46 protein-coding genes (1 of these 46 running past the window's edge) are annotated in these 57,671 nt (G+C 55.5%); 31 read left to right on the forward strand and 15 right to left on the reverse strand.

Features of this window, described 5'->3' with window-relative positions; translation table 11 throughout:
• Window positions 1–251: 251 nt before the first annotated feature.
• Window positions 252–1,943, reverse strand: a complete 1,692-nt coding sequence (locus QNM96_RS13490; RefSeq protein ID WP_283836966.1) for an MBL fold metallo-hydrolase — start codon at window positions 1,941–1,943, stop codon at window positions 252–254.
• Between the two features lie 167 nt (window positions 1,944–2,110).
• Here QNM96_RS13490 and QNM96_RS13495 point away from each other — a divergent pair, with 167 nt between their 5' ends.
• Window positions 2,111–3,481 carry a CoA-binding protein gene (locus tag QNM96_RS13495; protein WP_283836967.1) on the forward strand — a complete coding sequence of 457 codons (1,371 nt, stop codon included), beginning with the start codon at window positions 2,111–2,113 and terminating at the stop codon, window positions 3,479–3,481.
• Window positions 3,482–3,527: 46 nt separating this feature from the next.
• Here QNM96_RS13495 and QNM96_RS13500 read toward each other — a convergent pair whose 3' ends face one another.
• The 4 genes from QNM96_RS13500 to QNM96_RS13515 all read right to left on the reverse strand — a co-directional run bounded on the left by QNM96_RS13500 (window position 3,528) and on the right by QNM96_RS13515 (window position 8,044).
• A complete protein-coding gene (locus QNM96_RS13500; RefSeq protein ID WP_283836969.1) occupies window positions 3,528–3,917 on the reverse strand; it encodes a universal stress protein in 390 nt (129 codons plus the stop codon).
• Between the two features lie 94 nt (window positions 3,918–4,011).
• Window positions 4,012–5,514: an aldehyde dehydrogenase family protein gene (locus QNM96_RS13505; RefSeq protein ID WP_283836970.1), complete on the reverse strand. Its 1,503-nt coding sequence runs from the start codon at window positions 5,512–5,514 to the stop codon at window positions 4,012–4,014.
• Window positions 5,515–5,867: 353 nt separating this feature from the next.
• Window positions 5,868–7,283, reverse strand: coding sequence for a DUF3179 domain-containing (seleno)protein (locus QNM96_RS13510; protein ID WP_283836971.1), 1,416 nt, complete (start codon window positions 7,281–7,283; stop codon window positions 5,868–5,870).
• An 83-nt stretch (window positions 7,284–7,366) separates the two neighbouring features.
• The gene (locus QNM96_RS13515; RefSeq protein WP_283836972.1) at window positions 7,367–8,044 is read right to left on the reverse strand and encodes an IS6 family transposase; all 678 of its coding nucleotides are present in this window, start codon (window positions 8,042–8,044) and stop codon (window positions 7,367–7,369) included.
• A 725-nt stretch (window positions 8,045–8,769) separates the two neighbouring features.
• Here QNM96_RS13515 and QNM96_RS13520 point away from each other — a divergent pair.
• From QNM96_RS13520 to QNM96_RS13530, 3 genes are all read left to right on the forward strand, one after another.
• Window positions 8,770–9,645: a fumarylacetoacetate hydrolase family protein gene (locus tag QNM96_RS13520; RefSeq protein WP_283836973.1), complete on the forward strand. Its 876-nt coding sequence runs from the start codon at window positions 8,770–8,772 to the stop codon at window positions 9,643–9,645.
• 221 nt (window positions 9,646–9,866) lie between these two features.
• On the forward strand, window positions 9,867–10,052 hold the full coding sequence (locus tag QNM96_RS13525) for a hypothetical protein (RefSeq protein WP_283836975.1): 186 nt from the start codon (window positions 9,867–9,869) through the stop codon (window positions 10,050–10,052).
• A 262-nt stretch (window positions 10,053–10,314) separates the two neighbouring features.
• Window positions 10,315–11,391, forward strand: a complete 1,077-nt coding sequence (locus tag QNM96_RS13530; protein WP_283836977.1) for a cupin domain-containing protein — start codon at window positions 10,315–10,317, stop codon at window positions 11,389–11,391.
• Between the two features lie 178 nt (window positions 11,392–11,569).
• Here QNM96_RS13530 and QNM96_RS13535 read toward each other — a convergent pair whose 3' ends face one another.
• From QNM96_RS13535 to QNM96_RS13545, 3 genes are all read right to left on the reverse strand, one after another.
• Entirely contained in the window at window positions 11,570–12,280 is a 711-nt protein-coding gene (locus QNM96_RS13535; protein WP_283836978.1) for an acetate--CoA ligase family protein, read from the reverse strand.
• Complete coding sequence (locus QNM96_RS13540; RefSeq protein WP_283836980.1) at window positions 12,273–13,655, reverse strand: CoA-binding protein; 1,383 nt, start codon at window positions 13,653–13,655, stop codon at window positions 12,273–12,275. Before QNM96_RS13540 ends, QNM96_RS13535 begins: the two co-directional genes overlap by 8 nt.
• Window positions 13,656–13,834: 179 nt before the next feature.
• Complete coding sequence (locus tag QNM96_RS13545) at window positions 13,835–14,269, reverse strand: hypothetical protein (RefSeq protein WP_283836981.1); 435 nt, start codon at window positions 14,267–14,269, stop codon at window positions 13,835–13,837.
• A 277-nt stretch (window positions 14,270–14,546) separates the two neighbouring features.
• Here QNM96_RS13545 and QNM96_RS13550 point away from each other — a divergent pair, with 277 nt between their 5' ends.
• From QNM96_RS13550 to QNM96_RS13590, 9 genes are all read left to right on the forward strand, one after another.
• Window positions 14,547–15,314 carry an IclR family transcriptional regulator gene (locus QNM96_RS13550; RefSeq protein WP_283836982.1) on the forward strand — a complete coding sequence of 256 codons (768 nt, stop codon included), beginning with the start codon at window positions 14,547–14,549 and terminating at the stop codon, window positions 15,312–15,314.
• 302 nt (window positions 15,315–15,616) lie between these two features.
• Entirely contained in the window at window positions 15,617–17,167 is a 1,551-nt protein-coding gene (locus QNM96_RS13555; protein ID WP_283836983.1) for an AMP-binding protein, read from the forward strand.
• 127 nt (window positions 17,168–17,294) lie between these two features.
• Complete coding sequence (locus QNM96_RS13560; protein WP_283836984.1) at window positions 17,295–17,921, forward strand: MBL fold metallo-hydrolase; 627 nt, start codon at window positions 17,295–17,297, stop codon at window positions 17,919–17,921.
• A gap of 142 nt (window positions 17,922–18,063) precedes the next feature.
• Complete coding sequence (locus QNM96_RS13565) at window positions 18,064–19,398, forward strand: methyl-accepting chemotaxis protein (protein WP_283836985.1); 1,335 nt, start codon at window positions 18,064–18,066, stop codon at window positions 19,396–19,398.
• A 335-nt stretch (window positions 19,399–19,733) separates the two neighbouring features.
• Window positions 19,734–22,823: an FAD-binding and (Fe-S)-binding domain-containing protein gene (locus QNM96_RS13570; RefSeq protein WP_283836986.1), complete on the forward strand. Its 3,090-nt coding sequence runs from the start codon at window positions 19,734–19,736 to the stop codon at window positions 22,821–22,823.
• A 108-nt stretch (window positions 22,824–22,931) separates the two neighbouring features.
• Complete coding sequence (locus QNM96_RS13575; RefSeq protein ID WP_283836987.1) at window positions 22,932–23,300, forward strand: cupin domain-containing protein; 369 nt, start codon at window positions 22,932–22,934, stop codon at window positions 23,298–23,300.
• Window positions 23,301–24,405: 1,105 nt separating this feature from the next.
• The gene (locus QNM96_RS13580; protein ID WP_283836988.1) at window positions 24,406–25,302 is read left to right on the forward strand and encodes a ParA family protein; all 897 of its coding nucleotides are present in this window, start codon (window positions 24,406–24,408) and stop codon (window positions 25,300–25,302) included.
• The gene (locus QNM96_RS13585) at window positions 25,299–25,835 is read left to right on the forward strand and encodes a hypothetical protein (protein WP_283836989.1); all 537 of its coding nucleotides are present in this window, start codon (window positions 25,299–25,301) and stop codon (window positions 25,833–25,835) included. Before QNM96_RS13580 ends, QNM96_RS13585 begins: the two co-directional genes overlap by 4 nt.
• A gap of 286 nt (window positions 25,836–26,121) precedes the next feature.
• Window positions 26,122–26,268: a hypothetical protein gene (locus QNM96_RS13590; protein WP_283836991.1), complete on the forward strand. Its 147-nt coding sequence runs from the start codon at window positions 26,122–26,124 to the stop codon at window positions 26,266–26,268.
• A 306-nt stretch (window positions 26,269–26,574) separates the two neighbouring features.
• Here the strand turns inward: QNM96_RS13590 and QNM96_RS13595 are convergent, their stop codons facing one another.
• Window positions 26,575–27,390 (reverse strand): IS5 family transposase, encoded by an 816-nt coding sequence (locus QNM96_RS13595; RefSeq protein ID WP_283836992.1) that lies wholly within the window; start codon window positions 27,388–27,390, stop codon window positions 26,575–26,577.
• Between the two features lie 47 nt (window positions 27,391–27,437).
• Between QNM96_RS13595 and QNM96_RS13600 the strand changes: the two genes are divergently transcribed.
• Window positions 27,438–27,938 (forward strand): hypothetical protein, encoded by a 501-nt coding sequence (locus tag QNM96_RS13600; protein ID WP_283836993.1) that lies wholly within the window; start codon window positions 27,438–27,440, stop codon window positions 27,936–27,938.
• 252 nt (window positions 27,939–28,190) lie between these two features.
• Here QNM96_RS13600 and QNM96_RS13605 read toward each other — a convergent pair whose 3' ends face one another.
• Both QNM96_RS13605 and QNM96_RS13610 read right to left on the reverse strand, forming a co-directional pair.
• The gene (locus tag QNM96_RS13605; RefSeq protein WP_283836994.1) at window positions 28,191–28,580 is read right to left on the reverse strand and encodes a hypothetical protein; all 390 of its coding nucleotides are present in this window, start codon (window positions 28,578–28,580) and stop codon (window positions 28,191–28,193) included.
• A 544-nt stretch (window positions 28,581–29,124) separates the two neighbouring features.
• Window positions 29,125–29,673 (reverse strand): hypothetical protein, encoded by a 549-nt coding sequence (locus tag QNM96_RS13610; RefSeq protein WP_345782533.1) that lies wholly within the window; start codon window positions 29,671–29,673, stop codon window positions 29,125–29,127.
• A 297-nt stretch (window positions 29,674–29,970) separates the two neighbouring features.
• Here QNM96_RS13610 and QNM96_RS13615 point away from each other — a divergent pair, with 297 nt between their 5' ends.
• Entirely contained in the window at window positions 29,971–31,701 is a 1,731-nt protein-coding gene (locus QNM96_RS13615) for a transposase (RefSeq protein WP_283836996.1), read from the forward strand.
• Window positions 31,702–32,086: 385 nt separating this feature from the next.
• On the opposite strand, the gene QNM96_RS13620 is transcribed toward QNM96_RS13615, so the two are convergent.
• Entirely contained in the window at window positions 32,087–33,340 is a 1,254-nt protein-coding gene (locus tag QNM96_RS13620; RefSeq protein ID WP_283836997.1) for an FAD/NAD(P)-binding protein, read from the reverse strand.
• Window positions 33,341–34,533: 1,193 nt separating this feature from the next.
• On the opposite strand from QNM96_RS13620, the gene QNM96_RS13625 reads away from it, so the two are divergent.
• From QNM96_RS13625 to QNM96_RS13660, 8 genes are all read left to right on the forward strand, one after another.
• The gene (locus QNM96_RS13625) at window positions 34,534–35,565 is read left to right on the forward strand and encodes a hypothetical protein (RefSeq protein WP_283836998.1); all 1,032 of its coding nucleotides are present in this window, start codon (window positions 34,534–34,536) and stop codon (window positions 35,563–35,565) included.
• Between the two features lie 181 nt (window positions 35,566–35,746).
• A complete protein-coding gene (locus tag QNM96_RS13630; RefSeq protein WP_283837000.1) occupies window positions 35,747–36,943 on the forward strand; it encodes an ABC transporter substrate-binding protein in 1,197 nt (398 codons plus the stop codon).
• A gap of 2 nt (window positions 36,944–36,945) precedes the next feature.
• Window positions 36,946–38,076: an ABC transporter substrate-binding protein gene (locus tag QNM96_RS13635; RefSeq protein WP_283837001.1), complete on the forward strand. Its 1,131-nt coding sequence runs from the start codon at window positions 36,946–36,948 to the stop codon at window positions 38,074–38,076.
• A 2-nt stretch (window positions 38,077–38,078) separates the two neighbouring features.
• On the forward strand, window positions 38,079–39,014 hold the full coding sequence (locus QNM96_RS13640) for a thioredoxin reductase (RefSeq protein WP_283837002.1): 936 nt from the start codon (window positions 38,079–38,081) through the stop codon (window positions 39,012–39,014).
• Window positions 39,015–39,131: 117 nt separating this feature from the next.
• Entirely contained in the window at window positions 39,132–40,283 is a 1,152-nt protein-coding gene (locus tag QNM96_RS13645; protein WP_283837003.1) for an ABC transporter substrate-binding protein, read from the forward strand.
• Window positions 40,284–40,386: 103 nt separating this feature from the next.
• Window positions 40,387–40,956, forward strand: coding sequence for a hypothetical protein (locus QNM96_RS13650; protein WP_283837004.1), 570 nt, complete (start codon window positions 40,387–40,389; stop codon window positions 40,954–40,956).
• On the forward strand, window positions 40,953–41,210 hold the full coding sequence (locus QNM96_RS13655; protein WP_283837005.1) for a metal-dependent transcriptional regulator: 258 nt from the start codon (window positions 40,953–40,955) through the stop codon (window positions 41,208–41,210). Before QNM96_RS13650 ends, QNM96_RS13655 begins: the two co-directional genes overlap by 4 nt.
• Before the next feature lie 315 nt (window positions 41,211–41,525).
• Window positions 41,526–41,897 (forward strand): hypothetical protein, encoded by a 372-nt coding sequence (locus QNM96_RS13660; protein WP_283837007.1) that lies wholly within the window; start codon window positions 41,526–41,528, stop codon window positions 41,895–41,897.
• A gap of 1,448 nt (window positions 41,898–43,345) precedes the next feature.
• Here the strand turns inward: QNM96_RS13660 and QNM96_RS13665 are convergent.
• Complete coding sequence (locus tag QNM96_RS13665) at window positions 43,346–44,278, reverse strand: NAD-dependent epimerase/dehydratase family protein (RefSeq protein ID WP_283837008.1); 933 nt, start codon at window positions 44,276–44,278, stop codon at window positions 43,346–43,348.
• Window positions 44,279–45,134: 856 nt separating this feature from the next.
• Here QNM96_RS13665 and QNM96_RS13670 point away from each other — a divergent pair.
• The 4 genes from QNM96_RS13670 to QNM96_RS13685 all read left to right on the forward strand — a co-directional run bounded on the left by QNM96_RS13670 (window position 45,135) and on the right by QNM96_RS13685 (window position 50,759).
• Window positions 45,135–46,430 (forward strand): O-antigen ligase family protein, encoded by a 1,296-nt coding sequence (locus tag QNM96_RS13670; protein ID WP_283837009.1) that lies wholly within the window; start codon window positions 45,135–45,137, stop codon window positions 46,428–46,430.
• A 433-nt stretch (window positions 46,431–46,863) separates the two neighbouring features.
• Window positions 46,864–48,321, forward strand: a complete 1,458-nt coding sequence (locus QNM96_RS13675; RefSeq protein WP_283837010.1) for a sugar transferase — start codon at window positions 46,864–46,866, stop codon at window positions 48,319–48,321.
• Window positions 48,322–48,445: 124 nt separating this feature from the next.
• The gene (locus tag QNM96_RS13680) at window positions 48,446–49,609 is read left to right on the forward strand and encodes a glycosyltransferase family 2 protein (protein ID WP_283837012.1); all 1,164 of its coding nucleotides are present in this window, start codon (window positions 48,446–48,448) and stop codon (window positions 49,607–49,609) included.
• Window positions 49,610–49,628: 19 nt separating this feature from the next.
• Window positions 49,629–50,759: a glycosyltransferase family 4 protein gene (locus QNM96_RS13685; RefSeq protein WP_283837013.1), complete on the forward strand. Its 1,131-nt coding sequence runs from the start codon at window positions 49,629–49,631 to the stop codon at window positions 50,757–50,759.
• 39 nt (window positions 50,760–50,798) lie between these two features.
• Here QNM96_RS13685 and QNM96_RS13690 read toward each other — a convergent pair whose 3' ends face one another.
• Both QNM96_RS13690 and QNM96_RS13695 read right to left on the reverse strand, forming a co-directional pair.
• Window positions 50,799–51,737 (reverse strand): hypothetical protein, encoded by a 939-nt coding sequence (locus QNM96_RS13690; RefSeq protein ID WP_283837014.1) that lies wholly within the window; start codon window positions 51,735–51,737, stop codon window positions 50,799–50,801.
• A complete protein-coding gene (locus QNM96_RS13695; RefSeq protein WP_283837016.1) occupies window positions 51,737–52,237 on the reverse strand; it encodes a hypothetical protein in 501 nt (166 codons plus the stop codon). Before QNM96_RS13695 ends, QNM96_RS13690 begins: the two co-directional genes overlap by 1 nt.
• Window positions 52,238–52,747: 510 nt before the next feature.
• Between QNM96_RS13695 and QNM96_RS13700 the strand changes: the two genes are divergently transcribed.
• From QNM96_RS13700 to QNM96_RS13715, 4 genes are all read left to right on the forward strand, one after another.
• Window positions 52,748–54,214, forward strand: coding sequence for a flippase (locus tag QNM96_RS13700; protein ID WP_283837018.1), 1,467 nt, complete (start codon window positions 52,748–52,750; stop codon window positions 54,212–54,214).
• A 1,462-nt stretch (window positions 54,215–55,676) separates the two neighbouring features.
• The gene (locus tag QNM96_RS13705) at window positions 55,677–56,915 is read left to right on the forward strand and encodes an O-antigen ligase family protein (RefSeq protein WP_283837021.1); all 1,239 of its coding nucleotides are present in this window, start codon (window positions 55,677–55,679) and stop codon (window positions 56,913–56,915) included.
• Window positions 56,916–57,074: 159 nt separating this feature from the next.
• Window positions 57,075–57,281, forward strand: a complete 207-nt coding sequence (locus tag QNM96_RS13710; RefSeq protein WP_283837022.1) for a hypothetical protein — start codon at window positions 57,075–57,077, stop codon at window positions 57,279–57,281.
• A gap of 191 nt (window positions 57,282–57,472) precedes the next feature.
• A protein-coding gene (locus QNM96_RS13715; protein WP_283837023.1) for a hypothetical protein crosses the window boundary here: on the forward strand, window positions 57,473–57,671 show its 5' portion. It continues 695 nt past the right edge of the window; the window shows 199 of its 894 coding nt (coding positions 1–199); it begins with the start codon at window positions 57,473–57,475; its stop codon lies beyond the right edge, outside the window.

Here is a 57,671-nt window from a genome sequence, read left to right on the forward strand (position 1 = left end):
GTTGATTACAATGGATCTAACGTGCCCGAATTTCCACTCCGATGAAACGATTTTGGACCACGTCCGGTATGAAAACAGCGCCATCTGTTCCGGTCGCATTGTTCTATTCTCCCCTATCCTTTCCGAAATCATTGGACAATTTTTGTCTGTAAGGTACAATATGGCACTTCCTTCCTCTCGATAGGAAATGATCCATCGGCCAAATTTCGATGGTAGCTAACATGACACGATCAACGCTTCGGTCTGCTAAATTACTCGTGGACCAGAATATCTACTTCGACGACATTTCCGGGTTCGATGTCGGTCGTTTCGAGCAGTTGGAGAAACTGCGTTTCGTCGCCGCCGTCGAGGACGCGCGCAGGGACCGTTCGTTCGGTCCGGTCGAGCGTCGCCTCTATTTCGGTGAGTCGGTCTCTGATTTCTTCCCGAACGGAGTGAGCGGACTCGGTAGTGTCTGTCGTCGTCTCTTGTCTCGCCTGATCGGCTTCCTGCGAGTTTTCCTCATTCTCGAGTCGTTCCGTGGAATGACACGCGGTTTTCTCGTCCACGACGGCCGCGTGGTGTGTTTGTGGCGAATTTCGGGAAAAGATTTCCTCGAGTCCGACGATATCCACACCTTCCGCTTCGAGGTCGATCTCCCCTCGACGAACGGCGATTAGTTCACTATCGGTACGGATAGGGAGTTCTCGGTTTGCGTGCCACTGGTTCCGTCGTATCTGTTTTTCGGCTTTCTCGCTAATCCACCCGGGTGCTTGCCACTCCCCGTTGTCGTAGAGTCGATACTGCTCGGAATCGTCGGTTCCCCACGTAAAGCACCGGTCGAATCGGCGTTGTAACTCCTTTAATTTGTACCCTGAGGCGTGTTTGAGGACGACTTCTTTGGGCGCGAGTCGTTTCACGACATCGTCGATCGTGGCGGTATCCGGGTGATTGCCGCACTCGTACCTATACGTCGTACACTGCTCGTTAGATATCCCCCTTTGGTCGGTCGCCGAGAGCTGAACGAAAACGCCGTCCGGATCCGTTTTAATCGCTCGAAAGAGTCGTCTCGTGCTTCCCCTCGTGGGCGTATTCGGTCCCGCGATAGTTATTCCTCCGTGATCAAGTACCTCCGTTGGCGATTCGAACACGTCGTACGCGTCGACCCCGGGCACGTCTATCTCGAGTGACTGGTACAATTTCGCCGCTTGACCGACGATGGAAACCGGTATACGTCGTCCGAGGGTTTCGATGGTGGTTCCCAAAAGCGCCGCGTATCGAACGCCAGTGAGTGAACTACAGGCCACGACTATCCGCGACCCGGCCGACGCTCGCTCGAGGATCGTCCGAATCGATTCGTTACAAACTGTTGTCGGCGAATCGCTGGTTGCGACGTTTAGCAGTACGGCGTCGATTTCGAACGGATACTCAGTTGGCAGTCCAGCGTAGCCGGCACAGGGTCGCGTCGTAAAATCTCCTGTCGCGAGGATGTGATGTTCGTTGTCCAGCTGTTGGGCCGGGTCGCTTTCATCACGAAATCGGAGCACGAATCCCGCGCCACCGGGTGTGTGTCCGGCCGGCACCGGGCGGACCTCCAGCGCGTTGAGAATCGAGGTCCACGCCGTTATCGGTTCGACCGCCTCGAGTGCGTCGCGAACGTTTCCCAGGTCGTTATCTTTTTGCGCTTCCGGAAGCGCGTGTTCGAGAACCGTCGCCGTGCTCGGAGCGGTATAGATCGGTGCGCTGTGTATGGTGTTCTTTGCGAGGGTCCGATAATGATCGATATGGGCGTGAGTGAGGAGGATGGCATTCAGATACTCGTCTTCGCCGAGTAGCGAGTCGACATCGACCCCGGCTCCAGAATCGATAAGGACGCATGCTCGAGTCCCGTCGTCCGCAGTGAATCGGACCAATGACGATTCGTTACCGCCCCTGATGTTGGCGTGTTGATAGGACACTCGCATAGTCTTTTGCTAACCCTCTCCTCTCTCCGTATTTAAATAATGGTTATTTTGATGGGTAATTTCCGCCTGCCAACCTCCGGGTGGTCTCTGGTATCTTATGACATTGAGAACCTCATTTTGGTATGTCGTATCCAAATATATATTACAAACTTCGATAATTACTTCGTATGACGCTCTCCGATTTCTTTGACCCTGACGGAATCGCTGTCATTGGCGCATCGAAGACGCCCGGAAAACTCGGCAACGACGCGATGACGAATATCGAATCGTACGACGGAACGGTGTACCCGGTCAATCCGTCGAGTTCCGGTACCGTCTACGGCTACGAGTTCGTGGACTCGGTTCACGACACGGACGCAGATCTGGCGTTGTGTTGCGTTCCGGGTCCCGTTTTGCCGGAAATTATCGAGGAGTGCGGTGAGGCCGGCATCGAGGCGGCGGTTATCTTCGCGGGCGGGTTTGCAGAGGTCGATGAGGAGGGCGAACAGTTGGAGGCGACGATCACCGAAACGGCAGACGAGTACGATATTACGCTTCTCGGACCGAACACGGCGGGGTACATCTTGCCTCACCTCGATCTCTACGGTTCGTTCGTTCCACGAATCAACGAAGTAGAGACCGGTAACGTCGGTATCCTCGCACAGAGCGGTGGCGTCGGCGTGACGGCTTCCTTCCAACTCGAGCGTGAAGGCTATGGTGTCTCTGCGATGTTCGGCCTCGGCAATCGTGCGAACACCGGTTTCGCGGAACTCATCCCGGCCCTCGATGAGGATCCGAACACGGACGCGATCGCGCTTCACATCGAAGGGACCGAAGATATCGACGGTTTCCTCGAGGCGTGCAAAGCGGCGGAGACGCCCATCGTCGCGCTCAAGGTCGGCAACGCGGCTGTCGGCGAGTTCGTGCAATCCCATACCGCCGCCCCGACTCAAGATACCGCTCGTTACGAGGACGAACTCGTCGGCCACGGCGTGACGATGGTCTCTTCGCTGACGGAACTTATTGACGCGAGTCGCGCACTGGCCGATACACCCGTTCCTGACGGACAAAACGTCGGCGTCGTGACGGCCCAGGCGGGGCCCGGTATTATCGTCGCCGATGCACTCAAGGGGGCCGGAATCAACTTTCCGGACCTCTCGGAGGAAACGCAGGAAACCGTCGATGATCTGCTACAGGGTATCACCTACACCGAAAACCCCGTCGACACCGGTCGCCCGATGCCCGAATTCGGTGCCGTCGTCGAGGCCGTCGCTCGAGACGAGAACGTCGATATCGTCCTCGTGTACGAGATTTACGAGGATTCACTCGGCTATCCCGTCGACGAACTCGAGCGACTCACCGACGAAGTGGATAAACCAGTGCTCTTTACGATCGCTGGTCCGAACGAGGCCCTCGCGGACGAACGCGAAGCGATGGAGGAGATCGGCGTTCCGACGTTTCAGTCGCCCGGACGCGGTGCAAATGCTGTCAGGGCGATCGTCGGCTCGAGTTTGAACGGATCCGAACCTGAAAAGCGTGCAGTAGAAACCCCGATCTGAGTTCGCTCAGCCGACTCCTTCCGTTCGACCGTGAACCCGCCTGGCCTCAAAGCGGCTGACAGACGACCGGTTGATCGGCTTCCAGGATCACTTCTTGTGTCACACTTCCGAATATCGCCTTTCCCGTGGGTGATCGTTTACGACCTCCGAGACTAATTAAGTCAACATCGTTATCGTTTGCGACTCGTCTAATCTCGCGTTCAGGTTCTCCGCTGGTGCCGATGATTTCAGGTTCTATTCCGTGCTCGTCGAATATATCCATCGCCGTTCGGACGGAACTGACCTGTGGAACCGCAATACCGTCCGGATTGTCGGTGAAGACGTGAAGTATCTGGATCTGATGGGCGTCGGGATCCATCGGCATCGCGGTGATTTCTTCGGCCTGCTTGCGCGCCTGTTCGTCTGATTTATCGAGACAGACTAATATCTTGTACATATCTCGAATCTAATCGTGTTACACAAATAAATCCATGCCAAAGGAACATTGACATGATACTATGATGAAAAGAAACAGTTTCCGATTCGACTACTTAGAAGGGATACTCGCGCGGTTCGTGCTGAAGCGAGATCCACTTTTTCTCGGTGACTTCGTCGAGGAAGTCCTCGCTGTTGTAGCCGCCGACACCCGACGCTCCGGTTCCGCTGAACGGAACGTGCGCTTCGTCGTTAATCGGCTGGTCGTTGACGTGGACCATTCCGGTCTCCATCCGTCCAGCGATTTCCTTTCCGGTACCGACGTCACCTGCGTGAACCGATCCTGACAGTCCGTACTCCGTACTGTTTGCCATTTCGATCGCTTCGTCGACATCAGAGAACGGGATGACGGGAGCGATCGGTCCGAAGTGTTCGAAACAGGCGGCGGACATGTCGTTGGTCACGTCCGAAAGCACTGTCGGCGCAACGACGAGACTGTCCTCGACGCCGTCGATGTCGACGGTGTCGCCGCCGGTTTCGAGCGTCGCACCGGCCTCGAGCGTTTCGTCGACGTACTCGAGCATTTCCTCCCGCTGGGACTCGTCGATGATCGGACCGACAATCGTATCCGGATTGTGGGCCGACCCGACCGGAAGCGACTCGGCACGTTCGGTGAGTCGCTCGACGTACTCGTCGTAGATATCCTCGTGAACGAGGTGTCTGTTGATCGAGATACAGACCTGTCCCTGGTGGACGAAGCTACCGAACGTCGCCGCGTCGACGGCCGTCTCGATGTCCGCTTCCGAAGTCACGATGTGTGCGTTGTTTCCGCCGAGCTCCATCGCCGCAACGGCCAGGTTCTCGCCGGCTGAGGCTGCGACTTGACGGCCAACCGGCGTCGAGCCGGTGAACGCGACGACGTCGCTCTCCGGGTGGCTTGCGATTTCGTCGCCGATTTCGGACCCGCGACCGGTAACGACGTTAAGGACACCGTCGGGGAAGCCAACCTCATCGAACAGTCGACCGAAGAGGAGCCCGCCGACGACGGGCGTGTTTGTCGATGGTTTGAGGACGACCGTGTTCCCCGCGGCAACCGCCGGTGCGACCGCTCGCATCGAGAGGTTCAGCGGGAAGTTCCACGGTGAAATCACCGTCACAACTCCCTTCGGTTCGCGCTCGACGATATTTTCTTTCCCCGGAATGTTCGAGTGTGCGTGTTCGCCTTTCATCCGCCGCGGAAGCGTCGCCGCTTCGGCGAGTTGATCCTCGGCGAGGTGGACCGATGTTCCCCCCATGACGGCCGATCCCCCAGCTTCGTTGGTCAGCAAGCCCATGATCTCCTCGCTCCGTTCTTCGAGGGTTTCGAGGAGTTCCTGTACGAGTTCTTCGCGCCGCGCTGGCGGCGTCGCCGCCCACTCGTCCTGTGCGTCTGCGGCTGCTTCGTACGCGTCATCGACGTCCGCCGGTGATCCGCGCGGAACGTGCGTAATCGTCTCACGCGTCGATGGATCCTCCACTGCGATCGTTTCACCGCTCGCGGATTCGGTCCACTCGCCGCCGATGTACAGTTCGTCCCACTCCCCCTCGATACTATATGGTGACTGACTCTGTTGAGCCATACCGAACCTTAGGCCGAGTCCGTAATCAACCTTTGGGCAGTTCTTCTCGAGCGTACGCCAAATCGCAAGCAGGCTATGGCTCGGCGAGTAGCATCCTTCGTTGCGTTTAGTTACTCGATGCGATGGACCTCGCGACATCCCGGTATCGTGAATGTAACCGCCTTCGCTCTGACTGCTTTATCGCCGACTATCCGGTTAGTGGGGTGTTCTGCCCTTGTTGTAATACTAATTCGATGGTTGGTTTGAGAGCGATTGAAACCGATTGTGTTGTAAACTGTATCGGAGTTAAAACAAATTTGTATAATAAAATTACTGATAAATTACCTCAATCATGTTCCATCTGCTAGGTGTGGCTATTTCGAGCCCGCAATTACGGTGAGGTCTTCGTACTGACTGCGAAACGCGAACCAGAGGCCGTGTCGGCCCGAAACCCGATCAAGGGTTTCGCCCCGAGACGCGAGTTCCTCTCGAGCGATCGTCCACTCTCGCTGATCGTCGTCGACGAGCGCGTTTCCGTTTCGTTCGACCGGGAGTGGGGGTGCTCGGTAGACTGCCACGTCTCCAGTGGGGTCTTCGAGAACGACTCGTGGATCGCTCGAGTCGTCGTCGACGATGATCCCTTCCCGGCGGACTGCCTCGGTCGGGTAAATTCTCGTCCCATCGGATTCGGTTGTGGCGCCGTAGACGCGTTCTTTTTCGGGGAGTTCGCTTTCGGCGGCTTCGACACCCGGTTGAACCACGCTTTCGTTTTCCCAGTAATGACGGAAGATCCCGATTTCGTCGGTGTAGTAGCTGTAGTCGTAATCGTATCCGGTTTCGATATCAAGGGTTCGGCTGTCCGGATTTTCCCGCTTCCATTCGCCCCAGTTCGTCTGTGTTATTGAACGGATGTCCAGCCGTTCCTCCCGACTCAAATACTCCCCTGCGATCGGAACCCCACGATGTTGACTCCAGAGGCTTTCGGTCTCTTCGTCGAACATCACTTTGTTTCCCTCGAGTAGCATTCCCGAACTCCCGAACGTCAGCGTTCGATCACCGACCGTTCGCTCGTAGAGGATCGGTGCATTACAGAGCGTACAGTACGTTAGACTGACTGAGTGGCCGTCGATAGTCGCGTTCAAAAGCTCGTGTGGAAACAGTATCCAGCGCGGGACGGCGTATGCCGTTCCCTCGATTTCGAATCCGAATACGAGGTCGTCATCCGTCAGATAGCGCCGGTCGTCACGTGTGTCCGTTCCCGCATCGACTTCTGTCGCGGGGACGAAGTCGGGTTCGTTGAGGGCGGCCAGAAACGATCTGTCGCAGTTTCCCCAGCGGATGTCCTGTAGATCGAACGTCCGAGGCGTTGCCTCGAGGAGCCCGCCGACCGGGGGCAGATAGGATCGGTACAACCGGAGTTTCCACTCGTCGAATCCCTCGAGTGGTTCGATGTCCTGCTGGGAATACCAGGTTTCCCACTCGACCCACGCGTGGTCGGAATCGAAGTTCGGTTCGGCGAGTTCACACAGGGCGTCGACGACACCGGGCCACTCTGCCTCCGGAAGCTCGAGGTACCTGGGTGGTGACCGATCTCGCATCACTTCAGGGAAGCCAAACGCCTCCCACTGATTTGCGATGGAGTCGATCATCACGATCTCCACCAGATGGGGGACCACTCGCTCGTCACCCTGTTGGCTCAGCTTTTCGATTGCTTCCGCGTGGGCGTCCGCGTCGCGTACGAGCAATTGCTCGGACAATCGTTTCAGTTCGTGTGATCTTTCCGTGTCCATTCTGTTTCACCCTGCGTTTCCTGTCGTGATAAATCTAGATACTGACTCCCACCCTCACTGCTTTCTCATTAGTTCGGCACTGTCTAGTTCAGCACCTCGTCGGCTGGCGTTCGTCCATTGAGCGATTGGTGCGGTCTCTGATAGTTGTAGTAATGCACGAACTGTTCAATCCATTTGCGTGCGCTCGCCCGACTGACCACCCATGAGTTATGAAAACGGTCGACTCGAATTTTGAGGGAATGAAACCACTTTTCGATGAGGTTTCGGTCGGTGTAGTTCCCTCGACCGTTCAATCCTAATCGAACAAGTGCAGTCCGATAGACGAATTGATAAACGAGAAACTCAGCGTCCGAGAGATCGTGTTTCTCGCGAAGTCCATGCAGAAATGCAGCCGCCGGATCGGTACCGTGCCGACCGAACAACGCGACATCGAGGATTAGCTTTGACTCGATGTCTATTGCGGCATACAACCAAGACCATTCTCCGTTGATCTTGACAGCGGTTTCGTCAACAGCGACCCGCTTCGGCTTCGCCTCAAGCGGGTCGCGTCCGCTGTCAGACAGCCGATGTACCCAGTTCCAAACCGCTCCATGAGAGCGCTTGACGCCTAATTCAGCGAGAATCGTTGTTGTCTCTCGAAGCGAACAGCCGGTCTGATGGAGGCGGACGGCAAACGCCCTGACGGGCGTCGCCGTCCGGTCGTTCTCCCAAGATTCTTCTAAATCCACCTCATACCTCTCACTGAGCAGGTCTGCGAGCATTCTAACCAATTCACTCAACGACCTGCTCACTTCTCAAACTGGCTCAACTAAATACTGCCATTAGTCCCTTACTCTTGCCTTCCTGCACTTTCACCTGCCCCGTTCCCTTGGATGGGATGATTCCACTCGGATACGGTCGTCAGTACCGATTACAACTATTCGTTTGTAACATTTGTTTTAACTGGTTGTAATCTACGTTCATTGGGTAGACACTTCGAGTTTGCTGGTCGCTCTCGGCCCGGGCTGGATATTATAATTGACTGCGTTCTCCTCTGTTCGTCGGTATTTGGTAAACTATTGGTCGGTATCTCTGACAAATCCATCTCTTTTGCGCATTCCCAAGCGTTCGCTATCAGAGAACGAGGTGGGTATCACCGCTATATCCGCCCAGGTGGCATGCTGTGGCTTAACAACGATATATATTACAGACTTAGGAATGTAATGTATGGTGAGATTGCCGACGAACTGCGTTTCTTGCTGTCGAACGAAGATAACCCGCGTTTCATGAACACCTTGCCGTCGATTCCGGAGTTACCGCTCCCAGTACTGGCATCACGCCCCGATTCGTATTCGGTTGATTCTACGGTTCGGTTTCGTCGCGGAGTCTGATTTTGCGTATCCGAGCGCTCGCTTTCTGTTACTGCACGAGGCCTTCGCCTGCTCTTCGCTTCGTAACGCGTACTCGAAAGGGATGTTTTATAACGCCATGTCCGAATGAATCAGGTATGCATTTCGTCCGATACGACGGCGACCGACTCGGAGTACTCACCGATGACCAGACCGGAATCGTCGACCTGACCGATCGCCTCGGCCTCGAGAGCGACGACCCACTAATCGAATACATTCAGGGCGACTACGACGCAACTCAGTATGCCGACGAAGACGCCGACCACGACGTCGAGGACGTTCACGTCGAATCCCCCGTCGAGCATCCGAAGAAAGTCATCGCCGCTCCACTGAACTACGAAAACCACATCGAAGAAGCAATCAGCGACAAGGATATCACCACTGACGAGTGGTTCTCGATCGAAGACAAAGGATACTTCCTGAAAGCGCCTTCGAGCATCGCCGGACCGGACGACGGCATCGAACTGCCGTTCTCGGATCGCCGTGTCGACCACGAAATCGAGCTGGCGTTCATCATGGGTTCGGACGTCAAGGATGTCGACGCGGACGAAGCGTGGGACAACATCTTCGGCTACACGATCCTGCTTGACATCTCCGTCCGCGGGGATCAGGACCGTTCGAACCGGAAGTCCTACGACACGTTCACCATCATCGGGCCGTGCGTCGCGACGCCGGACGAAGTCGACGACCCCCAGGATCTGGACATGGAACTCCAGCTCAACGGCGAAACGCAACAGGACGACAACACCAACGACATGGTTTATACCTGTGCTGACGTCGTCGAATACGCGTCTCTCGGCGCGACGATTTCGGCCGGTGACGTCATCACGACCGGGACGCCGGAAGGCGTGAGCGAACTCAACGACGGCGATACGATCGACGCCGAAATCGAGGATGTCGGCTCGATGACCGTCGACGTTACCGAACGCGATGCCCGATTCGCTGACGTCAACGTCGAGAAGGGCGGACAGTAGCTTCAGCGGCGAAGACCTCGATTTTTGTGGCGACGTTTTTTACCCGAAACAGGCCCGAAGAGCTTCAGCCAAACTACCCGTGGAGATCACGCTGAACGGGCCCGTATAACGTCTTTCTCTACGTGTTCAAATTCTCTACGCGCTCGAATTCTCTATGCGTCCGAACGGCGATTCGGTGTGGAGGCAGTATTCTTATGACCGATCCGCTACAATAGCCGTCTATGGCCGAATTCGAGAATCCGTACGCAAAGGAAGATCCGTTCGTTCAGGCGCATTTCGACTGTCTCGAGTGTGGTGGAAAACTCTGGGAGTATGCGATCCAGCAACAGATGGTCTGTGAGGATTGTCGAGAAGTCTTTCGCTCGGATCGCGTCTTCGACGATCAGATCGACGACCAGGACCGCTGATCCGATTCCCAGCGTTGATCGCCGAGTGAGTGTCGTCGGTCCAGTCGGTCCATTCATAGGGTCGGTTGTAACGATTTACCGGAGCAACCGCAGGACGACTCGCGGCTGCTCCGGAAATGACTGACAACCGACCCCATCACGGAATCTCTCTCGCCGCTTTACTCGTCCCGCAAGGCCGGTGGCGTGTGACAACTCATCCGCCCGTTGAACCGGTGTAGATGTGCTCCAAACACTTATGGTGATACTTGCGTAACCATACGATATGGCACAGCAAGAGTCAGAAGACCCGATAGAGTTGAGTTCCGAGACTCGGAGCATCTTAGAGGAGCAGAACCTCAGACCGCTCTGGGAGGTTGAAGAGACCTTCGGTGATGTCTATGACGACCTCCAGGCCGAAATCTGGAAGTGGGACGACATTAAAAATGCTATCGACCACGTCGAAGAGGATATGCCGATCGAGGAACTCCCACCGGGATTCCAGCGTCGAGTTGCAGTACCGATCAACGCTTCGCTCGGGAATTCAATCACGAATACGATCTACGTCGGCGTCCAGACCGTTTCGCCGGGTGAAACCGCGCCGTCGCACCGCCACGGTGCGAACGCGTTGCGGTTTACCATCGACGGCCACGAGGACATGAAGACCGTCGTTGCCGGCGAAGAGTTCCCGATGGAGAACAACGACCTCATCACGACGCCACAGTGGGAGTGGCACGACCACGTCAACGACTCCGACGAGACGGCCATGTGGCTGGACGTACTCGACCTGCCGCTCGTTCTGGATTCGCTGAACGCCACAAACGTCTTCGAAAATCACGAACTCGAGCGCCAACCCGTCACCAAAACGGAAGGGTACTGGGACTCGCAGTACGGTCGAGCGCGTTCGTACGACCAATCGAAAGACGGCTCCATCCCCGGACCGTTCGAAGGAATCCGGGATCCGACACCGCCGTATCGGTTCCGATGGGAGGATACGGTTCAGACGCTTCGACAGCGCGCGGATAACGATCAGCCGGACCCGTACGACGGCTACAGTATGTCCTACGTTAATCCGACGTCGGGGGCACCGCCGTTGTTCCCGACGATGTCGTTTCGGGCGCAGTTACTCAACGAGCCGACGGACGCTCACTTCCACAACGCGACTGAGGTCTACTTCGTCATCGAAGGCGAGGGCGTCACCCACGTCGAGGACGAAGCCCTCGAGTGGGGCAAGTGGGATATTTTCTGTGTCCCACCCGGCAAAGCCCACCATCACGAGCCGGACGACGAAGCGATCCTCCTCGGGATGACGGACCGACCGGTGTTCGAGGCGTTTAATTTCTACACCGAAGCAGAGGCCTGAGAATTCCCGGCGGCCGTTTCTCCGTCTCTTCGCTGTGCATCTACGCTGAGGCGCGCCCCCGCTGTTTTCGTGTTCTGTCGAGACCGACCGAAACTGATAGCGACGGTCAACTTTCACCGGAACTGAACCGATACCGTCGTCCGAGCCGCGGCCGATTGGACGAGGCGCAACGGTTCGCTCAGTCGCTCTCGTCGTCGGGAGCTAACGCGATCAGCGCATCGAGTGCAAGCACATCCTCGGACCGCGCCAAGAGCGGATTGATCTCGACCTCCGACACTTCGGACTCCTCGACCAGGAACTCACTGACCGTCTGTATCGCGGCGGCGATCGCTTCCCGGTCGACGGCCGGTTCGCCACGATATCCGTCGAGAAGTTCCGACGCCTCGAGTTCGTGGGTCATCTCGAGGGCTTGTTCTTCGGTTACCGGTGCGAGCCGGTGGCTCGTATCTTGGAGGACTTCGACTGCGACGCCGCCGAGACCGACAAGCACGGTCGGACCGAACGACGGATCTCGCGTTCCGCCGACGATGACTTCGATGCCGGCGTCGACCTCGAGTGCGGATTCGACGCGTACCGCCGCGTCTATCCCCTGACGGTCGGCCGTTTCGAAGATTTCACGGGCGGCGTCGGCGACCGCATCGTCGTCCGCCACGCCGAGGACGACACCCGCGCCGTCGCCCCAGTCGCTTTTGTGCTGAACGCTTGGCGATTCGATCTTTACGACGACCGGATAGCCCAATCGCCGCGCTGCGTCGGTCGCTGCTTCCGGCGAACGAACGGTTTCACCGTCGGGGACATCGATGCCGTGTGTCGCAAGTACTTCTTTGGCTTCGGATTCGGTTAGCGTGGTTCGTCCCGTTGACGTCGCCGTTTCGATGTGATCAGTCATCCGTGTTCACCTCGCTTTCGACGGCGTCAGCAAGTGGATTCCGCTTCGCGTAGTTGACGAGCGCCCCGACAGCGTCGGCTCCTCGTTCGGGAGTCGTGTACGTCGGAATGTCACACTCGGTCATCTTCTCGAGTTCGGGCTCGAGCGCCGCTCGTGCACCGCCCGTTGCGAAGACAATCGGTTTTCCGGTTGCCTCCGGGAGGCCCTCGAGTGTCTCCGTCGGGAATCCGAGTCCCTCCTCGAACAGTTCGTAGACGAGGACGATATCGACGTTCTCGTCGCGAGCGACGGCTTCGACGACGTCCCCGAATTCGGGCATCGGACGACCCGTGTCGACGGGGTTGGCCGAGAAGGTGATTCCCGGCAGGATCTCCTCGACGACGGCCTGTGTCTCGTCGCTCAGCGAGGGGAGGGTCGCTCCGTCGGCTTTCAGCCGGTCCGTGATCGCGATCCCCGGACCGGCTTGTGCGGTCACGACGCCGACGTTCGGTCCCGACGGGCGCGGACAGTCCGCCAGCGCCGTTCCGGCGTCGTACAGTTCGGCGACCGAACGTACCGTCGGGACGCCGTACTGTGCGAAGCCCGCTTCGTACAACTCGTGGTCTCCGGTGAGCGATCCGGTGTGTGATTCGGCGAAGTCGCCGACGTCTTGTTCGCCGACGTTGTACGCGACGACGGGTGTCGATGCCGACTGACACGTTTCGAGGAGACCTCGAGCATCGTTGGTCCCTTCGACGTGCAGGACGATGGAGTCGGTTTGATCATCGGTGTCGAAGAAGTCGATAGCTTCCTGAAAACCGACGTTTGCACTGTTGCCGAGTCCGACCATTGCGGACACACCACGCCCTTCGTTTTCCGCTCTGAACGCGGTCGCAAACGCAATTCCGCCGCTCTGGGCGATAATTGCGACGTTTCCGGAGCGGATATCTTCAGTCCCGGTTGCGAAGGTGGCGTGTAGATCCTCTGCAGGACGCAAGAACCCGCTCGTGTTCGGTCCAAGCAGATGGACATTTCCGTCGTCTGCGGCCTCGACGAGTCGTCGCTGTAACTGTTCGCCCTCTTCGCCAGCTTCGGCGAAGCCGCCCGAAAAAATAACGGCGGCTCCGATACCCGCCCGACCGCAGTCTTCGATTACGTCCGGAACGACCGGCCCGGGGACACAGGAAAGCGCGAGGTCGACGGGACCGTCTATCTCCGTTACCGAGGAGACGAACTCTCGACCGAACACGGTTCCTGATCCGGATGGGTTGACCGGATAGATCGGCGCATCGTACGCAATCGCGTTTTGCATCGCTTCGTACCCGATCTTTCCTTCCGTTGCCGAGGCACCGACTACGGCAACGCCATCGGGGTCAAATAAGCTATCTAAGGCCATAAGTGGATTTGTGTATTACGGAGCATAGTGTTTTCCCATCCGATTGTTTTCGTCGCAAGTCATGTCCGTCGGTGCAGATAAGCTATCCGCCGATCGACGGTCGAAGCGATGTGAATGCACCGCTCAGTGTACCGATAATCGGTTCGCTGTCGATAACCGCGATATCGTCTACGGATCCGTTAGGTCCAGTCGTCCGGATCCACTGCATCCATCGGTTCTGTTCGGTGTTCCTCGTGCAGGTCGAAGTCCCCGTCCGGGTAGTAATCCGGGGCCTCGAGTTCGAACCCGCTCCAGATGAGCGAGAACTGGTCGAGTTCGCCCCAGTCGGTGTACTGGATCGGTTCGGCGAAGATGGTATCGACCTCGATTTCTGCATCGGGGAAGGTATCTTGTATCGCGTCGTTCGAAGCGACACCCCACGCGTAGTCGGCGGTAATCGCACCGAGCGTGTCGAATCCGCGATCTTCGACGAGTCCTTCCTGGCCCCTGATGAACGCCGGTGACGGCGGCAGTCCCGTCCTGAAAGTGTAGTTCGAATCGTGACTGACAATCTTGATGTCTCCCGCCGCGTGTAGAAACAGCGGAATCTCGTGGTCCTCCCCACCGCTGGACATGACCGTTTTCCTTCTCGAGTGTGGTTGTGGTAGACAATCACGGGCCCTCGTCTCGTGTGTCCCCCGTTTTCATGTGAACTTCTAACCATGCTCTATCGTATAGCTTGCCAGCAGACTATTATAAATTCTGGTTGGTATTGTCAAGCGCATCGCTCTCAGACCTCGAACGGCTGCGAGTTCGCCGACGGATTCGTGTCTCATAGACGACTCTTACCGAACCGTCGGTTCCGAGAATACGTGAACAAGTTTCAATAGAACCGACGAGTAACGTCTCTCAATGAGTGGTCCGGAATCGAAAAGCCAATCGGTCAAATCCGACGAAACCCTGTTCGCCATCGTCGAATGCGTTCAGGACTCAGAGCGCGCGGGCGTCACGGAGATTGCCCAGACGCTTGAGCTTGCGAAAAGTACCGTCCACAAACACCTCGCCACCCTCGAACAACACGGGTATGTCGTCAACGAAGGGGGGACCTACCGGCCCGGATTGCAGTTTTTCGGCGATGGAATAGACGTTCGAAACCAGTACGATGTCTTCCACGCCGCCAAAGACAGGGTAGACATGCTCGCCGCCGAAACGGACGAAGCGGTGTGGTTGGTCGTCCACGAAAACGGTCGAGTCATGTTTCTGTACGGCTCCGTGAAAAATAACACCTTTAACAGTCATTCCGTGGTGGGACAATGGAAACACTTACATTCGACTTCGGGCGGGAAAGCGATTCTCGCGCACTTACCGGAGCAAACAGTGCACGAACTGACCGCTCGAGACGACCTCCCGAGCCATACCGAGAACACGATCACGGACCGAGCGGAACTTGAGGAGCAACTCGAGGAAGTTCGTGCCACCGGCGTCGCGTGGAACCGGAAAGAGGACTTCACGGGCGTGCACGCGATTGCGGCACCGATTATTCTCGATGGCGAACCGATCGCTGCGATCACGATTGCGGGTGCCGCGAGTCGACTCACCGAGGAGTACTGTGAGACACAGCTCCGGGATCCACTGCTGGAAGCGGTCAACGACGTCGAACTCCGTCTGGCGTACGACTGATCGTCGAGCGTGATAGCCCCCGATCCGTTGCTAGCTGAGCACTTTTTGGAACCTCGCTTCGTCGAACATCGCTCGGCCTATTCCTGCGCTCGAGTCTTTTCGAACCCGTTCCTGCGTTCGAGTTTCTTCGGACTCATTCTTGCATTCGAGTCTCTGACGAACCGACCCACGCCGGTCAGCAGTCGTCGCCACCCGCGATCAAACGCCGCCAGCAGTCCCAATTCGGGTACTCTCGTATCCGTGGCGTCAGACGAAAATTATTAATGTAGATGGGAAGTGGTATGACGTACCTTGGAGAAACGATGAACTTTATTGAGTCTTTTAACAGGTCAGTACGGTGTAATTCGGAAGAAACAGCGATTATTACTGACGACGGATGGAGCGAAACATACGGGGAACTCGATAACAGGTCGTCTCGGTTGGCGAACGCGTTGACGGAGCGATGCGGGGGGGACCGTATCGCGACGCTGGCGTGCAACGGCGTGTTAGCTATCGAATCGATAGTAGCGAGTCACAAGCGCGGTATCGGAAACGTCCAACTGCCGTTTCGGGAGAGCCCGGGGAGCATCGTCTCGATGCTGGAGCCGACTGAAGCGACGGCGTTGCTCTTCGACGACAACAACGTCGAGAAAGCACTGGAAGTTATCGACCGGTCGGCTATCCAGACGGGTATTCACCGCGGTGACGCGTCCGTGGATCACGACGCCGTCGAATCGTACGACGCGATTCTCGAGGAGGCCTCGAGCCAAGCGCTCGAGACGGACTCTTCTTACGAGCACGGGATCTTCTACACCAGCGGAACGACGAGCACGCCGAAGGCCGTTTTACACGACCAGGAGTCGATGTGGCTCGGAAGCACCCAGGTAATCATGGAGATGGGTATCGAACAGACCGATATCGCACTCGTCACGTCCCCGTGGTATCACATGGTGACGTGTGACGCGTGGATCCTTCCGCACATCCAGGTCGGTGCGACGATGGTAATCCAGACCCATTTCGATCCGCACGAAGCGCTCGAACTCATCGACGAGTACGATATTACTGGACTACTCGCGGTCCCGACGCAACTCCACGCGCTTCTCGACGCCCAGCGGGAGGAAAACTATGCGATCGCCGATCTTTCGTACATTCGAACCGGGGGATCGATCGTTACAGAGGCGCTCGTCAAGGACGTTTCCGATCACCTCACCGATAACCTCTACAATACGTACGGATTGACGGAGGGTGGTCCGAACCTCACATACGCGCATCCATCGCTCCAGTCAGAACATCCCGGGACGATCGGCAACGAATCGTTCATGTGGGAGATCCGAGTCGTGGAACCCGCGGGAGCATCCGATGCCGTCGACCCCGACGCGACGGTCGGTGCGGGCGAAACCGGAGAAGTGATCGCCCGCGGTGATGGAATGACGGACGGCTACCTCGACCGTCCGGAGGAAACCGAGCAACTTTTCGCCGGGGAGTGGCTTCGAACCGGCGACATCGCCGAGATCGATTCCGACGGGACCCTCCATATAATCGGTCGTGCGGACAACATGATCGTTAGCGGGGGCGAAAACATCTATCCCGAGGAAGTAGAGGAAATCCTCGAGGGGTACGATGCCATCGACGAGGCGGTCGTAATCGGGTTGGAGGACGATCACTGGGGAGAACGAGTCGTCTGTGTCGCCTGTCTCGAGGACGAGGCGAAGGCCGCTGAAACCGAACTCGACGAGTTCTGTCAGGATCACGATCGGCTGGCGAATTTCAAGCGACCGCGAGAGTACATCCTCACGGAGGAACAACTTCCCCGGACTGATACCGGAACGATCGAACGAGAGACGGTATCGCGCGAATTCTTCGATACCGAATAATCGAGCCGATTGGCGTTTTTTGATGACACCGTTCCCTGTTCGTTCGAGACGAGTCACCGTAGTCGCATTCGGGCTCCTGACCTGTTTTAGACAGTAATTTTAATAAAAATGGGAGCGAAGCCGAGGTATGGTCACCGAGTTCGTTTCGGGAGTGTACGATATCACGGTACGGGACGATGGCAACGGACGCTACCGAGCACACTTCTTCGATTTGCCTGTGCCGACCCTCGTCGACACGGGCCTTGAAAGCACTACTGACGCGCTCTTCGAAGGAATCGAGGAAATCGGTACCGAACCCGAACGCGTGATCATCACCCACGGAGATGGAGACCATATCGGCGGTCTTGAGTCGGTAAACGAACGGTACGATGTCGAAACGTGGGTTCCAGCGCAGACGAACGTCGACGACTCGCTCGTCGACCGGCGTTTTTCAACCGGCGATACCATCGGGCCGTTCGAGGCCGTACACGTTCCCGGTCACACTCCCGATCACCACGCACTGGTCGACGAAGCGAACGGTATCGCCGTTCTCGGTGATGCAGTGTTCGGCTCGGACGCTCGAGGCCTGCCGTCGGGATACTTCGTTTTGCCCACCGGATTTTACTCGGCAAACCTGCTCGAAGCCGACGAACACCTCGAGCGACTCCTCGAGTTCGAGTTCGATGTCGGCCTCGTTTATCACGGTTCGTCTGTGAAAACCGATGCGGTGGCTACACTCGATGACTTCGTTAATTTCGACGGCAAGCCCCAGTAATCTGCTTTGGGGAGAAACGGCATTCACTACGGGATCGGATCGAAGTATTGAAGGACTGTTAGCAGAATTTCCGGGTAGCATGCTTTCTCCGCCTATTCGCGGCCAATAGTTATATTATACTCGTCTGGTTATAACCTTGTAAATGGCTGATGGGAATTTATTGCTTCAACCTTCGGACAGTGCCGAAACTAACGGGGACGAAACCGAGTTGGAGCAACTTCGTGAACAGCGGGACTTCTGGCGAAGTCTTTTCGGAGATCTCGTCGACGAATTTCCGGAGCCTGTGGTCGTCGTTGACGACGACGGAACGATCACCCACTGGAATGATGCCCACGTCGAGATGACTGGCATCACCAAAAATGATGCCGTCGGGAACAAGGCGATGAACGTTATCGGGACCGACGGCGTCGACGAAACGTTGGCTGAGGAGATCGCTCGCAAGGGAGAACCGGTCCGAGAAGACAAGATCCGCTCCGGCGAAAGCGACGGCGATAGCTGGCACATTCGCGCGGCGGGTACTCCGTTGCGATCTCCCGACGGCGAATCTATCGGTGCGTTCGAATACGTTTCGATCGTCACCGATCTGGTCGAGCAGCGCAAAGAACTGGAGCGAATTCAGACGGCTATTAGCGAGACTGTTGAGGGAGCAGTTGGAGATCTATTGGCGGCCGCCGAAACAAATGCAGAAACCACCGAAGAGGTCGACAACCTCGCCGAAGAGCAAGTCGAAAACCTCGTTGAGGTGCGCAACGAGATGGAATCGCTCTCGGCGACCGTCGAGGAAATTTCCGCCAGCGCCGAGGAGGTCAGTAGTCAGAGCGAAGCCGCAGCCGAACTGGCAGAGGAATCGAAGGACGCCACCGGCGAAATCGTCACGATGATCGACGACGTTCGAGGGGCGACCGACACCCTTTCGGAAAGCAGCCGCAACCTCGAACAGCGGATGGAAGAAATCGACAAAGTCGTCGACGTGATCGATCAAATCGCCGATGAAACGAACCTCCTCGCGGTCAACGCGAACATTCAGGCAGCACAGGTCGATGCAGGGGCGGAAGGGTTCGGCGTCGTCGCGGACGAAGTCAAAGAACTCGCCGACCAATCGAAAGAAGAGGTCGAAACGATCGAAGACATTGTTGACGATGTCAGCGAGAACACGACCGAAACCATCGAAAGCGTCGAAACGACGATCAGCCGGGTCGACGATGCAATCGAACGGGCCCGTATGGTCGACGACAAGCAATCCGAAATCAAGTCCGCAGTCGAGGAAGCAAATACCGGGATCGAACAAATAGCCGGGGCAACCGACGATCAGGCGGCAACTGCAGAAGAGGTTGCCACGATGCTCGGCAGATCCGTCGACCAGATCGAGGACGTTTCGGATGAAATCGAGACCCTCGCGGAAACCAACGATAAGCAGGCCGAAAAGGTCAGAGAGGTTCGGGACGACGTTCGAGACCTCGAGTCTGATCTCTCCTAGCGTCGGTATTTCGGCATACTCGCGCCTGATTTGTTCGCCCACGACTGTTGAAGTAATATGCCTGTCAGGAGGACAGTGCGAGAAAAAATATTTAAATAGCGCTGGTGTCTGGTACTCAGTGAATGCGAAACCGTCTCATCGGGAGCATAACGAATCCTGATGAACTTCCTGAAGCGAATCTGTCCGTTCTCGGTATCACGAGTATCGACTCTACGCTGGCATCCATCCCCGACCTCGGGGCGACGGTACTGCTGCCAGACAATGATGTCTCTACCGTGGTCCGAACTATCTTTCCACAGCCGTGAACCCCTGTTCGAATCGTCCAATTACAAGCGATGACTACGAGTTCCAATAATCCACCCGACGGTAGTATAGCCACCCCGACAACGGATTCCAGAGCGGAATACGAGTACGTCTCTACGGACGTCGACCGTCCGGGTCTCGTCGACGATCTCAGGGAGCGTCTCGACGGCGACGTTCGCTTCGATACCTACACGCGGCAGTTGTACGCGACTGATGCGAGTGCGTACGAACAGACCCCGATCGGCGTCGTCTTTCCGGACGGAACCCCGGACGTCGCCAGCGTCGTTTCCTATTGTGCAAAACGCGAGATCCCAGTCCTCCCGCGGGGTGGCGGAACGAGCCTCGCCGGACAGGCCGTAAACGAGGCGGTCGTCCTCGATTTCACCCGCTACATGGACGGGATCGTTTCGATCTCTCCCGAGGACGAACGCGCTCACGTCCAGTCCGGAACCGTCCTCGAAACGCTCAACGAAGCGCTCGCACCGCACGACCTGAAGTTCGCTCCCGATCCGGCGGCAGGAAACCGCAGCGCCATCGGCGGAGCGATCGGCAACAACTCGACCGGAGCGCACTCGCTCGTGTACGGAAAGACCGACGCGTACATCGAGGAGTGTGAAGCCGTCCTCGCCGACGGGACCGTGACGACGCTAGGCGAGATTTCCGTCGACGAGATCCGTGCGAAAGCGGATCCCAACGGCGACCTTCTCGAGCGCGTCTACGCCCAGATCACCACGGTTCTCGACGAACAGGCGGACGCCGTCCGGGATCGATTCCCCGATCTGAAACGCAACGTTTCCGGATACAATTACGATGTCCTGGTCGAGGAAGCCGAAACGGGTACTGTCAACCTCGCCCGATTACTCGCCGGGAGCGAAGGAACGCTCGCTATCGTCACGGAGGCGACGGTCTCTCTCGAGCCCCTTCCGGAAACCAAGGCCGTCTCGCTGTTGTTCTACGAGAGCGTCCTCGAGGCGGTCACCGACGTTCAGTACGTTCTCGAACACGATCCGGCGGCCGTCGAACTTATCGACGACGTGTTACTCGGGTTAGCTCGAAATACGGCGGAGTTCGAGGAGGCCGCTTCGCTCGTTCCGCCGGCGGCAAACGCCGCGTTGCTCGTCGAATTCTACGCCGAAGACGACGATGACGGACGAGATCAAACGGCCGGCGTTCTCGCCGATCGAGTGCCGGACGGCGGCGACGACACCGAGAACCCGCCACCGGCCGATCATCCACGGTCCGACGACAGCTTGGCATTCGCCGGTCTCGAGGCCCACGAGAGCGGAGAGCGAACGATGTTCTGGACCCTTCGAAAGGCTGGACTTCCGATCTTACTCTCGCGGACGTCCGACGAAAAGCACATCAGCTTCATTGAAGACTGTGCCGTGCCGCCGGAACACCTCCCCGAGTTCGTCGAGCGATTTCAGGAACTACTCGCCGAAAAGGATCGCGACAACGACGCTGCCTTTTACGCCCACGCCGGACCAGGCGTGCTACACGTTCGCCCGCTCGTGAACACGAAAGCGGATCGCGACCGCTTGGACATGGTCGATATCGCCGACGAGGTGACCGACATGGTCGTCGAGTTCGGTGGGAGCGTCTCGGGCGAACACGGCGACGGTCGCGCGAGAACCCAGTGGAACCGCAAACTCTACGGGGACGAACTCTGGCACTCGTTCCGCGAATTAAAGACCGCCTTCGATCCCGACTGGTTGCTCAACCCCGGAAACGTCTGCGGCGATCACGACATGACCGAGCACCTGCGCTACGACGACGAATACGCCTATGACGCCGGCCTCGATCCCGCCCTAAACTGGGACAACGAGAACGGAATGCAGGGAATGGTTGAACTCTGTCACGGCTGTGGCGGTTGTCGAGGCAGTCAGGACACGACCGGCGGCGTCATGTGTCCAACCTACCGCGCCGCAGACGAGGAGATTACGGCGACTCGAGGCCGGGCGAATCTGTTACGCCAGGCGATGAGCGGCGATCTTCCGGACGACCCCACCGACGACGAGTTCGCCGAGGAGGTGCTCGATCTCTGTATCGGCTGTAAAGGGTGCGCTCGAGACTGCCCGAGCGAGGTCGATATGGCCAAGCTCAAAACCGAGGTTATGCACGCGCGACACCAGAAACAGGGAGCGAGTCTGCGTGACAAACTGTTCGCTAATTTCGACACACTCGCCTCTCTTGCAAGCACGCTCGCGCCGGTTTCGAACCTCGCGCAGTCGATTCCAGGATCGAAGCTTCTCGCCGAGAAAACGGTCGGTATTGCACGGGAACGTTCCCTTCCGACGTTCCACCGTGAGACCGTTCAGGACTGGTTTGAAGCACGCGGAGGCTCGAAAGTCTCTGCCGAGCAAGCGAATCGAAAAGCCGTCCTTTTTGCCGATACGTACACCAATTATAGCCATCCCGAGGTTGGGAAAGCGGCTATCCACGTTCTCGAGGCTGCTGGCGTGCACGTCGATATCGCCACTAGAACCGGGAGCGGTCGGCCCCCGCTTTCGAAAGGATTCATCGATCTCGCTCGCGAACGGATGGATGGAAACGTTGCGGAACTCGAGCCACGCGTGAACGACGGGTGGGACATCGTTCTCGTAGAGCCATCGGATGCCGTCATGTTTCAGTCGGATGCGTTGGATCTCCTTTCGGGCGAGCGTGTCGAAGCTGTTGGCGCGAACTCCTACGGTATCTGTGAATATCTCGACCAGTTCCGCCTCGATCAGAATATCGACTGGAACGCGCCGGGCGATTACGTCGCCTACCACGGCCATTGCCACCAGAAAGCGTCGAAAAAGGAGCATCACGCAGTCGGCGTCCTTCGCCGTGCCGGTTACGAGGTCGATCCCCTCGATTCGGGCTGTTGTGGGATGGCAGGCACGTTCGGCTACGAAGCCGAGCACTATTCGATGAGTCAGTCCATTGCTGACATCCTCGTCGACCAGATCGATGCAAGTGACGCCCCCGTCGTAACGGCACCGGGTAATTCGTGCCGCACTCAACTCGAGGGACGGGAAGTCGACCCCGTTCCGGTTGGTAGTTCGCTTTCTGGATCGAAACTCGATGGAGATTCCCCGCCGACGCCGATCGAACTGTTAGCGTACGCCGCGACTCGCTAACCGACAAGCGGCTCTGGATACGTCTCCGTTGGTAAGTCCTCGTCTCGTCTTTGGGCCTGTTGCTCTTCTTTGAGAAACTGTTAACATGATACATGCGTACGCTTCACTATGGGATATCACAATATCGATCCGAATGAGCTTCCAGCGATGGAGGATCGATCGGCGACGGCTCGTTCGATTACGGATTTTGCCGATCTGAATAACATCGGTATTCGAACGTACGAGGCTGCTCCGGGCGAGAAACTTCCGCTTGCGTATCATTACCACGAGGAACAGGAGGAGGCCTTTTTCGTTATCGATGGAGAACTCCATATCGAAACCCCGGAGGGAGAGTTCGTTACGAAAGCTGGAAACGTATTCGTCGCGGAACCCGGGAGTCCACACAGGGCGTACAATCCGGATGATGCGTCCGACTCCGTCGAGGTACTCGCCCTCGGGGCGCCCTCCGTGGACGACGCTGCGGTGTACGAGCCCTAACCAGTACGTCCTCCTCGAGGTCACTCCGTCGATTCGCTCGAGGGGCGTCGAATCGGCTGGTTCATCCCAGCCACCACCGGAATAGTACTGGTACAGAAAGCTTGCAGTTCCAAGGGCGACACCGACAGCACCGAATCCGAGCCCATATTTGACTGGTGATCCTGTTGTCGCATTCGAATCCGAGCGCCGGTGCCAGCACTGCGTACTGCTCACGACCAATATTTGGGTATCGCAGTATGTGGTTTATGCAAACCACTCTACTCGTTTCGCATTCGAACTCTCTGTCTACTCATTGTATTGGTCCGAAATTTCGAATCGCTTGTGTTCGTTGAGCGTTATTGCATCTCGTTCACTGCAGTGTTCCTTGTCGTTGAAAGCAGTTTGAGAATCTCTTGATCGATTGAGTACCGAGTGGCGTTCCAAGCCTGAGCTGATGGGTAAAATTGATGGCGTCAACTGTGCTCGCTCACCAGTCGACGCTTGGAACGGAACTATATTTTCACCGATGACTGTTCAGCCATGTCGTCGTGCCCGTCACATCAATCCATTTCGACAGACCGCTCGTTTTGGCAGTGTCTAGTTAGGCCAGTTTGAGAGATGATTGAACAATGGGTCGAAGATCTCATTCTCTACAAATCATATATGGGCTTCGACGCCCGTGAAGTGATTATTCCGAAGCTCGGACGCGAACTGCAGGTTGGATCACGGCTACTCAACCGATTGTCTCTAGCGTTTGAACGGTATATTCGATCCAAACAAGTGTTTGAGATGCTGTTGTTGTATGCTGAAATCAACTCCTTGACACAAATATTAAAATGCTCTGTACAAAACGTACATTTGTCACTACTGCTCGTTACTTCCACTCATTGTATACCATTCGAACAATTGGATGTTGGTAGTGTGAAACTCGGTTGTTTGTAGCGTTTGTATGATCCAAACAATGGTTGCAAATGTGTGTTTCAAACGCAGGTTTCAAACAATTATTTCAGGTGGTAGTCACACTCGAAACATATAAATAATACTTCTGTTTGTTGGTGGGGTATATATGATCTGTTTGCGTAGTCTGACGAAAACTTATAGTTGATGCCTTCAATGAAACTCATACATGCTTTCATACGCGGTATACAGCGAAGCGGGCGGCGTCGGGAAAACGACGCTTAGTGCGAATCTAGCGGTTGCACACGCTCGAGCCGGGCTTGACGTCCTCGTCGTTCCACTCGATCCACAGGACGGTGACCTGAGTTATCTCTTCGATGTCGACGACGATCGGGCGAATACCGATACGGATACGCTGGTTCATCACCTCGTCGGGCGCGCAACCGATGACTTCACCGAGCTCGTTCGAACCGTCGAACACGGTGTCGATATTATTCCGGAACACAACCGCCTTGAGGATCTGGGTGAAGCGCTGCGCAAGGAACAGGAGGCCCGCAGTGACTTCGGCGAATCGTTCCCTATGTGGACACAGTTACAGCGTGTCCTCCGAGAGGCGAACGTCAACAAACACTACGATGTGCTGATCGTTGACCCGCCTGCGAGTTCGGGTCCGCATCTGTACAACGCCCTCGACGCGACACGGAATCTCGTCTTGCCGCTCGAACCATCGGGCAAGGGACAGGCATCCGTGAGCGGGCTCGATGACCTCGTAACGAACCTCGAGGAACAACTCGAGATCAATATCGGCGTTCTCGCGGCAGTGCCGAACCGATTCAAGGGCACCCGTGATCAAGATAGTATCATCGAGGAGATCGAAACGCAGGGGTTCGACGTCCCGGCTATTCTCCGAGACCGGACGTCCCTGCTCGAGGGCTGTTGGCGCAAGAAGTGTAGTGCGTTTACGTACGTGCGCGAACACCGCGATCGGCGACGAGAGTACGAACTCGAGACCCTCGAGAAATTCGATCGACTGGCCCGCCATCTCGAAGCGCAGGGCGATATCGAGGCACCGGCCCCTCCGGAAGCGGGCTCTCTCGAGCGTGAGGACGTGGAGGTCCGCGCATGACCGGGCTCAAGTCGGGGTCCGGCGACGATCTGTGGGGAGATGACGAAGAGACAACCGACGAGGAACCTGCCGATGGGAGATCGGACGAGAAAGCGGAGACCGAGACTGCCGAAGAGCGGTCGGTTCAGTCGGAATCTGCTGAAAGCACGCGGAACCAGGACCAAACGAGCCCTAGCCCCGGAAGTGCTTCCGAATCTGCCAGTTCCCCAGGGGGCGGGTCCGAATCGTCGACCGAGCGGCAGCCGGAATCTCCCCGGCGTTCGTCGACCCAGTCGGACCAGTCACATTCCTACATCGTTCGCCGTGCTATTCAGGACAAATCCGTTCAGTTCGAACGCGACGAACGACTCACGTTTTTCGTTCACGACGATGTCATCGAGGGCGAACGAGATCTCATAACTGATCTCGAGTCTACGCTCGGCCGCGACGTTCCAAAGTTTGACATCCGTGAGGCAGTGTATCGTGCCGCATTACGGAACCAGGATGACGTTCTCGAGGAACTGGTGCAGATGGGATACTCGGAAAACGAGTAACGGCCATCTCATAAATCACACAACGCGATATCTATTGTGGGTGCCAACAAATCGCACAGATTCTGAATTTGGATTTCTACAAACCACCAACTAATAAACACTTATTATCGATGTCGAGCTAATTCAGCGATTCAGAAGAGGTAGCCGGTACCCTACACTCAGGAGTGAATCAAGTGAATATCAACCCTCTCCTGTCTTTTGTGGTGGAATCTGATTCTGAACTAAGATCGACTCTCACTATTTCGTCAGTCGCCCACGCACCAAACCGCAGGCGGGGATGATTACAGTGGTAAAAACCAATACCACCTGGTTCTGGGTTGTCGCTGTCCTTTCGATCGTTACCCCCGATTGCAACTATGTCCTCGGCTTCGAACCCGCCGGTGCAGCTGACGAATACGATCACGTCCTGGATACAATGCTCGAACGCACCTAAGACCAGTTCAATCTCGAGTTTGGCCGGATCTACCTCGATAGCGGACTGCGGAACACCAAGATCATGGACGTCTGCGAAGAATATGATCTGAACTTGCCTTGTTGAACGCAAGACGGCATCGGGGTGGGGTTGCTGATCTACAATTTCACGGCGGTAGAGACGACTTTTCAAACTCAGAAGATGCAGTAGCTGTCAGTCACAGTGATTGCTGATGAGTCAAAACTATGGTACCTTGCTCCGTTGTTCCGGTGACGACGGTGATGCCTCTCCCGGATACGTCCGGAAAAGGGGAGCAGGCGGCGAGCCCTAACTCGCCGCCTGCGTTAGGTTATGCACGATGCACTTGCGAGTTAGCTCCCGGAACTGGCCGTGCCAGCTCCGGGAGCGGAGCTTCTCGCCGTCGTCTTGCTTCAACTGCGCGAAGCCGGTTTCACTCATCCAGCGCTGGTTGTAGTCATCGTTCATTCGTGCGTTGTGGGCCTTCTGCAACGGTGTCTGTTCCCTGTGATTGATCAACGGTCGTGTTGACTCGGAGCGACACTCCTCACGGAGGTCGCTCCACGAGTAGTTCGCGTCAGCAGACAACACACGCAGGTCTTCCGCGTTCCGGCGGAAGACCTGCATCCCGATGTGGCCGTCCCAGGCCTTCTGCGTCGTAAAGTGAACGTCCTTGATCGCTAGTGAGTTCACGTCGATCAAGATCGTTGTCTTCATCGACTGGAATGAGTAGTTCGCTCGGTCGCGGTAGTGGTAACTGGTTTGATCGCGCTGGAAGCCACTTGCATCAATCGCAGCTTCACCACTCCAGCCCGCCTGCTCCGCCGAAGCGCGGAGCAGGCGGCGGAGTTCACGCATCCGATACTCGTCTTCCCACCGGCAGAACGAACTGTAGTGCGGTGCCTCGTCGAGATCGAATACAGCAAGAACACCTGGCATCTCGTTGAGGTAGTCTTCAGTTTCACGGAGGCTCTTCTCCAGTTCGACGCGGAACAGAATTAACGCGATCTGTGTCCACTTGGCGTACCCGGCCGCGCCGTCCGGCGCGGCGGGTACGTCCGGATCGTCAACGTGCTGTTTGGCAAGGTCTTGATACATTCGCGCTAGCCGTCTGAACGATGCCATATCGCCAGACGGCGTCCATTTCCCGGTCAATCTGACGGAATATATCCGTGAGAGCGTCTGAGACTGTCGTCATTCGGAAGCAAAACAAGGCATATGAACTTGTTAATTCGGAGGGAGACGAACGGGAAAAACGCGAAAACCCTTGTGAAGAAACTACGGCAAACACCCCTGGCGGACAGAAAAGAGTCGAATTCGGAGAGGACAAGAAGGTGATCAATATCTTCGCCTGTCCCGATTACAAGGAGACGATCAAATCGACGGGTGAAAATGCTGACGGCAAATCGAAGACGTCGACTCTCGGCGAGTTCACCCCAGAAAATGACAATGAGAGCGCCTCAGAGGGCACCGAGATGAACGGATCAGACACCTTTGATGATATGGAATACGCGGGGGTGGAGGGGTTAAAGTTTGCGACGAACTCGCGATCGAGAGCAATGGGATGTGGTCAGTCTGGAACACCAACATGGACGTCGAAGAACGCGATCTCCGGGGCCTCGCCTATCAGTACCGGTACCGATAGCGGGTCGAAACAGCAATACGGCAGCTAAAACGGGACTTCATCGGATGGTGTGGCTCTGATAGTCCTCAAGTCCGTGCCTTCTACCTCGGAACGGGGCAGCTGCTGTTCAATTTCTGGGTTGCACTCAACCACGAACTCCCCTAACCTAGATCACACAGGGGTTCGAGTGACCGGACTCGAGTTCCTCCTCGGGATTCGCGAAGCCAATTTCGAAGCGGCAAAAGCAAGGAAGCTACCTGAAATATAGCGCCAAATTCGAAACTACTGCTAACCGTGATGGTTAGTCTTCTTGCTTCACAGTATGGAAGACTTCACCATCTGGCTCGAGGATTAGATGTGCAAAGGATCGTCGATCACCCTCAGGAGTAGGTATTTCGTGGGTAGTTTGCCAAACCTCTCCACCATCAACGGTAAAACTCGCTGAGAGTGTTCCTCCCTGATCAATCCGGTCTACTGTCCAAGTTTGGCCCCCTTTGACTGTTTCAGGGCCAAATGTGAATGGCTCATCGTTAAGTTCTCCTTCAACCATAACTTCATATTCCGTATCACGGTTGTTTTGAACTAAGAGCACATGTTCGATATTTTCATCTCGGTTGAGTAGCATGAATGTTCCTGCAACGCCTGCTAATACGGTTCCACCGGTGAGGAGGATATTACGTCTATTTGCCATATATTTTCTCGTCCGGCCTTGAATATATGCCTTGTTGTATGGGTGTCAGAACAGATAAGGTAATTAATGTTGTCAATACGATTTGCGACTAGTAGTTCACGTTCACGCCGAAGAAGTCTTCAATCCCGATCATCATATTCCCTGCTGGTCCTTTATCATCATCATCTGTATTGCCCCAATTGTGGATACCGAGAATCCAACAATGTTCATCCCCGGAATCGCCATATGCTTTGAGAGCGTGTCATACAATGGTTCTCAATAGGCAGTATTCACGGTCTTGATCTTGAGCACAACCACTGACTGACGAGGTTACTGACTTATACGCGAATTTGAAATTGTATAATCGTTAGGTACAGGGTGTGAGGCGTATTCTATGATACTCTGAGTGTACAGCTTCAAAGGAAATGAAATAGAGGCCCAAAATTCGAAATCACTGCTATAGTAGCCACTGAAAGTCATTGCACACCCAATCGAAAGACGGCTTCGCGATCAGTGTGTAAATCGTTTCAGTGGCTACTATAGCTAGGGCTTCTCCAGAGCCATCTCACTTGCTGCTTCTTCTTTCCTTATCGTTCTGCTCAATTTCTTCGACTGGCTTGAGGTTCGCTTCCATACGCTCGTATTTGGCTTTTCGAAGCTCCTCCCCTGACGGTGTCTTCGGCACGAATGACGTGCCTTCAGGGAGGTCAATATCTTGATCTTGGATCAGGTCTGAATCGGAGACCATTTTACGAATCTCCATATCCCGGTTAATTTTCCCAACCAGCTGCTCGAATGCCGTCTCACGTTCCTGCCGAATCCGTCGGAGCTCTCGGACCTTTCGCTCGAACTCCGTCTGTACTGCCCAATCATAGATCCGACGTCCAAGGATTGTGAGCGCATACCGCTTCTCTGTCCCATGCTCGGTTGGTCTGTGACTCACTGTGAACACGTCGTTCCCAACGCCTTCTGAAAGTCGTGTGGAAACCGTCGATCCACTTATTGAAACCGCGTCGACGAGCGCGTTGAACGTCGCTGTTCCCGTCCCGATCTCCGTGATGAGTTCCGCCGCCCCCTTCTTCCGAAGAAACGCCTCGAGTTCGTCCAAGCCCATCGTATCTCCCTGTTCTCCACCCATCACTATAAATCCAATCGATATTTGATTCAAACTGATTCTTGAACCACACCGAATTGTAGTCACAATCAATTCTCCAAGTACAGCACGCATACCCCTTCATATATCTCCGACCACAAGTTTAGAGCAGACAATCGACGCTGATGTCAGACTATATTTTCACTCCACTCTATATTGATATTCGTTCCTACGCAGTAGCCACGTCTACACAGTATCACTCCAGTCTCTGCTCGAGCAGAGCCCAGCAGCGGAGTAGCTCGCCCCAGAGGTGGTACAATGTCGACTGACCCGTCGGCTGTCGCTGAGTCAATCATTGTTCACGCGGAGACGCTCTGTGAACGAGAAGACCATCTCTGGGATGTCATCCGGAAACTCTCAATCCCCGTCGCCGAACTGGAGGATGCCCGCGATCAGAACCGCGTTAACTTCGGGACCGACGAAATGTTCCGCACGCTCTTGTTCAAGGGAATTCGCGGCATCTCCCAGAACGAATTAGCGCAACGACTTGGCCGGGAGCCGAGCTTAGTCAAGAGCTTCCACCTCGATATTACCGATCTCTCGAATACGCCCACCCAACAAGAGCTTTCGTACGCACACGCGCAGTTCAGCGAGGACACTCAGGAAGTCCTCAATCAGACGGTTGCTGGCATCCGGCAGGTGGCTCTCGACAACGACGTCCTCACGGAAGGCCTCGTTCCGTCAGTTCCAACGGATGACGAGGATGAATCGCCGAGCAAGAACGAGTACAAGAAAGAGAAAGCTCAGAAGACGCTGACGCTCGCTCGCAAACACGTCATTCCCGAATTCGACACCCATCGAGCAGCCCACAAGAAGTACTCCGACGAGGTGATGCTGGATATGTTCGCGAGTATCTGTGCGAACAACGGCAGTGCCCACTCAGAAGCCGAGTACGGCTGGCTCACTGATGACGACCTCATCTGCGATGACTCAACGTTCCTACGGGCAATCAAAAAGATCGCTACGCCAGAGGATTCGGACGGCCAGCTCACGTTCGAGGATTTCGGGGACGATGATTCGATGCCCGAGATCGACCAAATTCGGGACGCGATTATGACAGCGTTCAACGCCGCCACGGAGAACATTATCAACTCGATCCGGGGGGACGATCCATTCGACTCGCGTGAGACCGTTGCAGCGATCGACATCACCCACGAGCAATTCCACGTCTGGCCGTGGGAGGACAAGGAAGCAGGTATCGCGAAGCCAGACTACCCGAAGATGGTGAGCGGGTACAAGAAAGACGGCGAGTACAAACGTGGGTACAAGTACGCCACCATCACGCTGGTCGGTGACCACGCACCGATCGTCCTCGGCATTGAGCCGGTCAAGGAGGATTCTACATGGGAGCCAAACGACTCTCCATCGTACTCGAAAGCCGATTTAGTGAGCCGATTGCTCGACCGCGCGGAACAGTTCGTCGATCTGGATCTGGTGATGTTCGACCGAGGGTTCTACGTCAATCGCGTGTACGCAGATGTTCACGAGCGCGGGCTCACGTATCTCTCTCCAGTGCCGACGTACGAGGATGATTTAGCGGCGATCCAGAATATTCAGGAGCATCCAACAGCGGATGAAGCTGTCAAGCACGACGTCCCGTTCGGAATCGATGGTGAGATCCATCACGAGGCAGAGTTCCTCTATGCCCCGAGTACGAGCGACGATGCCGACGGAAAGTATGCAGTATTTGTGACAAACCAGGACCGCGTCGAGCCCGAAGAGATCTCGAGTGTCGTGAACGGGTACAGTCGGCGGTGGGATATCGAGAACCAGTACAAGTCGATCAAGGATTTCATGCCGAAGACGTCGTCGACGGACTATCGGCTTCGACTGTGTAACTTCGCGCTATCGACGCTGATCTATAACCTGTGGCGGCTCACAGACTATTTGATCAAGGTCGCGCTCGACGAGCCGATCCGGTCGCCGCCAGTAATTACGGCGAAGACGTTCGTGCGAGCGTTGGGCGACTTCCTGCGTGAGTTCGGGTAACGCTTTCCCCACTCCGAGTTCATTGATTCGGTAGCGGCCGCGCTGTCGATTTTTCGTATTTTTGGACCTCCTGTCACATGGGTGACCAACCTATAGCTGCTAATTCGATCTCGTCCGATTTTCGCCCCGGATTTAGAGTCGCCAGCTCGCGAATTTTCTAGTTTCATTTGTAAGTTTATAAGCACGCGAAGAATGTGAAATCGAGAACCATCTCTGCTAAGCATGCTTTGTTACACCGAGTGGGGCTAAACACCTCGAAAGGCCCCTAGCACATGCTGTCGTCGCCGTTCCGGGGCGGACGAAACGAGTGAATCAGTGTGCGGGAACGGACATTTCCGATTGATCCAGCACACATTGTGGCGGCGAGGAAGAGGATTGATTCCGTTCACAGGCGGGCGCCTCGTTTCTCGACGTCGAATTCGGACTCGAGGAATCCGACAACGAGCTCTCCCGCTCGTCTGGCACCGATCACGTTTCGGGCGAACGGGCCGAGGACCTGTTGTGCCGCGACGCCTGAAACTACGATCTGTGAGGGCGTCCCGTCCTGACGCATCCATCGGAGCGTGTCGTCGTCCAAAACAGGCGCCCCGTGATAGCCCGTCTGCAGCCCAGAGTCTCGGCGCAGGTGACGAAACAGCTCACCGTCGTACGGCGATCCGAACCCCGTCGCACAGACCAGTTTGTCGAGACAATACGCGCTGCCGTCGCGACAGGTGATGACGACTGTCCCGCCAGCTTCGGTTGCAACCGCGATTTCCGATCGCTCGAGTTTGATCTGCCCCTGCTCGAGTGACCGCCGTAGTCGGCGAAACACGTATGGTGGCATCGCTCCATCGTTTCGAGCCTCAGCTACTAGTTCCTCGCGAGCACGCGACGCCGGTGGGTGTGCGTGGAGTTTCTCGGTGACGCCCGAAAAGTGCATCCAGTCGGTGCTCGCTTCGAGTGTCTCCACCCGAAACGGGCTTCGGGCGAACAGAACCACGTCACGCCCCGGCATCTGAGCGAGCGTCGTCGCAAGTTGTGTGGCGGTGATGCCACCACCAACGATGCCGACGGACGATGTCTCGCCGATCGAATCAGGGTCGAACGTCGGATCCCAGACGTGAGTCACCGGCTGTGTCGAGACCAGTTCGGTCGCCCACTCCGGATCGGTAAAGGAGCGACCGTGTCCGATGGCGAGGAGACACCACCGAGTGGAGATGCGACCCTGCGTAGTTTCGATCTCGACAGCACCCCGATTATCTCGGATAGCAGTGGCTCGAGCGTCTATGTGGATCGATTCGAGGTTGTGTCGATCGCAAACCCACTCTGCGTGGTCAAAGAACAACGACGCCGTCGGTCGCTCTGCGCCGACCGTCGTTGAACGGAGTTCGTCTTCTCGCCCCCGTGCTCGAGCGAAATCCCTGAGGGAGAACGGATCGGTAGCGACGTGATGGACGAACGGAGATCTGAACTCGACCATCCCACATTGGCGACACTTCTGGCGAAACGACTTGAGGAGCCCAGACGGGTCGACGATACGCAACTCGCTCGGGGCTATTAGGTCCGCCTGCAGGAGCCGAACGGCCAGATGAACGCCGTGGACGCCACCTCCGACGATTGTGACGAGGGCGTCAGGATTCATCTCCGTCATGGCCATCCGCAGGTCCACCGCCGATAGAACTGTCCCCGACTTGCGGTGACTCGAGGGTCATCTTCCATTCAGTTCGCTCGTTGCCGTGCCAGCACGCGAGCATCGTGGCACTGGCAGTTACATTCGAAATGGGCCGCGCTATATCCCGCTGTTTCGGCCAAGTCGATGAGCGAATCGGCGTCGGATTGCTCACTGACTTCGAGGGTAGCGACCGACCGTTTGCGGCGTTCGAGCACCTCGTATACTCGTTCGGGGCTCTGTCGTTCAGGTGGGGGTCTCTCCATGGGTATCGTTTCGGCGGTCCACTTTGGAACACCGGCAGACGTCCGTCGTCGACGGCCGTCGAAGTATCTCCATCGTCATTTGCCTTGCCGACGCCTGGATAACCGATAAACGCGATACGGAGCGTCTCAGACTCGCGCTCGTTCTCGAGCGTTCCGATCTCTGTTAGCTTCGTCAACACTGTTATTGGTATCTGGGTCTCCTTCGATAATCAAAATTGTTATTCTACTACTATACTTTAATAACTTCTATGTACGGGATAGGCGACGAGACGACCACCCCCTCCAATCAGAACCATAAAACTACCAGTCAGCCATGAATGAACCCAGGCCTTCGAGGGAGACGTCAACTGATCCGCGGACAGCGCCGAGATCCACGCTCTACGCGTTCGTTCGTAGTTGCAGTAGCGTCGAAGTCTGTACGCTGTATCCACCCACTGTCATCGCCCCACACCGAACCGACGCGTGGATCCGTGCGACTGGCGATAGCTTTCGGTCGATCGAAGAGTGTCGGTGAGCGGTTGTGAGTTACGCCTCTGCGGTAACTCCCCGCATCTACGGTGGTCAATTGCCAGATAGAGCAGTACAGCGGAGAGTCGGGGACTCAACCGAAATTCTGTCGAGGTGAGCACCTTTCGTTCGTGATCGGTCAGACCGCTCCGTACCGTCCGACGTGATCGGAGACTCCCTCGACAATCGCCCGATCGTTGGAGAACTCCGGAATCAGTTCAGTGATCAGATCAATGATCAGTTCAGTGATCGGATCAGGGCGTTTCGGGCTTCGCCATTGGCACTCACGAGTGTCTGATGAATCTGTAAACGGCCGGTCAATCGTGTGAGTGGCGACGTTGTGAGTTCGAAGTAACCGCACCGACTGACGGAAAGTCGTTTGTCCCACGGTGTTTTTGCTCACCCGGTATGATTGCCCAAACGAGTCCAATGGACGAAATTTCGGATCCGCCACCGATTGATGAACTAACGCGGCGACTTCGAGACGGCCCACACGACGGCGTTTACAAACTCCTCCGTGCGTATCATCACGCCGACGCCGAGCGCAGAAAGGGCTTGGTTCGAAACGTTCGGTCGCTTGCGATGGAACAGCCGGCTGCTGTCTCCCCTGTTGTAGCTGAGCTATCCCGCTTTTTGACGGACGAGCAACGGGCTGTTCGGTTGACGACCGCGAAGCTATTCGTTACGCTGGCCAAGGCGGATCCGGACTCGGTCGTCAGCGTCGTTGACGAGCTGGCCGACCGTCTCGGAGACGAGGCGGAGTTCTATTACGTGCGAGCACGGTCAGCTGAGGCGGTCGGATACGTTGCCGTCGAGCACCCAGCGGGAGTCATAACCCCCACCGTCCTTGCGGAGCTTCGAATCGGATTGTCGTTCGACGAACCGGAGGTCACAGAAAAACTGTCCAAAGCACTCGCATACATTGCGTTAGGAAATCCGCGTCGATTACGCCATCACGTCTCCACTCTCGGAGAGCACCTCGACGACGAGAACGAACTCGTTCGGTATCACCTTGGTACGGCGATCGTCTCTGTCGGATGTGAGTATCCGGAGGTTTTGTCCGAAGTGATTGCCCCGCTTTCGGCTCGCCTTGATGATGAATCCCCTCATGTTCGCGGACGTGCTGCCGAGGCTCTCGGATTGTTTGTTCGCGTTGCTCCGGACACCCCCTCATTTCCGGACAAACAACTCGAAACTATGGTCGAACGTAGCGAGGAGCTGTTTGCAATTGAACGCGGTCGTTTTGCGCTCGCTCGAGGTGAGGAGTCGATTCCACCGGCCGACGGTGCGGACGGGATCGGATCTCTCGATGGGATCCGCGAACAAACGGACGAGATAGTTGACGAAATTACGTCACCTGCTGGGGAGTGTCCACACTGCGGGCTTGCTCTTTCGGAGGGTGGACCGCTGATGTGTCCGCGTTGTGGCGTGCCATACTAATTCTCTCCTGGTTTAGGCTGGCCAAAATCGAAAGCACTATTGTGTTTTAGGTTGGCCTAAATCATATGGTGCGTATCTTCGCTCAACGTGAGACAACTCGGAGGAGAACAGACGCAGGGTACACTGGGGCGGTCGGTAATTCTCGTCGTGTGGTTCCCCGTCGTACTGGTGACCTCGCGGCATGAGTTCCGAAAATACCGTCCGCGCCGAAACACCCACGCGACGGCAGTACCTCAAACTCGGTGGCTCCGTCGTCGGCGGCGGGCTGTTCGCCGGATGCCTGAACGATGATCGCGCGGATTCAATGGAGGCAGATCCAGACGGGACGTACTCCGTCACGATGGCACCGACAGGTGCGGTCACTTTCTCCGATGTTCCGGAAAATGTGCTGGTTTACAGTCTGTTGTACGCCGATATGGCCGTCGCGTACGGGCACGGTGATTCGATCAATTCGCTCGGTTTCGACGCCGAGGCGGAAGGACAGGCACTGAATTCCTTCTACGACGTTCTCGAGGGTGTTTCGTTCGACGGAAGCGACCTAACCCAGCTCAACACGGGCTCGGGAAGCGTGACGATCGATAAAGAATTGTTTTACGAACTCGATTCGGATCTGCATCTCCTCGATCCGTGTCTCGTCTCGTCGATGGACGGGTGGGACCGTTCCGATGTCGAAGAGATCAAGTCGACTGTCGGCCCGTGGTTCGGGAATACGTATAGTCGCGAACACGCTGAACCACCCGAGGAGTGTCGAGATGACTATCAATACTATACGCTCTGGGAAATCGCAGAGAACGTCGCTGCAGTCTTCCAGGCACGAGACCGATTCGAGGCTCTCACTGAGGTACACGAGGAGCTGATTCGGTCGATTCAGTTGAATCTCCCGCCCGAAGACGAGCGACCGACGGTCGGATCGGTCATTGTTATGGATGAGACGTTTTATCCATCGGAAACGAACGCTTCGGGATTCGCAACTGCCGATCTCCGTCCGTTCGAAGTACCTGATGCGTTTGCGGCCGAGGACATCACGTACGAGACCGCCTACGATTACGAGACCATGCTCGAAATCGATCCCGATATTCTCCTTCACCGGTTCGGAATCGCATCCTACGACGTGGACCATATTCGTGGAACGCTGGAGGATCATCCGGTCGCTAGTCAGCTAACGGCCGTCGAGAACGATCGCGTCTACGCGTCGGGGAATCCGATACAGGGCCCGATCATGAATCTCTTTCAACTCGAGATGGCGGCAAAACAGCTGTACCCGGACCAGTTCGGCGAGTGGCCGGGGTATGGTGGGGACACGTATCCCGAGATCCCCGAGGACGAACAGCTGTTCGATCGCGACTACGTCGCAGCTGTTATCCAGGGGGACTTCTGAGAATGACGAACACTAATACGGATCGACTCGAGGCACCGACTCGACGGTCGTACGTAAAGTACAGCAGTGCGGTTATTGGAGGCGGCTTGCTCGCCGGTTGTACGAGCGATACCGGGGCCGAACCGACGACGCCAGTAGAGGAGACGTATTCGGTCGATATGGAACCGGTCGGGCCGGTCGAGTTCGATGCGGTTCCCGAAACCTGGTTCCCGTATACGGGGGATTACGCCGACATGGGTGTCGCACTCGGGCAGGGGGGCGGACTTTCCGCGATCGGTGTTCGTGCCCGTTTCGGCTCACATCTATACGAAGAGTTACCCGGCGTTTTCGTCGACAAGGACGACCTCACGGAACTTTGGCAGGACGGTACCGGTAAGGAGGTCTTCTACGAACTCGATGCAGACGTTCACATCATCGATCCCAACTTCATGGTCAACCGATTACAGTGGAGTCAGGACGATGTCGACGAGATCGATGAGTACGTCGGTCCGTTTGTCGGAAACACGACCTACACGGATGCCTATGATTGGCACGATTACGCTGAGTACACGATGTACGAGGCCTTCGAGAAAATCGCACAGCTCTTTCAGGAACACGAACGGTTCGAGGCGTTCGAACAGTACCACGACGAGATTCTCGAGGATGTCCAAGCGCGGCTTCCGGACGAGTCGCCCACTCTCGCGATTCTCTACCCCGAGAACGTCCCTCCCGAGTCGTTCTACCCGTATCTCGTCGGCTCCGGAACGCAGTCCAAACACTGGAACGACCTGCACGTCGAGGATGCTCTCGCACGGAACGACGTTGTGGACACACAGGCGGGCGGCGGTACAATCGACTACGAAACCCTGCTCGAGATAGATCCGGACGCCATCGCGATACGGCTCCAGGGTGAGATCACACAAGAGTACTTCGATCAAGAAATCGGCTCGCACCTGCAAAACCACACCATTGCAAGCGAGCTCACGGCTGTTCAGGACGAGTGTGTTTTCTACGGTGGGGTAACGTATCAGGGGCCGATTATTCACCTGTTCCAGCTCGAGCGAGCTTCCCAGGGGCTCTACCCTGACGAATTCGGCGACGAACGACTGTTCGATAGACAGCGAGTAGCGGACATCATCAACGGGGAGGTCTGAGTATGGTCGACGATGCTTTCGGTTCGACCGACTTCGACGTCGTCGTCGTCGGCGGAGGACCTTCGGGGTGTTCGGCAGGGGTATTCACTGCTATGTACGGTCTCGAGACTGGTATTTTCGATCGAGGCAACGCGGCGCTCCGCCGGTGTGCCCACCTCGAGAACTACCTCGGATTTCCCGCGGGAATCGATATCAAGGCCTTCTACGATTTGATGCACGCGCATGCGGAGGAGGCTGGTTGCGATATCGTCTCGGATATGGTCGAATCCGTCGATCGAACCGAAGATGATTCGGCGTTCGTCGTCGAGACACAGGACGGTCGGCGCGTCAGCGCTAAAAAGGTCGTTGCGGCCGCGTGGTACGACGGCGAGTACCTCCGACCGCTCGGCCGTGATGCGATGTTCGAACACCACGACCACCACGGAGAGGAACACGAGCACTTCGATCCCGAGTATTCCGATGAAGACGGACGAACGCCGATAGATGGACTGTACGTCGCGTCGCCGTCCGGTCAGCGAAGCGTACAGGCCATCGTCGCCGCTGGACAGGGCGCACACGTCGGACGGTGCGTTCTCGAGGATCACCGGCACGAGCAAGGGTACCCCGGCGGCGTTGCCGAACACTACGATTGGCTCCGCCCGGATGCCGAATTCTCCGGCGAATGGGGCGGTCGTGACCGCTGGCGGGAATGGTTCGAAAACGAGGCCGAGGACGACCACGACGTCGATGAAGAACGCTTCGTCGAACTGCGCGAACAGTATATCGATCGGGTGTTCGAGGCACGCGTATCCGATACGGCCGTCGAGGAGAGATCCGAACGTGGTCTCCGTCGACTCGTCGAGACACTCGGAACCGATCGAGTCCTGGACGCGTTGGATACTCGTAAAATCGTAGAGTACGTCGAGGGCGAAGAATCCAGTAACCTCGACTCGACATAATATTCGGACGTGGGGACACCTAACGCGTTCCAGGCTCGCTGGGTCGTGTTGGAGGCTTAATTTTTAGGTTGCCCAAAAAATCGAAAATACTATTACCTTTTAGGCTAGCCTAAAAACATGGGCGCTGGTTCCAGTTCACCCGTTCGCGACGAAACGACGCGTCGAGAGACCATCAAACGCGGCACAGCAGTCGTCGGCGGTGGTTTGCTTGCTGGCTGTGTCGAGGACGCAGAACCGGACCCGTCCGTAGGAGACGGTTCATATACCGTTTCGATGGAACCAGCCGGCGCGGTCACATTCGAATCCGTTCCCGAGCAGTGGATTGCCTACAACGGAAGCTATGCCGACATGGGAATTGCACTGGGGCAAGCCGACGGGATGACCGGTAGCGGTGGTGCACATCGCTTCCATACGCACGTCTACGATGAGCTACCTGGCGTGACGGTCGACCGAGAGACGATCGAAGCCAATCCGGAAGTCCGAACGAAAGAGCAGTTCTACGAACTCGAGAACGACGTTCATCTGTACGACCCGCAAATGATGAAACAGTGGTTCGACTGGGACGAAGATGACCTCGAGGAAATCACCACAAACGTCGGACCGTTTATTGGGAACTTGATATTTCGCCGGTCCGACGAGTGGCACGAGTATCGATATTATACGCTGTACGAGGCGTTCAAAACGGTTGCGGCTGTGTTTCAACAGGAGGAACGCTACGAGGCCTTCGAGCAATTACACGATGAATACATTGCGAAGATACATGCCAAACTCCCGCCGGTAAATGAGCGCCCGAGCGTTCTCGTTGCGTACGACGAGACCACAGAACCGGATTCGTTTTCGCCCTATCGACTCGATGATAACGGTACGAGTACGAAACAGTGGCGTGATCTCGGCCCCACAGACGCGCTCGCAACGAGCGATATCGATCACCTCAGCTCGACGGAGCGAGGCACTCTCGATTATGAAGCTCTCCTCGACATCGACCCGGACGTTATTCTTCTTCGCGGCCACGAGCGCCGGTCTCGTTCGGAGTTTCGAGAAATCGTTCTCGAGTACATGCGAGACCATCCTGTCGGAAGCGAGTTGACGGCAGTTACAAACGACGCAGTCTACCGCGGCGGATACCTCCATCAGGGACCCATCCACAATCTCTTCCTCACCGAGCGCGCAGCAAAGCAACTATATCCGGATATTTTCGGCGACCCAACGGGAGGTTCCCAGTTGTTCGATCGTCAGCGAGTCGCAGATATCGTTACCGGAAACGTATGATCCCAGAAAATCGATTCAAGCGTCTCTCGGCACGCTTCCGACGTATTTCGCCGAACACTACGGCGTATTCACGGCGGGTTGTTCCCCTCCGAGTTGGTCGTTCGTGACGATCTCTCCTGCGATCTACCACGCGCTCGATCGAACAACCGATGAACGAACGAAAATCGGCAGTAAGGTGAGTGCGTTCGCCAGATTCGACGCGCGTGTTCGCGACCTCGATGCCGTCGCATCAGTCGACACGGCCGAAGCAGTTCCCCGCTCGGATTGTGGTCGGATATTCGACACGCGGTTGCTGAAACGAAATGCAAACCAGGCCGCCGAAATCGATCGCGTTCGGGAGCTCTTCGCACGGACCGTTCGACCCCACAGTGTCGATGCTATCGATGAAACGGAACCGCTCGTCGAGACGATCGAGGAAGAGCTGCGGGCAGAAATCGCCCTCGCACTGTCGTCGTCGGCATCCGGCCGGTTTTCCCCCGAAATGAAAGCTGCGATCCGTTCAGTTGTCGACCGTCGAAGGACCGAACTCGAAACGATGTACCGTGCGCTCGACACGACACCCTTTCTACTCACCGTTCCCATTGCGAGACGATCGTTCGCGAACGGCAGGAGTCGCTTCATAGAACGATATGCGGGGACCAGGGGTGTAATCTCTCCCACTCGACGAGTATGAGCCAGCGCTCTCGCTATGTACTCGTCTCCTACATGATAGCCCGGGACGAACGGGAGCCGATTTCACCGGGTACCGTGGCCAGGAAACTGGATCGGTTGCCGGCGGCGGCAACTGAAATGTTACAGCGACTCGAGGCCGAGGGCTTGCTTACGTACGAACCCTATTACGGCGTACCCCTTACCGATGGGGGGCGGAACGTCGGCAGTGATTTGCTCGAGAAATCCGATGTTCTCTTGCGGTTTTTCGTGACGTAATCGAGGTCGACGAACCCGAATTCCTTCTCGAGTATCATGGGTCTCCCCCTCCGCCGACTGTCCCGGGCGAGCTTCGGGGTTGTCCACTCGAGGGTTGGTACACCTCGCTGTTTGCCTGTCCGACTCGCCTCCACAGATTCTCACAACCGAACCATCCCACGTCCGCACAGGTCGCCGTTCTCACACGATGGTGGGATGACGGGCGTGGGAACGAGCCGGGTTTCGCTGAGCATCAAAGGGTGAGGCACTTATGTTTGGATTGATAAAATCAACCGATCGCATGAGTACCAAATCGTCAGCGAGGAGGTGTGGACGATGAAAAACGACGAGCCAATTGACTCTCCACAGTACGTCGAAGCCCTCGAGGACCTGCGTGAGGAAGTCCAATCGGATCCAATCGAACAAACGCGACTATCGGGACTCTACGAGGAAGCGAGCACCGCTCGAGTCGATCTCTGGAATACTGTTACCGCATTCATCGATATCGAAAACGGCCAAGCAGTCGTGACGGAAGAATCGAAGCTCGCGGCGGGCAAGTGGGCCCCAGAAATCGTCGACGACTGTGACGCGATGCTAACCGTCGACGTTCAGCACGGGTTAACAGAGCAGATGTTCGAATCGATCGTCCAGGAGAAGCTCTCGGAACTGATCGGCGAAGCGACCGATACCGAAAACGATCCTCGATAATTGATGAACGACTTTCGATAGTTGACGGACGAGTTCGATTCGATAATTCTGCTCGGTATCGGATTCGGTTTCGCGGCGATCAGTTCCGTTCGTCTTCCCGATCCGTGTTCACTGAACAGCGCTCGGCCTTTGGGAGTGAGTATCGGCTCAGGTCATCGCCGAGCAACACAAAGACTGATCCGGAAATTGCCCATCAAATATGTTTTCCCAAACTCGATTTGGATCACGTTCGTCTGTTCGATTGATCATTCGCTGTTTACTATTTCTATCGGTTTGGACTGTTACAGTGTCTAAGTTCTCCGATCACACGATTTATACCTAAATTAGCAGAGGCCGTTGCTTTTCATCATACGAGCTATCGATATTGTCTTATCCAGTACTGTCTGCCAACGCTAACTAGTCAATATTGCTCGTATTGACAGTTGAACGGACTCATTCCCCCTCGTACTCGTGTTGTTGATCAAACTCGAGTTGTCGACCAGCTCAGCTCTGCCAAATCGTCCTTTGAATACCCTGTGGCCGCTCAGTAAGGTTTTTTACTTCCTGGTCTCGAGTAATTCCATCTCTCGATGAGTTGTTACCCGATCTCTCATTCACTGCATGTTGAATGGGAAATATATTTTACGGGTTACCGGCCTGGGGACATCGTTATCGGTTGGTGGTACTAGCTTTCGAACCCATTGATGACTCCTTTGCAAACCGTTTGAATTGAGTACGTACCCGCTCTTCCTGTGCTGTATTCCTCATCTGTGAGATCCCGACGTTGTGATGGATTTCCGCTGACCCGAGCGTTTGAACTCCGTTATCAGTTTTCATTGTCACAGGTGTAACTAATCTTGTTACATCCATACGTGTGTAATCTGTCTACGAGTCGGTATCACGTCCTCCGTTCGATAATGTATATATAAAAAATTGCCTCTTATTGAAACGTTCAGTTGCCTCATTCCCATAATGTGCGTAGAGCCATTACCGGGCAGGAAACGCTTGTATAGGAGTTTAGCACCGTCTTAAACACTGACTTATCGTTCTTGTAACTATCTTTGTGGGTAGGAGCATCGAAACTGGTAGCGATGTGGCGGTGAGATCGTTTCCGGTCGTTCGTCCCGAATGGCTGGTTCCTCGATTTATACTCATCACGAGGTTGCGACCAGGGTGACTCACAGCTACCCGCAATTCAGATACCGACAACTGTATATGAATGGAGTTCACTAGTAAAAATTACTGAACATGGCTTACTGTGACAACTGTGGTGCACACGTAACAGATCGATATCGGCGCGTCTTTTCGGCAAACGACGGGTCGTTACAGGGGTGTTCGAACTGCCAAAATCAGACCGACATGCTCAATGGTGCCGGCTCGAAGTTGACCGAGTAATGCAATAATCGCGGCCGTGCGTTAACGATCGTCGTGCTGATAACGCGTTCGGAGGGCGTATCGTCGCCCGACTGCTACTCCTTTCGAATCCACTCGGCAGTTCGCTTTAGGCCCTCGCGAAGCGAGACGCTCGGCTCGTATTCGAGATCGGTTCGAGCCGCGGTAATATCTGCTTCGCTGTGACGAATATCACCGTTTCGGCCATCAGTGTGGGTGACCTCGGAGTGTGAGTCGGTTACCTCAATGATCACCTCAGCGAGTTCTCGAACGGTGACGCTGGTCCCGGTACCGATATTGTAGGCCGTTCCGACAGCGTCCGTCGTGGCCGCGCGCAGATTCGCCTGAACCAGATCGTCGATATAGACGAAGTCGCGCGTCTGTTTGCCGTCGCCATGGACCGTGACCGGTTCGTTCCGTTCGGCCTGGTCGCAGAAAATGCTGATTACGCCGCTGTAGTCGCCGGCCGTCTGGCCCGGTCCGTAGGCGTTGAAATACCGTAGTGCAACGGTTTCGAGGCCGTACAAATCGTGGTACTGACGAGCGTAGTGATCGATCGTTAGTTTATCGAGTCCGTACGGGGAGGTCGGCGATTTGGGGTCGCCCTCCGAGATGGGGACATGCTCCGGCTGGCCGTAGATCGCGGCACTCGAGGCGAGTACGACCCTCGCGTCCGCTTTTCGAGCGGCCTCGAGCAGATTCAGCGTTCCCCTGGTGTTGATCTCGTGGCTCGTCAACGGATCCTCGACCGAGCGTTGGACGCTCACGAGGGCGGCTTCGTGAAATATCAGGTCGACGCCGTCGGATGCAATGGCAAGCGTGTCTTCGTCGAGAAGGGTCCCCTCGAAAAACGTTGCGCCGTCGGGTACGTTCGATCGGTGGCCCGTCGATAGGTTGTCGAGCACCCGAACGTCGTTGTCCGAAACGAGCGTACTCGCGAGATGACTTCCGATAAATCCAGCTCCGCCCGTGATGAGAATCGTCTTGTCAGTAACCGCTTCGGGTTGCATACACATCAGTATCAAAGCACCGTACGTGAGTTTTCTGGTTCGCGTTGGATTTCGGTTTGTGCTGGACGGTCCGAGGAACGCCGAATCGTCTTGACCGGACGGTCGAGAGAACACGTACGCACGACGGCTCCGATTGTCTCACAGTTTCGGCTGCTGACGTCGTTCCGATTGTTCCACAGTTCCAGCTGCTGACGTCGGTTTGGGGATCCCACCTCTCTGTGATTGCTACGGCCCTTGTAACGATTTACCGGTACTGTCGCAGAACGGTCGCGGTTGCACTGGAAACGACTGACAGCAGTCAGTACGAGGTCGACTTCGCCATTATATAAGTACTAACGGACAGTTGAGGTTTGTCGATGGGGCGCGTGTTCAACAATGAGCGTTTTGCGGCGGAAAACCCGTCGAGAGAGTGACCGTCGGAAATCACACTTCGCCACTGTTGGCGGAAACGTTGCTGTGGCTACAACTCAAACGCCCGTTCGATGTTTACGGAAGTACCGTTGTAATTAGCACAACTGCATTAAGAACTCGTTCAGCTTCAATTTCGACGGTCTCGGGAACGGGTGGTAGAACCCCTTGTTCGTCGAAATCGGCTGCAACCGTTCATCGGCGGACCGGTAAAATCCGACGACCGACATCGCTTGCTACTCGCGTCGTTCACTGTATTCACGCGCGTCACTATTGGGTTAGATATTTATTGACACCTCTGGTAAGTAGACCTGTGAGTACAACCGAACGAAAACCGACGGTGCTCCTTGCTTCCGATTGGAGCATCGATCGGATCATGAACGGAGTTATTTACGGATTGTTCGGGGTCCACCTAGTTTTGGTTATTCTTGCGCACGCGACTAGCTCGGTGCCAGCGTGGTACCTTGGGGCGTCTTGTGTCTTCCTCGGTGGTATCCTCGGCTGTCGCTACGCCGTAGAATCCTACCAGGACCCCGAGACGATCCAATCGGGAATTCTTACGGCTCTCGGTTTCACCCTCGTCATCTTGGCCGTTATCTACCAGGCCACTTCGACGGGTTTCGGTTTCGGCCGATACCGAACGCCTGCTGTCATCGGGGCGTTTTTGCTTATTGTTGCCTTCATGCTTATCGTCAGTGATCCAAGACAGTTTTCGATCGCCGAATGGGCCGTCTTCGGCTGTTTCGTGGTGCTCGCCGGTATCTACGTCATGCGTACCCTCGCGTTTCACCCGACGAGTGCGCAGGCCCGATGGCCGCTGTGGTCGATGATTGTGATGGGGAGTAGCCTATTCGTGATCCCGAACCTCGTTCCCGAACGAATTTTTCTCTGGTTTCTTTCTCGTCTGGCGGCGGTCGTCGTACTGCTTGGGCTGGTTACCTACGTCGTCGGCGACTACACGGTGTGGATCTTCGAGATTCAACAGTGGCCGGACTCTCCGTCGGTTCCGGGAATCGACACCGACGCCTCGACGCTCCGCTCGATCTTCCCGAACCCGAACTCCTTCGGTTTGCTTTCGTTCGCCGGATTTATCGCTGCCTTCGTCGAGTTCCATCGCTCCGTAGTCGCTCGTCGCCCACTCGGAGCGCTCACCACCCTCGTTCTTACGGGGATTTGCGGTCTTGGGCTGTTCCTGTCGAACGCTCGAGCGGCGATGCTCGGCGCAGCGGTCGCCGCGGCGATCTACGCGGTGTACGCCGTTGGTGGCCGAATTACCGTTCCGATAACGGTTATTGCGGGCTCCCTTGGGGTGTGTGGATTGCTCGTCGGGATGTACACCAACGTTATCGATATCTCTGCAACGAATCGATTCGAACTCTGGCGCGGGAGTTTGGCCGCGTTTCGCGATGGTCCCCTGCTTTTCGGGCACGGGAACCTCTCACCGAATAACGCTATCGAACCGTACCTTGCAGGCGATCTCTCGACGTCGCCGCACAACTCGTATCTCTCGATACTCGTCCAGACTGGAATCGTCGGAGGGCTCGCGTATTTCGGTATCGTCGCCGGGAGCATCGTTGCCGGACTTATCAACTTCCGCGACGTCAACGTCGCGATGCTCGCGCTTGCGATCGGCTGGGCCGTCCACCAGATGTTCGAATCGTACACGCTATTTCGGTGGTCACTCGGTGCAGTGATCGCCACCATGACGATCGGATATCTCCTTCAGGGGGTGCGATCGAATTGACCCGCTGGCCCGCCTTCGGGACACCGCGTTTTCAGGGATCGGTTCGGGGCGCGAGACTGCTATGGATGCGTCCATCTGGCTTCGGATCGACACCTTGCCGGCGGTGGACACAGGGGAACGGTTCAGGCCTCTGTTGCACTACTGAAATCGTCCACCGTTCCAGACAACTTCCTGCTCGCGATAAAATCCGACGGCGCTCTTCAGTTGATCCGGATCAACGGACCTCAGACCCGAGAATACGGCGTTTGCGTCGAATCTCCTTCGGCCTAGAAGCTAGTGCAAACGACAGCTCTAAATCGTCTATTAAGGACGGCAAAAAACGATTTTCACCCCCTTCGATGAGGGGTTTGTGAGTAGATATTTGTCCACTTTACAATTGAACTGGAGTATCTCACAAGCTTTAATATAATCAAACACAAATTAAATTTGTTGAATGGTATCTCGTTGGAAGCACGGTGGAGTAACCGCTGGTGGAACGGTACTGCTCGCACTCGTGGCCGGGCTCGTTGGAAGCTACCTAACTGGGACGCCGATGACGCTCATAACCGATCAGGCGACTGCGGTCGTGCTTATCGGTAGCGTCGTCGGTGTAGCGCTTGCACCGTTGTACGTTCCGCGGCCGCGATCGATGAGGACGATGATCAGACGAACCGGACAGCAGATCGTCGTCGCCTGTCTCGTTCTCGCAAGCCTGGGATCTGTCGGGATCACCGCAGCACCTGCGCTACCGACGACGATTGTGGTCGGCGTCTTTCTTTTACTGACCTTGCCATTTTGGTATGGAGTGCGCCAACGCCGCTCGAGTCCGCAACGAGTGCTGGTCGTTGGCGACGACCCCTCCTTGATCGAGTCGGTGATTCGGTCGCTTCCGGTCGCGCCGATCGGGTTTCTTTCCCCGCTACAGACAGACCGGGCTATCGAGATAACGCATTCGAAGCCGTCGATCGAGAATGCCCCGGAAACCGTCGTTGCAACCGACGGCGGACTGTCGGCCGCCAATCGAATCGACTCGATTTCCGGCGTTGATCGACTGAGCGGGCTTTCGAGGCTCGAGCACGTGCTCAAACAGCGCGATATCGATACCGTCACACTCGCGTTCTCTCACGCCGACCGCGAGGAGTGTTTTGGCGTGTTGCGTACCTGCCGTGATCAGGGCGTCGACGCGCTCGTTCACGAGTCGCTCGCGGATCAGGTTCTCGACGGGGAGGAAGTCGGTGCCGAACTGGTTCGGGCCGACCTCGACCCCTGGCCGTGGTACAGTCGGGCGGCCAAACGGGCCTTCGATCTGGCGTTCGCGATGGTCGGAGTGATCGTGTTGGCGCCGTTGATCTTGCTTATCGCAGTCGCAATCAAGGTGGACTCACCCGGGCCGGTGTTGTACAATCAGACCAGGTCCGCTGAATTGGGAGAAACGTTTACGCTCGCGAAGTTCCGAAGTATGGTTACGAACGCCGAGACTGACGGGGCTCAGTTGAGCGAGGAGGACGCTGGCGGCGTCGATCCGCGGGTGACACGGGTGGGGCGAATCCTCCGGAAGACCCACATGGATGAGATTCCGCAGCTGTTCTCGATCCTTCGCGGCGATATGAGCGTCGTCGGCCCACGACCGGAACGGCCGGAAATCGACCGTGAGATAGCGGCTGACGGCATCGATTGGTCCAAACGGTGGTTCGTAAAGCCAGGCCTGACCGGCATCGCGCAGGTCAACGATGTTACCGGCTTTCAACCCGAACAAAAGCTCGAGTATGATCTCGAGTACGCCCGGCACCAATCGGTTCGGCTCGACGTCAAACTCGTCACCCTGCAAGTAACGTCCGTCCTCGAGGATGTGATCGGACTGCTATCGAATCGGATGGGTGACGGTCTCGACGAGGACTCGAGTCCGAAATGACGCCGCCGCTAGCAACGGATCTACCGATGTAGTTGATTGAATATATGACAAACGAAACATTGTCCAGGGGCCCTCTCCAGGACACGGAAATCGATTCGGAAGCAACGAGAACAACGAGTGAACGATGATTGAGAGCACACTATTAGTAGCGCTCGTCGCCTCGGTGGCGCTTTTGGTGTGGACGTACTTCCTCTACCCCGCGTTCCTATTCGTCTGGGTTTCTCTCACATCGGATACCGATCGCTCCGAGCCGGACGAACTTCCGTCAGTTGCGCTCGTTATCGCCGCGTACAACGAAGAAGAGGTGATTGCCGAGAAAATCGAAAACAGTCTCGATCTTGCCTATCCAGACGATCGATTCTCTATCGTCGTCTTCTCGGATGCGTCGTCCGACCGAACGGACGAAATCGTCCGCTCATACGAAAGCGAGGGGGTAAAATTGATCCGAATCGAGGGGCGCGTTGGAAAAACCGAATGTCAGAACAGAGTGGCTGAACGGCTGGACGAAGAGATTATCGCCTTTTCGGATGCGAACAGTATGTACGAACCCGACGCGATTATGGAACTGGTTCGAGGCTTCGATTCGGAGGTCGGATGCGTCGTCGGCGAACTCAAGTACCGAGATTCGAGCGATGTCGAGGGGGAATCGCTTTACTGGAAGTACGAATCCGCGATCAAACAACTCGAGTCGACGTTTCACTCGACCGTCGCCGGAAACGGTGCAATTTACGCCGTTCGAAACAGCTCATATGTCCCACTCTCGAGGGATACAATTAGCGACTTCGCTGAGCCGTTAGCTATCGTTAGCAACGGGGAAAAAGCCGTGTACGCGAAAGATGCGACGGCTTGGGAGAGTACGGCCGAACAGGTAGAAGAAGAACTCAGCCGTCGCAGTCGGATCGCGACCCGGTCGTGGCATACTATCGCAAAATTTAGCCACCTGCTCAATCCGGTTTCGTATCCGCTGTTTTCACTTCAGCTGTTTTCCCACAAGATTCTTCGGTGGCTCTCTCCGATTCTCCTCGCGGGAACCATCATCGCTAACCTGGGGCTCGTCCTCGTTTCGCCGAGTCCCGTCTACGTCGTTCTCCTGGGGGCACAGATCCTGTTTTACTCGCTCGCAGCGATCGGGGCAGTTCACGATCGAATGGGTCTGTTGAATCCGATCGTCACCTACGTTCCGTACTATTTCCTCACGTCGAATTACGGGATGTTGATCGGCCTCTGGAACTTCGTCGTCGGACAGAATATCGTAACTTGGGATACCGCCACTCGGAAAACGAACTAATGGTCGCTCACTTGCACACATGACACACGTTGTTCACCTATCGTCGGTCCACTACCCGTTCGACCCTCGTATCTTTCACAAGCAACTGCGGTCGCTCTCCGCAGAGGGGTATCGAACGACGCTCCTCGTTCATCACGAGGAATCGACGACCCGGAACGGGATTCGCGTTCGATCGGTCGGCGACGTCGACTCGCGCCGCGAGCGGTGGCGTAACCTACCGACCCTCTATCGGCGAGCGAAATGCGCGGACGCTGATGTTTATCATTTTCACGATCCCGAACTCCTCCCGATCGGCATGCTCCTCTCACGAACTACGGACGCCGAAGTCGTCTACGATGTCCACGAAGACTACACGGACGCTATTCGCGTTCGAGAGTGGATTCCGGAGACAATCAAACCGGCTCTCACAACGCTCTTTCCGAAGCTCCAGTCGAACGCCGTCCGGCTCCTGGATATGGTCGTGACGGCGGACGAATCGACTGCTCGAAAGCTCGAGGCGAAAAGTACCGTCCCGGTCACCACGGTTCGTAACTTTCCTCGAACGGAGGACATCGAAATTCGCGATGTCGATGTCGAGCGTTCGACCGAGTACGTTCTGACGTACGTCGGCGGACTGGATCGCGAGCGCGGATTGTTGAACATGTTGCGAACGACGGCGCGATTGCGAGAGGCCGGTCTGGATGTCGGATTGTGGCTGATCGGACCGTTCCAGGACGACGAGATCGAACGCGAAGTACGGTCGTTCATGGACCGAGAGGGAATCACCGAACATGTCCGTCTCTTCGGCTACGTCGATTACGACGACATCTTCTCGTACCTCTCGCTCGCCGACCTCGGACTCCTCCTTGTCGATGAGGAACGTTTCGAACGGAACGTCCCGACGAAGTTCTTCGAGTATATGTACTGTGAGTTGCCGGTCGTCTCGACCGAGGTACCGTCGCTCGAGCGATTTTTCGACGACGAGTACTGTCTGACAGTGTCCGAAGACCGACTCGAGGAAAGCGTTAGTGAGATATCCAGACTTCTCGAGGATGATCAACGACGGCAACGAATGGGCGATGCCGCGCGAGAGAAAGTCACGTCAGAATTCAGTTGGGAAGTCGAAGAGGATCGACTGTTAGATGCGTATCAGTACTTGCTCGACTCGTAAGCTTTCGAATTTACGAAGCGAATGTGGTCGACTCGTACGCTACGAACTGGGCCGTGACGGTTCCTCGAACGGCGCACGAATAACCGAGTCCGCCGGCATTCGATGCGAATCGGGGTCACTAAAATCGAGTCTATCGACGGCCTCGGCGGCTCGGAAGGAGTGGTTCGTCTCGTTTCCGGTCGTGTGCGTACTGTATTGTCCGTCAGCGAGGAGAGCATAGATCGCAAGCGGCCCGGTGTCCCCTCGATCGGGATTCTGGAGATATTTTCGGTAGAGGACCTGCGCGTAGGGTCGAAGCGACGAGTTCTTTACTCGCTCTTTTACTCGCATTGATATTGCCGTTTCTGACTCCGATTTGCCTGCCTCCTTCGGATCGATATCGGCGAGTGAACTGTACAGCGCCGCGCTGTACGCTTCGATCAGCGACTTGTCGCGCCGACAGTCTTCGGGAAGGGTTTCGAAGAGTTCCATCAGCTGTCGATCGGCCATCGGATACCAGTAGTCGTACCCGAAGTAATCGTACGCGATCCAATCTTGATACAGGTATTTCGATTGGCGCTCTCGTTGCTCCCAGTGGGCGTACTCCGCCAGCCAATCCGTACTTCGGTTCGGTAGCCTGTCGGAGATCCGCTCCTTGAGAACTGATTCGAGCGTTTCGCTGGACGGCCAGACCGAATAATGCTCGTCGAAGATGTACTCAATGAGCTGGGCTCGAGATGACGGAGACGGGGGAAGGTGACTCCCGACGCCTCCAATTGTCTGTCCCGAAACGATGAACGCGTCGTCGTCGATTCGGGAGTCGGTTTCGAGTTCTACCAAGGCGGGAAGTACCTGAATGCCTGGAATGGAATCGAGGTTGAACGCACGATCGTAATAGTCCTCCCAGACGTCCGAGTCGTACAGTGCGTTCCACATTCGGGGGGTGTATTCGACGAACACACAGTTGATATCGAGTTTTGTCGCGATTTCCTGTGCCATCACTGGGTCGACGCCATCCGGTTTTCCGAAGGTGAACGCGATGATGTTATCGTACCCTGCTTGAGGAGCGAACAGAGCATCACCCTGGAATCGTGACCGCCGCTGAGCGAAACGCATATTTGTCGCCCATCGGCAGCGGCGATAACGCGTTGGGATATCCCGTCCATCACGCTGTCTAATTCCGCTATCGCGTCCCGCTTGGTGTACTCCTGTGGCACCGGATAATAGTCCGAATACGAGTGAACTGTTGCTCCCGAACTCGAGAGGGTAATACTCGTCCCCGCCTCGAGCTGTTTCAGCTCGGTATGAAGCGTATCGGATCCGGTTACGTAACTCGCGGTCAGAAACTCCCGTTCCGAAACGGGGCTGTACTCCGCTGAGTCGACATCGCCGACGACCGCTCGAGACGTATCGCCGATACAGACCGGGTCCGTCGTGTAGAAAAGCGGGTGGCTCCCACAGTGATCGACCGCCGCACAGAGTTTCTCTCCCAGATCCACGATCAGCGAAAAGAAGCCACTGAGCGAGGAGACGAACTCGTGGAACGCATCTTCCGACGGGATACTTCGGAGTCGCGCTTCGAGATCAGCCGTCTCGAGGTACTCCTCGTTTTGAAAGGCGTGGCCTCGAGCGTGGACGGTCCCGGGGTACGGGTTCCCCCGTCTCGATGAAGTCGAATATTCATATCAATAACCCACTCGCTATTCGACGTGATTGTCGATCTTAATGGGTTTGGTTCCGATACCACCGTTGTCCTCTGGGTAGTCGTCTATCCCTTTCCTAACCGTCTACTTGGACGGTTGAAGCGGGTGTGAGACACTATCTCCGTGTGACGGTTTTTCAAAACAAACGAGAATTCCTCCGGTTGTAGAATCTCGCTATGATCGCACACTGTGGTGCAAGGGAGGGAACGGTCGCTCTTATCGTCTTCGATCAGCATGTTTATCATGTTAAGACGAACTAGCTCTATGCACAGTGTCGGTCTACCGAATCGCGTCTACGTCGTATCTATGAGTCTTCGGAAAAAAGTCGTATCCGGATTTTCAGCCGAACTAGTGGCCCAATTATTCGGTGTTATATTCAGCGGGCTTTTACTGGTTATTCTCGCTCGATTGCTCACAGCGGAACAATACGGGTTGTTGTATTTGTCAATCTCTATCTTCTCGGTTATTATACTGATTACGAGCTTTGGTTTCTCGCGGTCGGCGGCGAGATATATCACGGATTACGAGGAGAACGACCCCGGGCAAATCCCGTATATCATACGGGCGTCGTTGCTATACTGTGCAGTGGCGTTGTTGGTGGTCGGTTTCTCGTTTACGGTGTTTCAAGAACAGATTTCTCACTGGCTCGGTGAACCTGATTTACAACCACTTTTGCTTGTTGGAATCCTGTACATTATCTTCTACAGTTTCGTCGAGTACTGTCGTCGGATTTTCCAGGGATTCAAGAGTATCAAAAAGAGTGCGACTCTTCACGTCGTGAACACGTCGTTCAAGTTTGTGTTTGTCGTTTTACTGGTGGTGATCGGATTCGATGCGGTCGGCGCGCTGGTCGGGTACGTGGTCGGTTTGGTCGTCACGTCGCTGTTCGGTGCGGTATTGCTTTACCGAACGGTCAAAGCCTACGAGAGCTCTGCGAAGGTTGAACCCGGGTTGCGCCGCAAACTGTTCGAATACAGTCTTCCGATCACGCTGACCTCGAGCGGAACGGTTCTGATAAAACGAGTCGACGTGATCCTGATCGGATTCTTTCTCAATCCGGTTGCGGTCGGATACTACACGGTCAGCAAGCAGATAATCGACTTCGTCGTCAAACCGGCAAACTCTCTTGGGTTTTCGATATCTCCCCGATACTCGGAGCAGGTTTCGAAAGGGAATTACAGTCGAGCGGCGACGCTCTATCAAGACGCGTTACACAGTATGGTGCTTCTTTACGCACCGGCGGCGATTGGCCTGTTTCTCGTCGCGGACCCGGCTGTTACGCTGATATTTGGTCAAGAGTATCACGGCGCGATTCCGGTCGTTCAGATGTTCTCGATCTACGTTCTTATTCAGGCAATCAGTTACGTGACCGGTAGCGGGTTGGATTATCTCGGGAAGGCAAAGTTTCGTGCGATCCTGAAGGGGACGATTGCAGTCGGAAACGTTGTCCTCAACATTATCCTTATCCCGACGATCGGCATAACCGGTGCTGCCCTGGCCACAGTGCTAACGTACGGGTTCTACGTGACCGGAAACGTCTATTTGATGCATTGTGAACTGCCACTCGATTGGGCGAAGATAGCGGCAAATACGATCAAAGCGCTCCTGATCGCATCGGTAATGGGGGCTATCGTGTTCGCACTTTCGGCGTATATTACTGGATATCTCTCGCTGATAGCCGTCATCGGAACCGGAATCGCTATTTGGGCTACTCTCAGCATCGCAACCGGCGTAGTCGAACCCCAGGAAATCAGAGCACATATGGGGGTCTAAACTTGTGATCCGATTCCTTCCCTCCCCGCCCCTGATACGCTCGAGTAGGAAGATAGCTGTTGTACCGCGTCCCGAGCCCAATCAAACGCGACCTCTCATACTGTCGGCTGTCAGGCGTTCTCGATTCTCGTCCCCCCGGGGGTGCGAGAATCTTCACAGAGGTACAGCCGACAGTATTAGTTTCAACACCGAGCCATGATTCGCTCTCAACTTTCACGTAGTCGGGTTTCGGAACAACGAGCGCTCTATAGCGCACTCGAGAAGAAACTCAAAACAGGGGGTCTCAGTATCCCGTGGCCCGTTCAGAAACGTCTTCTTACTGGTATTCATCGAACTCAGCGGGTTATTCAACCCGAACGCTACGTTGACGCGGACCCGTACAAATTGTTGTACGTTGATCCGAGCAATGTCGAGTACCACGTCAACTGGGATACCACGCCACGCGTCTTTGGGACGGTTGCTGACGGCGACTGGGACCGGCGACGTGAACCCATCTCTGATGTTTCCCTCTATCGATCACTGGTCGAGCGGTTTCGACATGAAGAGCCCTGGGAGAACACGGAGCTCTACGAGATGCTTGTCGAAGAGTCAGACGAACGGTTGTGGGATCGCGTCTGTGACTCCGAACGGGAACGCTCGTCACGTTTAGAAGCGATCGACGCGCTATTTGAGGCGATTTCGTCGGAAGGTTATCTTACTCAGTGTGAATTACTCGAGCGTGATTCGGCGAATACGAACTCGTTAAACAACGAAGAGTGCCATCCAATTCTCAACGAGATCGGACTAAATATCGGACGCAATGGAGAGTTGCTGTGGCGTCATCGCGGTTTGCATCGGCTTTCGATCGCGAAGATTCTCAACCTTGATCGAATTCCGGTGTTGGTACTCGCCCGGCATCGAAACTGGCAGCGAAAGCGTAATTTCGTCCGAGAGAATCCGACGGAGGTAGCTGATTCGATAGTGTCACATCCTGATCTCCAGGATATTTTATAACACTCGATGGACTCTGTTCGAAAATTAGCTTTCCAGTGGCTGCTTGAATTAGCTCCCCATTATGGCAACGATAGACGCTCATCGTTTCGAAATTGAATGGTGTATTATAATTTACAAACTGTATAGATATATTGAAGACCAAAATTGATATCGACAGAAAGTAAAGCGGGTGCAATGTAGACTGACCTCATGAACGAACAGGGAAAGAGCAGTAGCGAATTCACGTTGGAGTCGGAAATTGGGAAGGGACTTCAAGGGGCGACGCTCCGTTCGCAGTCTTGTCGTCGCAGATTCCAAACTACCCCACGCTCTTGAACACAAGTCAAAAACCAATATGGTGGAAACATCGGATAAATCTGACAGTATGAGGGGGTGTTGTTCGAGTGGCTAGCCAATCCAATGAGCCAGCCATTGGTGTTATTATTTCAATAGGTAGGACATCTGCCTATCTGGATTATCGTGGTGTGGAATGACGGATAGCCTAAATAGAAGTCTCGATAGTACGTTTGCTGTCTCTTATGTTGCATTTGTGTTTTCTGGCGTCTACAAGAGTGCTGGATTTCTCGAGTGGGTACCTGTCGATCTTACCCTTCTCTTGGGAATCATAACTGTCGCGTTCACGGTTATGATCGCTGTAGTCAATCAGTTTAAAGTTACATTCTCTGCCGTTGTTATAACGTTGCTGTTTAGCGTGTTCGCTACGTATGCCGTTTTTACTGGGTTCTGGACTTCAAGTTCCGAATACTATTGGTCCAAATCTTTCCGATTGATCGCAGTAACCGGACTTGCTTTTGGAATCGGCTCAATAGTGATCGCGACATCATATCGTCGCCTCATATATGTAGCCTTCTCCACGACAGGACTCTCAACAGTCACCGCACTCGAAACACTCAATCAGTATAGAATGGTCACCGGAAACGTCGAACTCTATCCTTTCGGGACAAACTACCTTATAACAGGTCGCGTTATTGGGTTGGGTCTTATTCTGACAGTGAGTTATCTCATCTTTTCTCGAGAAAATCCATCGATTTCCGTAGCATCCCTCTTTGTGTCGGTTGTGACAGGTTACGCACTCCTTGTAAGTGGCGCTCGCGGACCAATGGTACTGGTATTTGGCGCAGTCGTTTTGCTCGTCGTCACCGGTGTTGTAACTGGTTCACTTCCGAATAATCGACCTGCCTTAGTTGGGTATGCGATTGCCGTGTCCTTAATTGGTGCCGCGTTGACAACAATCGCACAAGAATTACGTGGCATGAGACGAATTCTTCAACTTGTTGAAGGGCCAGGGAGTTCGCTCGGGACACGGTTTGATTACTGGACTGCAACGATCGAGGCATTTGGAAGGGATATGTGGTTTTTCGGCGAAGGATTGGGTTCGTGGCCGGTACATGTGTACTATTACGCTGATGACCAATACTATCCTCACAATATCCTACTCGAGGTAATCTTCGAGCTTGGTACGATTGGATTCGTTATCTTTGTAGCGCTTGTCCTGTATGCGGTTGCCCATACTATCCAAGAATGGGTTACATATAACCATCCAACACAGATTGTGCTTGTCGTTTTGCTCATTTACATGCTGGGCAATGCAATGATATCCGGCGACTTGAACGAGAATCGCTATCTATTCGCTATTCTCGGAGTTATGGCGTACTCGTTTAGATCTCCCCTGACTGAAGGGCGAAGATCTGCGTCTATCTTACAGTAACTTCGTCAAGCTATCCTCTTAGAACGTGTACTGCTACCCTAAATTTTCGAGCAGGTCTCGGGGACACCAGTCCACGGTGCCTATTTCCACTTTCTCCGATTTGGAATCGTTGGAGCAGGGCTCTGGCTGTTCACCGTTTGGGGTTCGATTCTGTTCGCGGTGATAGACGAGAAGACGAACGACTTCGCTCTCGCGCTCTCGAGCGGCTTCGGCGTCTTGATGATCTTCGAAGCGGTCAACGTTTTCGACGCGCGTCTCGGTGCAGTTCTACTGGCGCTCTCGTTTGGGTACCTGTTCGCTGGTGTCTCGCGGACAGTGGAGATACGGCCATCGTTGAGTTCATCCCGGAAGACCCCCCTATCCTGAGTGATTGGGTTCCCGTTCGATAGTGTGCCGTATTTGGTCAGGGAAACGATCTGGAACCGGTCTTTCAGAAGATTGATCAGGCCAGTCGCTGGGTTTCTTCCCTCTCTTCGTGCCGAACGTATCTGTTCATAACCTGATTGGACCGCATCCAAAGCATAACGATCATATGCCATTCCGAGGTAGGAATCACCATGAGTTCGCCAGAAGAGGGTATCGTGTATATCGCAACCGGCAGGAATTACATCGAGGAAGCTTGCCTCTCCGCAAAAAGTCTGAAAGAGCATAACGAAGATCTCCACGTCACTATCTTTTCGGATCGAACGTTCGACTCCCCGTATTTCGACCGAGTACGAAAGATTGAGGATCCCGATTATGATTTCGGTGATTCAG

This window comes from Halostagnicola sp. A-GB9-2 (assembly GCF_030068615.1).
Lineage (GTDB): Archaea > Halobacteriota > Halobacteria > Halobacteriales > Natrialbaceae > Halostagnicola.

What these genes read in the sequence shown, in the direction of transcription:
- QNM96_RS13490 (WP_283836966.1), bottom strand. Translation starts at nt 1,943, where the DNA reads ATGCGAGTGTCCTATCAACACGCCAACATCAGGGGCGGTAACGAATCG.
- QNM96_RS13495 (WP_283836967.1), top strand. Translation starts at nt 2,111, where the DNA reads ATGACGCTCTCCGATTTCTTTGACCCTGACGGAATCGCTGTCATTGGC.
- QNM96_RS13500 (WP_283836969.1), bottom strand. Translation starts at nt 3,917, where the DNA reads ATGTACAAGATATTAGTCTGTCTCGATAAATCAGACGAACAGGCGCGC.
- QNM96_RS13505 (WP_283836970.1), bottom strand. Translation starts at nt 5,514, where the DNA reads ATGGCTCAACAGAGTCAGTCACCATATAGTATCGAGGGGGAGTGGGAC.
- QNM96_RS13510 (WP_283836971.1), bottom strand. Translation starts at nt 7,283, where the DNA reads ATGGACACGGAAAGATCACACGAACTGAAACGATTGTCCGAGCAATTG.
- QNM96_RS13515 (WP_283836972.1), bottom strand. Translation starts at nt 8,044, where the DNA reads ATGCTCGCAGACCTGCTCAGTGAGAGGTATGAGGTGGATTTAGAAGAA.
- QNM96_RS13520 (WP_283836973.1), top strand. Translation starts at nt 8,770, where the DNA reads ATGCATTTCGTCCGATACGACGGCGACCGACTCGGAGTACTCACCGAT.
- QNM96_RS13525 (WP_283836975.1), top strand. Translation starts at nt 9,867, where the DNA reads ATGGCCGAATTCGAGAATCCGTACGCAAAGGAAGATCCGTTCGTTCAG.
- QNM96_RS13530 (WP_283836977.1), top strand. Translation starts at nt 10,315, where the DNA reads ATGGCACAGCAAGAGTCAGAAGACCCGATAGAGTTGAGTTCCGAGACT.
- QNM96_RS13535 (WP_283836978.1), bottom strand. Translation starts at nt 12,280, where the DNA reads ATGACTGATCACATCGAAACGGCGACGTCAACGGGACGAACCACGCTA.
- QNM96_RS13540 (WP_283836980.1), bottom strand. Translation starts at nt 13,655, where the DNA reads ATGGCCTTAGATAGCTTATTTGACCCCGATGGCGTTGCCGTAGTCGGT.
- QNM96_RS13545 (WP_283836981.1), bottom strand. Translation starts at nt 14,269, where the DNA reads ATGTCCAGCGGTGGGGAGGACCACGAGATTCCGCTGTTTCTACACGCG.
- QNM96_RS13550 (WP_283836982.1), top strand. Translation starts at nt 14,547, where the DNA reads ATGAGTGGTCCGGAATCGAAAAGCCAATCGGTCAAATCCGACGAAACC.
- QNM96_RS13555 (WP_283836983.1), top strand. Translation starts at nt 15,617, where the DNA reads ATGAACTTTATTGAGTCTTTTAACAGGTCAGTACGGTGTAATTCGGAA.
- QNM96_RS13560 (WP_283836984.1), top strand. Translation starts at nt 17,295, where the DNA reads ATGGTCACCGAGTTCGTTTCGGGAGTGTACGATATCACGGTACGGGAC.
- QNM96_RS13565 (WP_283836985.1), top strand. Translation starts at nt 18,064, where the DNA reads ATGGCTGATGGGAATTTATTGCTTCAACCTTCGGACAGTGCCGAAACT.
- QNM96_RS13570 (WP_283836986.1), top strand. Translation starts at nt 19,734, where the DNA reads ATGACTACGAGTTCCAATAATCCACCCGACGGTAGTATAGCCACCCCG.
- QNM96_RS13575 (WP_283836987.1), top strand. Translation starts at nt 22,932, where the DNA reads ATGGGATATCACAATATCGATCCGAATGAGCTTCCAGCGATGGAGGAT.
- QNM96_RS13580 (WP_283836988.1), top strand. Translation starts at nt 24,406, where the DNA reads ATGCTTTCATACGCGGTATACAGCGAAGCGGGCGGCGTCGGGAAAACG.
- QNM96_RS13585 (WP_283836989.1), top strand. Translation starts at nt 25,299, where the DNA reads ATGACCGGGCTCAAGTCGGGGTCCGGCGACGATCTGTGGGGAGATGAC.
- QNM96_RS13595 (WP_283836992.1), bottom strand. Translation starts at nt 27,390, where the DNA reads ATGGCATCGTTCAGACGGCTAGCGCGAATGTATCAAGACCTTGCCAAA.
- QNM96_RS13605 (WP_283836994.1), bottom strand. Translation starts at nt 28,580, where the DNA reads ATGGCAAATAGACGTAATATCCTCCTCACCGGTGGAACCGTATTAGCA.
- QNM96_RS13610 (WP_345782533.1), bottom strand. Translation starts at nt 29,673, where the DNA reads ATGGGCTTGGACGAACTCGAGGCGTTTCTTCGGAAGAAGGGGGCGGCG.
- QNM96_RS13615 (WP_283836996.1), top strand. Translation starts at nt 29,971, where the DNA reads ATGTCGACTGACCCGTCGGCTGTCGCTGAGTCAATCATTGTTCACGCG.
- QNM96_RS13620 (WP_283836997.1), bottom strand. Translation starts at nt 33,340, where the DNA reads ATGGCCATGACGGAGATGAATCCTGACGCCCTCGTCACAATCGTCGGA.
- QNM96_RS13625 (WP_283836998.1), top strand. Translation starts at nt 34,534, where the DNA reads ATGATTGCCCAAACGAGTCCAATGGACGAAATTTCGGATCCGCCACCG.
- QNM96_RS13630 (WP_283837000.1), top strand. Translation starts at nt 35,747, where the DNA reads ATGAGTTCCGAAAATACCGTCCGCGCCGAAACACCCACGCGACGGCAG.
- QNM96_RS13635 (WP_283837001.1), top strand. Translation starts at nt 36,946, where the DNA reads ATGACGAACACTAATACGGATCGACTCGAGGCACCGACTCGACGGTCG.
- QNM96_RS13640 (WP_283837002.1), top strand. Translation starts at nt 38,079, where the DNA reads ATGGTCGACGATGCTTTCGGTTCGACCGACTTCGACGTCGTCGTCGTC.
- QNM96_RS13645 (WP_283837003.1), top strand. Translation starts at nt 39,132, where the DNA reads ATGGGCGCTGGTTCCAGTTCACCCGTTCGCGACGAAACGACGCGTCGA.
- QNM96_RS13655 (WP_283837005.1), top strand. Translation starts at nt 40,953, where the DNA reads ATGAGCCAGCGCTCTCGCTATGTACTCGTCTCCTACATGATAGCCCGG.
- QNM96_RS13660 (WP_283837007.1), top strand. Translation starts at nt 41,526, where the DNA reads ATGAAAAACGACGAGCCAATTGACTCTCCACAGTACGTCGAAGCCCTC.
- QNM96_RS13665 (WP_283837008.1), bottom strand. Translation starts at nt 44,278, where the DNA reads ATGCAACCCGAAGCGGTTACTGACAAGACGATTCTCATCACGGGCGGA.
- QNM96_RS13675 (WP_283837010.1), top strand. Translation starts at nt 46,864, where the DNA reads ATGGTATCTCGTTGGAAGCACGGTGGAGTAACCGCTGGTGGAACGGTA.
- QNM96_RS13680 (WP_283837012.1), top strand. Translation starts at nt 48,446, where the DNA reads ATGATTGAGAGCACACTATTAGTAGCGCTCGTCGCCTCGGTGGCGCTT.
- QNM96_RS13685 (WP_283837013.1), top strand. Translation starts at nt 49,629, where the DNA reads ATGACACACGTTGTTCACCTATCGTCGGTCCACTACCCGTTCGACCCT.
- QNM96_RS13690 (WP_283837014.1), bottom strand. Translation starts at nt 51,737, where the DNA reads ATGGCACAGGAAATCGCGACAAAACTCGATATCAACTGTGTGTTCGTC.
- QNM96_RS13700 (WP_283837018.1), top strand. Translation starts at nt 52,748, where the DNA reads ATGAGTCTTCGGAAAAAAGTCGTATCCGGATTTTCAGCCGAACTAGTG.
- QNM96_RS13705 (WP_283837021.1), top strand. Translation starts at nt 55,677, where the DNA reads ATGACGGATAGCCTAAATAGAAGTCTCGATAGTACGTTTGCTGTCTCT.